This window comes from Pantoea sp. FN0305, assembly GCF_050113845.1.
Classification (GTDB): Bacteria; Pseudomonadota; Gammaproteobacteria; order Enterobacterales; family Enterobacteriaceae; genus Mixta; species Mixta alhagi.
The window spans coordinates 57,672-113,236 of the sequence record NZ_JBNJSN010000009.1; the positions used below are offsets into that span (position 1 = coordinate 57,672).

Below are 55,565 nucleotides of genomic sequence, written 5' to 3' on the forward strand. Positions count from 1 at the left end.
TACGGGCAAAAGTGCAAGCTGACTATTTAGTGATTTTCTTCTGGCATCGCGGCGATGATTTCATATAACTCTTCATCACTTTGCGCAGCTCGCAGACGACGGCAAACGGTTTTGTCAGCCAGTCGCTTTGCTACCAGCGAAAGGGTATGTAGATGTGTTTTACATTGATCCGCCGGCACCAGCAAGGCAAAGAGCAAATCCACCGGCTGGTTATCAATGGCATCAAAAGCGATAGGCTGATCGAGGCGGATAAAAACGCCGACCGCGCGTAGCGTATCCTCCTCCAGCTTGCCGTGTGGGATCGCAATACCGTTCCCGATACCGGTACTGCCCATGCGTTCGCGCGTCAGAATAGCTTCAAAAACCGTCTGATGAGGCAGGTTAAGCTGTTTGGCAGCCAGTTCACTGATGATTTCCAGTGCCCGCTTTTTGCTCTGGCAATGCACGCCGCTGCGGGTACAGTCAAGGCTAAGTACAGAGCTGAGTTCCAGTGAGAGTTCGTTGTTCATCATAGTTTCACTTGCGTGTTCACATTTACTGGCACATCACGCTACTTTACGCGTCTTGCGACGAGAACAGCAGCAAAAACTTCGCCAGCCGGCGTGAATGGAAAAACGGGGCGAAAAAGCTCGCCCCCGGTCTGTGCATGTTACCGTATCCGGCAACCTGACGGCCTGTTTTTCCTTAAGCCGCGTGGTGATTAGTGTTGTTTTAACTTATCTTTATGTTTGGTTAGCTGGCGCGCCAGCTTATCGATTAAACCATCGATCGCCGCATACATATCACTGGCTTCAGACGTTGCGTGCAGTTCGCCGCCGCTGACGTGCAGCGTCGCTTCCGCTATCTGCTGCACTCTTTCTACCTTTAGCACAATATGAACCTGGGTTATCCGGTCAGAATATTGTGCCAGTTTGGCAAATTTGGTGTTCACAAACTCACGTAAAGCGGTCGTGATTTCAACGTGTTGCCCGGTAATATTGAGTTGCATAGCGTCTTCCTTCTCAGTGATGATCAAACCAATTGCTTACGCTGGTTTGATGGCGGGATGGATAAAGACTCGCGATACTTCGCGACGGTACGGCGCGCCACCATAATGCCTTGCTCAGACAACAGGGTAGTGAGCTTGCTGTCGCTCAGCGGTTTGGCGGGATTTTCCGCCGAGATTAGCTTTTTCACCAGCGCGCGAATGGCGGTTGATGAGGCTTCGCCCCCGCCTTCGGTATTAACATGGCTGGAGAAAAAGTATTTCAGTTCAAAAATGCCGCGTGGGCTGTGCAGATATTTTTGGGTGGTAACGCGGGAAATGGTCGATTCATGCATATCAACGGCCTGGGCGATATCCGCCAGCACCATTGGACGCATAAACTCTTCACCCTGCTCAAAAAAAGCCTGCTGTTGTTCCACAATGCAACGCGTGACTTTGAGCAGCGTATCATTGCGGCTTTCCAGGCTTTTAATCAGCCATTTCGCATCCTGTAGGTTGGTGCGAATAAACTGGCTATCGCTGTCGCTACGCGCCGAATTGCCCAGCGCGGCGTATTGCTGGTTGATCTGCAGGCGCGGCACGCTGTCGCTGTTTAACTCAACCGTCCAGCGATTGCCTGTTTTACGCACCAGCACATCAGGGATGACATATTCCGGTTCACGGGTGTTAACTGACTGGCCTGGTCGTGGATCCAGTGACTGAATCAGCGCCAGCGCCGTTTTCAGCACATCCTCTTTCAGACGGGTCACGCGCATCAGGCTGCGGAAATCATGGTTGGCCAGCAGATCGAGGTATTGATCCACAATCAGCTGCGCTTCGGCCAGAAAGGGCGTATCGCGCGCAAACTGCGAAAGCTGTACCAGCAGACAGTCACGCAGGTTACGTGCGCCTACTCCAACCGGATCGAAACGCTGGACTCGCTTCAGAACCGCTTCGACCTCATCCAGCGCTACATCCTCGTCGCCAAGGCTGTCGCGGATATCATCCAGCGTAACGGTAAGGTAGCCGGTATCGTCAATGGCATCGACGATCGAGGTGGCAATCGCGCGGTCGGTATCGCTAAACGGCGTTAGCTCTACCTGCCACATCAGGTAATCCTGCAAGGTTTGGGTGGTTTCGCCCTGATAAACCGGTAGTTCATCATCGCGATAGTCATTGCCGGTGCCTGAGGGCGTACCGGCCGTATAGATCTCATCCCAGGTGGCATCAAGCGGCAACTCTTCCGGCATATCCTTTTGCTCAAGCGCCTCACGCGTATCAAGCGCTTCGCTTTCAGCATATTCGAGAGAATCTACTTCCTCATGGATATCGGTCTGCTCAAGCAACGGATTACTCTCCAACGCCAGCTGTATCTCCTGTTGAAGTTCCAGCGTAGAAAGCTGCAGCAAACGGATTGCCTGCTGTAGCTGCGGAGTCATCGCAAGCTGTTGACTGAGTCTGAGTTGCAAACCTTGCTTCATATTCAGAATAAAGATTCCTGATAAAACACCGTCATAACTGACACCATATCAGAGTCTGAACTCTTCACCCAAATAGACACGTTTTACTTGCTCATCGGCCAGGATCGCTTCGGGCGTTCCGTGCGCGATTAAATGGCCCTGGCTAACGATATAAGCGCGTTCGCAGACGGCCAGCGTTTCACGGACGTTGTGGTCGGTGATCAGGACGCCAAGCCCGCTGTCGCGCAGATGCTCGATGATTTTTTTAATATCGATCACGGAAATGGGATCGACGCCGGCAAAAGGCTCATCCAGTAGAATAAATTTGGGATTTGCCGCCAGCGCTCGGGCAATTTCAACACGACGGCGTTCGCCGCCTGACAGCGCCTGGCCGAGGCTATCGCGCAGATGCGCAATATGGAACTCTTCCATCAGCTCTTTGGCGCGATCTTCACGCTGCTCGGTGGTGAGATCTTCCCGTATCTGCAGCACCGCCATCAGGTTGTCATAAACGCTCAGACGACGAAAAATAGAGGCTTCCTGCGGCAGATAGCCAATCCCGCGTCGGGCGCGAGCGTGCAGCGGCAGAATGCTGATATCTTCATCATCAATAACGATGCGGCCCGCATCACGCGGCACAATACCAACGACCATATAAAACGTTGTGGTTTTGCCGGCCCCGTTTGGACCGAGCAGGCCAACGATCTCGCCTGATTTAACCTGCAGGCTGACATCTTCCACCACGCGGCGGCCTTTATAGGCTTTTGCCAGATTTTCAGCGATTAGTGTTGCCATAGGGATCAGCGGCTCTTCTGTTGGCTAGTGGATGAGGAGGCGGGTTTATCCTGCAACTGCGAAGGAACCAGTACCGTGGTGACGCGTTTGTTATCGCCTTCACTCCAGGCCTGCATCTTCTGCTCTTTAACCAGATAGGTAATGCGATCGCCTTTCACGTTGCTGTCCAGCTGCTCAATATAAGCATTGCCGGTAAGCTCAACGAAATCCTTCGCCAGCTCATAGCGCATCTTCGCCGCATGGCCTTTTACCGGCTTGCCATCGTCCTGCAGCTGATAAAAAGTGGCCGGGTTGCCATAGGCGTCGACCACGGTTTTTTTGCTGTCGCCGCCGGGACGCGTAACCACCACTTTATCTGCGGTAATTTTTATCGAACCCTGAGTAACGATAACGTTGCCGGTAAAGGTCGCGACATTGCCCTGCATGTCCAGCGCCTGATTGGCCGAATTGATGTTAACCGGCTTTTCAGAGTCGCCGGTTAAGGCAAAAGCCGGAACGCTGGCGGCCAGCAGAGTACTGATAAGCAGTAGTTTAAGGCTGTTGTTGTGCATTGATTTCATAATTTGTTTTGACCTTTTCAATCAGCTCGGCCGTTTTCGTCCGTAAATTACCGCGCATCTTCATACCAGTGGAATTAAAGCTGCGGCCATAAAGAGTGACCTGATCATCAGACATCACATCCTGCGTAACCAGATTCACCTGCGCATTATCGGTTTTGATGCGCTCAATCTGGGCATCTTTAGCCAGGCTATTGACCTCAACGTGACCGTAAAGATAAAGCATGCGATCTTTCGTCAGTTTGGCTTTGTCGGCCCGTACTGACCAGGCAGGGATCTTGTTTTCGTCATAAGTGGTCATCAGCGGCCTGTCAAACCAGCTGATCTCATCAGCGGAAAAGTAGGTCACCTTATCCGACACCAGCTTGTAGCTCAGGCTGCCGGTTGGGTTATATACCACGGTACTGGAATTCGCGCTGGTATAGGTCGGTTCCCGATCGTTTGTTTCCACCTGACCCTGTTCATCTTCGTTACCGGCAAGATTCCAGCCGATCAAGATAATAGCAATCAACGCCAACAAGAGCGTTATCCAACGCCTGGTTTTACTCATACCGATTGCCCTTTGGCATCATCAAACTTATCCTGGGCGATCAAAATCAGATCGCAAACTTCGCGTACCGCGCCGCGCCCACCGGCAATACGGGTCACATAGTTGGCGCGCCCCAGCAGCAGCGGGTGAGCATCAGCTACGGCGATGCTTAAACCCACTTTGGCCATCACCGGCCAGTCAATCAAATCGTCGCCGACGTAGGCGACTTGATTGGGGGCTAACGACAGTTTATCCAGAAGTTCCCTGAAGGCCAAAAGCTTATCAGACTGCCCCTGGTAAAGATGTGTAATGCCCAGCGTCTGGCAACGATCTTCCAGCAGTTTGGCCCGTCGGCCGGTGATAATCGCCACCTCGATATCGGAAGTCAGCAGGCAGCGAATGCCATAACCATCACGAACGTTAAACGCTTTTAGCTCTTCGCCGCTATTGCCCATATAAATCAGGCCATCGGACATTACGCCGTCAACATCGCAGATCAACAGGCGAATCTCGCTGGCGCGTTGTATGACGTCCTGGCTTACCTCGCCGTAGCAGGTTTCCACGACGTTTTTTTCTTGCGTCATTCTGGTTTCCATCCGGTTTATACTACGCCTGCGCGCAGCATGTCATGCATATGAACAATACCAATAAGCTGGTCGCCGTCGGCAACCATGACGGCAGTGATATGCTTACTTTGCATCAGGTTCAGAGCGTCAACCGCTAACATATTGGGACGTACGCGAATGCCGCCCGGCGTCATTACGCTGGCGATAGACGCATTTTGAAAATCGATGCCCATATCAAAAACGCGGCGTAAATCACCGTCGGTGAAAATGCCCTGAATCTGCATTAAATCGTCTACGATTGCCGTCATACCCAGGTTTTTGCGTGTAATTTCCAGCAGCGCATCGCGTAGCGAGGCTTCGCGGGTAACGTGGGGAATTTCATCGCCGGTGTGCATAATATCACTGACGCGCAGCAACAGTTTGCGGCCCAGCGCGCCGCCAGGGTGAGAAAGAGCGAAGTCCTGGGCGGTAAAGCCGCGCGCCTTTAGCAGGGCAACCGCCAGCGCATCGCCCATCACCAGCGTCGCCGTAGTGCTGGAGGTCGGTGCCAGGCCCAACGGACACGCTTCGTGCGGCACTTTAACACACAGATGAAGATCTGCGGCACGCGCCATGCTGCTTTCCGGGCGGCTGGTGATGCAAATTAGCGGCACTTTAAGCCGTTTTAACACCGGGATCAGCGCCTGGATTTCGTTTGATTCGCCGGAATTGGAAATGGCGATCACGATGTCGCTGCTGGTGACCATCCCTAAATCGCCATGGCTGGCTTCGGCGGGATGCACGAAAAAGGCGGGTGTACCGGTACTGGCGAAGGTGGCTGCCATTTTTTTGCCAATATGCCCCGATTTACCCATCCCCATTACCACGACTTTTCCCTGGCAATAGAACATCATTTCGCAGGCGCGGGTAAAATCATCGTTGATGTATTGATCGAGCTGTTCCAGCCCCTGGCGTTCAATATCAAGTACTTCTTTACCGGCCTGTTGGAAATCGAATCCCGGCTCGGGCATGATGTGCGTCATTGATGTTCAGTCCTTTATCCGTTGAGACTAAATGGCTGCAGGTAAAGTACGGTTACCCAGGCTATAAAACCGGCCAGTAAAATCGCCCCGGCGCGACGACCAATACGACGGCTGCGCTGTAGGCAAATAAGCATAAACAGGGCGCTGACGCCGAGCATAACCCAGTAATCGCGTTCAAAGGCGGCGCTGTCAAACTCTCCGGGCTGAAGCAGAGCCGGAAGTCCAAGTACAATAGCCAGATTATAAATGTTGGAGCCGATAAGGTTGCCAATGGCTATGTCATCTTCTCCTTTTAATGCGCCTGCGATCACGGTCGCCAGCTCCGGCAGGCTGGTCCCGACGGAGATAATTGTTAGCCCAATCACCAGCTCGCTTACGCCGAAGTAGTCTGCAATCACCGTTGCGTTATCGATTACCATGCGGGTCGACATTGGTAGAATAATCAGCGCAACCGCCAGCCACAGGAAGGCGACCGTGTTGCCTGAATCGTCACGCGGCAGTTCAGCCAGCTGTTCCCGCGTTAACGTATCGCTATTATCCCGTTCGGCCTGGCGGGCGATACGAATAATAAACAGCAGATAGAGCAGGGCAAAGGCGATCAGTGCGACGCCATCAACGCGACTCAACTGGTAGTCACACAGGATGATGCCGCTCAACAAGGTTACCAGCAGCATTAACGGCAGTTCACGCCGTACCAGGTTCGAATGGACCGTAAGGGGATGCAGTAGCGCCGCGCCGCCAAGAATCAGCAAGATATTGGTAATATTGGAACCCATTGCAGTGCCGACGGCCATATCCATCTGCCCATGCGTGGCGGCAGTAAAGGAGACGATCAATTCAGGCAGCGAGGTGCCGATGCCCACAATGGTCATACCGATAATCAGTGGAGGAATGCCCAGCGAACGACAGAGAATGGCGGCACTAAACACTAAACGATCGGCTCCATAGACCAGTAAAACTAAACCGATAACTAACAGTGCAGCGGCTAAAAGCATGAAAAATCCTTGGATCGGTTATACTCGTCGGTTTGCCAGACTCGTCATTTTGCAGGCGATATAAAGAATGGCGATGATTTTGACCGTCTGCGAGCAAAAAGTAAAACGTATGCCGGTTTTCGCTACGAAGAAGCATCCGATTTCTGTAAAACTCGCGGCAATGGTTACTTAGATGCGATTAACATAAATCTTTTGAATCGCCTAAAATGGATAACAGAGGTATCAATGCACCAGCCATCCACGAATCTGGTCGAAGTCCACGGCGTTAGCTTTACCCGTGGTAATCGCACCATTTTCGACAATATCTCGTTAACGGTGCCAAAAGGGAAAGTCACCGCCATCATGGGGCCTTCCGGTATCGGTAAAACGACCCTGCTGCGTCTTATTGGCGGCCAACTGCAGCCAGATGCCGGTGATATCTGGTTCGATGGCGAAAATATTCCTCAACTGTCGCGCTCGCGTCTGTATGAGACACGCAAGCGTATGAGCATGCTGTTTCAGTCCGGAGCGCTGTTTACCGATCTTAATGTTTACGAGAATGTCGCCTGGCCGTTACGGGAGCATACACGCTTGCCCGCGCCGCTGCTGCACAGCACCGTGATGATGAAGCTGGAAGCGGTCGGTCTGCGCGGAGCGGCGAAATTAATGCCCTCAGAGCTTTCGGGCGGGATGGCGCGCCGCGCCGCGCTGGCGCGTGCGATTGCGCTGGAACCGGATCTGATCATGTTCGACGAGCCTTTTGTTGGTCAGGATCCTATTACCATGGGCGTACTGGTTAAGCTGATTGATGAGCTGAATCATTCGCTGGGCATGACCTGTATCGTCGTTTCACATGATGTGCCTGAGGTCTTGAGCATCGCCGATTACGCCTATATTGTGGCAGGGCAAAAAATCATTGCTCAGGGAACAACGCAGGCGCTTCAGGACAATCCTGACGCACGTGTACGCCAGTTCATCGATGGGATTGCTGATGGGCCGGTGCCTTTCCGTTATCCGGCTGGCGACTATTTTGCCGATCTTACCGGTTCAGGGAGTCAATAAACTGATGTTTTTAAATGCGCTGGCGCTACTGGGTCGCCAGGGGATCCAAACCTGTGCTTCGTTTGGCCGTGCCGGTCTGATGCTGTTTCATGCGCTGGCCGGTAAACCGCAGTTTCGCAAACACACCCCGCTGCTGATCAAACAGTTATATAGCGTAGGCGTGATGTCCTTGCTGATCATTTTGGTTTCTGGCCTGTTTATCGGCATGGTGCTGGGGCTGCAGGGGTTTTTGGTGCTAACGACCTATGGCGCTGAAACCAGCCTTGGCATGCTGGTGTCATTATCGCTGCTGCGCGAGCTGGGGCCGGTGGTTACGGCGTTGCTGTTTGCCGGACGCGCCGGTTCGGCGTTAACGGCGGAAATTGGCCTGATGAAAGCGACGGAGCAGCTTTCCAGCATGGAAATGATGGCGGTAGATCCGCTGCGTCGGGTAATCTCACCGCGCTTCTGGGCGGGTTTTATCAGTATGCCGCTATTAACGCTGATTTTTACCGCCGTGGGCATTTGGGGCGGGGCGTTGGTAGGCGTCAGCTGGAAAGGTATCGACCCTGGATTCTTCTGGTCGGCGATGCAGAACGCGGTAGATTTCCGCACCGATATTATTAACTGCCTGATTAAAAGCGCGGTGTTTGCCATTACGGTAACCTGGATTGCGTTATTTAACGGCTACGATGCGATTCCGACCTCTGAAGGGATCAGCCGGGCCACCACGCGTACGGTAGTACATTCCTCACTGGCGGTACTGGGGTTAGATTTTGTGCTGACGGCACTGATGTTTGGGAACTAGGACTATGCAAACAAAAAAAAGTGAAATTGGAGTAGGGGCGTTCATGCTGCTGGCGCTTATCGCCATCCTGTTTCTCTGTCTGCGCGTTGCAGATGTGAAATCGCTGGGCACCGAGCCTACATGGAGGCTCTACGCGACTTTTGACAATATCGGCGGGTTGAAGGTTAGCTCTCCGGTTAAAATTGGCGGCGTGGTGATTGGTCGCGTTACGGATATTACCCTGGATGAGAAATCTCTGTCGCCACGCGTAACCATGGACATTGAAGACAGATATAACCATCTTCCCGATACCAGTTCACTGGCGATTCGTACTCAGGGGCTGCTGGGCGAACAGTATCTGGCGTTAAATGTTGGTTTTGACGATCCTGACATGGGCACGGCTATTCTGAAGGATGGCGATACGCTCCAGGATACGAAATCGGCGCTGGTGCTGGAAGATCTGATTGGTCAGTTTTTGTATAAGAGCGGCGATGGTAATCAAAGCCCTGCGCAGGAACCAAACGCGCCTGCAGCACCGACTTCTGCTAACCCGGAACAACCTTAAGAGGCTACACGTATGTTTAAACGTTTACTGATGGTCGCTATGCTGGTTATCGCGCCGCTGGCGGCAAACGCGGCAGATCAAACCAATCCTTATAAGCTGATGAATGAGGCAGCGGCGAAGACATTCACCCGCCTGAAAAACGAGCAACCGAAAATCAAGCAGGATCCCAATTATCTGCGCGAGATTGTTCGTCAGGAACTGCTGCCTTATGTACAAATTAAATACGCTGGCGCGCTGGTTCTGGGCCGCTACTACCGTGAAGCGACGCCGGCGCAGCGCGAAACCTATTTCAACGCGTTTGGCGATTATCTTGCGCAGGCTTATGGCCAGGCGCTGGCGCTTTATCATGGACAAACGTATCAAATCGCGCCGGAGCAGCCGCTGGGCAACGCGAATATCATTGCCATCCGCGTCAGCATTATCGATCCCAACGGACGGCCCCCGGTTCGCCTTGATTTTCAGTGGCGTAAGAACAGCCGTACCGGCGAATGGCAGGCCTATGACATGATCGCCGAAGGGATCAGTATGATCACCACCAAACAAAATGAGTGGAGCGATATTCTGCGTACCAAAGGCATCGACGGCCTGACGCAGCAGCTGAAAAACTATGCGGCGCAGCCTATTACTCTGGATCAGAAAAATAATGGCTGATCTTCTGAGCTGGCAGGTTGAGGCAAAAACGCTTTACCTTCGCGGGGAGCTTGACCGGGAAACACTGCTCGGCCTGTGGCAGCAGCGCGAAACCGCAATGCAAAAAATTGAGGTTATCGATGTTTCCGGGCTGCAGCGCGTAGACTCGGCCGGTCTGGCGTTACTGGTGCATCTGCGTCAGATAGCGCAACAGCAGGGTGCCAGCCCCGTTTTCAGCGGTATCACGGATAAATTACACTCCCTGATCATGCTGTACAATTTACAGCAGATTATTGTTTCTGCTGAAAATTGCGCCTAATCGCGCTGGATTTTTGTATAAGCCCCTGCACAGTCAGGGGCTTTTTGTTTGTTTAAGATAAATGCGCTTTCAACTAATATGACAGCCTGTTTATCATCAACCGAATGTAAAAAAATCATGGAAAATAGTGAAATTCAGACAGTACTAATGAACGCACTGCCGTTAAAAGAAGTACATGTCAGCGGTGACGGCAGTCATTTTCAGGTTATCGCCGTTGGCGAATTGTTCGCTGAGCTGAGCCGCGTGAAAAAACAGCAGGCGGTCTATGCACCGCTGATGGAATATATCGCTGATAACCGTATTCATGCGGTATCCATCAAAACCTACACCCCTGAAGAGTGGGAACGGGATCGTAAGCTAAACGGTTTTTAAGCTGTTGAGGCGGCTTATGGTCCGCGACTCGATGGCCTTTTAAGTTCTGATAACAGAGAGCAGTTGCAATGGATAAATTTCGTGTACAGGGTCCGACCCGGCTAAGCGGTGAAGTCACCATCTCCGGCGCCAAAAATGCCGCCCTGCCGATCCTGTTCGCCGCTCTGCTGGCTGAAGAGCCGGTGGAGATTCAGAATGTCCCGAAACTAAAGGACATTGATACCACCATGAAGCTGCTCAGCCAGCTGGGTGTAAAAGCGGAGCGCAATGGATCCGTGCATCTTGATGCCAGTAAAGTAGATATTTACTGCGCTCCTTATGAGCTGGTGAAAACCATGCGCGCCTCGATTTGGGCGCTGGGACCGCTGGTAGCGCGTTTTGGCCAGGGGCAGGTCTCTTTACCCGGCGGCTGCGCCATCGGCGCGCGACCGGTTGATTTGCATATTACCGGGCTGGAGCAACTGGGCGCGGAAATCAAGCTGGAAGAGGGCTATGTTAAAGCCTCGGTCAATGGGCGTTTGAAGGGCGCGCACATTGTAATGGATAAAGTTAGCGTTGGCGCGACGGTAACCATTATGTCTGCAGCGACCCTGGCGACCGGCACGACCATCATTGAAAACGCCGCGCGTGAACCGGAAATCGTGGATACCGCGAACTTCCTGAATACTCTGGGCGCAAAAATCAGCGGTGCAGGCGGCGATCGTATTACGATTGAGGGCGTTGAGCGCCTGGGCGGCGGCGTTTACCGCGTGTTGCCTGACCGTATTGAAACGGGAACTTTTCTGGTTGCCGCAGCGATCTCTGGCGGCAAGGTTGTGTGTCATAAAACGCAGCCTGATACGCTGGATGCGGTACTGGCGAAGCTGCGTGAAGCCGGTGCGGAAATCGAAACGGGTGAAGACTGGATCAGCCTTGATATGCACGGTAAACGTCCGAAAGCCGTTAACGTGCGTACCGCACCGCACCCGGGTTTTCCTACCGATATGCAGGCGCAGTTTACCTTGCTAAACCTGGTTGCAGAAGGAACCGGCGTCATTACCGAAACCATTTTCGAAAACCGGTTTATGCATATTCCTGAGCTGATTCGTATGGGCGCGCATGCAGAGATCGAAAGCAATACGGCGATTTGCTACGGCGTAGAGAAGCTGTCTGGTGCGCAGGTGATGGCGACGGATTTACGCGCTTCCGCCAGCCTGGTACTGGCCGGCTGTATTGCTGAAGGAACCACAGTGGTCGATCGTATTTATCATATCGATCGTGGCTATGAGCATATCGAAGATAAGCTGATCGCCATGGGCGCGAAAATCGAACGGGTTAAAGGCGAATAGATCTCGCTGCTGTAGCGCGTTCTGAAGACGTTTTTGTTAAAAACAGCGCCCGATTTCGGGGGCTGTTTTTTTTTACTTAAGCGGGGTCAGGAGCGGGAACGAATCAGCTTCTTACGATCAATCAGCTTCCTGGTTATGGGATCGTAGTAGCGGCTGGGCCAAATTTCCGCAGGATGAACTGCGAGCGCCTCGGCAATTAACCATTCCCCTTTCGGCCATGGACGATTGAGCGCATTAGCCAGCGTTGATGAACTCAGGCCAGCCTGGCGCGATACGGCGGCAAGAGAGGTTCCCTTTTTATGCAGGGCGGCAATGATATCCGCCGTATGCCAGTCTTGCTTTGTTTTATTCACATTACCCATAGCGCACGTCTCCCTATGCTGATTTTTCTTGATGAGAATTACTGGAGTTTTTAAGAAACTTTAAATTAAAAGAGTTAGGGGAAAGAGTATGTTGCTGTTTGCATTTCAAGCTCCATCTTGCCAGAAGGTGGTTTTTTATAGCAAACAGAATCCATTTATTTCCAGTAAATTCCAAATGAAGCGAAAGAAATGTGTTTCTCTTCGCAAAAGCGTGATGGGTGTTTGCAAACGGAAGGAAAAAATAAAGAGCGGGGGAGCGTTAAATAGCGCCCCCGTAACGCATCAGGAGTCGCGCTGTACTGCCATATGAGCCAGCGCTTCCAGCGCACTGCGCCAGGGAGATTCTGGCAACACCTGCAGAGCAGCGATAGCCTTATCCGCTTCCTGTTCGGCACGGTTGCGCGTCCACTCAAGAGAACCGCATTGACGCATCGCCTCCAGTACCGGATCCAGCAAATGGCGACCATTACCCTGTTCAATGGCTTCACGTATCATGGCGGTCTGCTGGGCATTGCCATGGCGCATGGCATGCAGCAACGGTAGGGTAGGTTTACCTTCGCTGAGATCGTCACCAACGTTTTTCCCCAGCGTTTGTCCATCGGCGCTGTAATCAAGCAGATCGTCAATCAGCTGAAAAGCGGTGCCGAGATAGCGACCATAATCCTGTAAACCCTGCTCCTGAGTTTCAGTAGCGCCCGCCAGAATCCCGGAAGATTGCGCCGCCGCTTCGAACAGACGCGCCGTTTTGCTGTAAATCACCCGCATATAGCTCTCTTCAGTGATATCAGGATCGTTACAGTTCATTAGCTGCAGCACTTCGCCTTCGGCGATAACGTTTACCGCTTCTGACATCAACGCCAGAATACGCAGTGAACCAAGGCTGGTCATCATTTGAAAGGCGCGGGTGTAAATAAAATCGCCTACCAGCACGCTGGCTGCGTTGCCAAAGGCCGCGTTGGCCGTAGCTTTTCCGCGCCGCATATCAGATTCATCCACCACATCGTCATGCAACAGCGTCGCGGTATGAATAAATTCAATCAGCGCGGCAATAGTCACGTGCTGCTTACCTTCATAGCCGAGCGCGCGCGCCGCAAGAATGGCAATCATAGGACGAATACGCTTTCCGCCGCCGCTGATAATGTAGTAACCCAACTGATTGATGAGCGAAACATCTGAATTCAGCTGTGAGAGGATGGTCTCGTTGACGGCCGCCATATCTGGGGCGGTTAATTCATTAATTTGTTCTAAATTCATCAGTCTGTTCAGCTATTGCTCTGTTCAGCGCCATGTTAAGCGACTTTGCCCATGTCTGTGCCATGTAATGTATTACAGATTGTACTTGAAAAACGAGGCTCTTGAATCCTGAGTATGGCGCTGCGTTTTTTTTCTGCAATCCTTTGCTATGTCCTCTTGTCAACGCAGGGATTTTTGCGTAGAATTCGCGCCCTATTGTGAATATTTATCGCGCCGCCTGACAATTGAAGAAGGTAAGCGCAGAAGCGGAGTTTTATATGTACGCGGTTTTCCAAAGTGGTGGTAAACAACACCGAGTAAGCGAAGGTCAAACCGTTCGCCTGGAAAAGCTGGACATCGCAACCGGCGAAACTATTGAGTTCGATCAGGTTCTGATGATTGCAAATGGTGACGACGTTACAATCGGCGCACCGCTGGTTTCAGGTGGCGTGATCAAAGCAGAAGTTGTTGCTCATGGTCGTGGCGAGAAAATTAAGATCGTTAAGTTTCGTCGTCGTAAACACCATCGTAAGCAGCAGGGCCATCGTCAGTGGTTCACTGATGTGAAAATCACTGGCATCAGCGCCTGAGAGGAGATCTGACAAATGGCACACAAAAAGGCTGGCGGCTCAACACGTAACGGTCGCGACTCAAATGCACAGCGCCTGGGCGTAAAACGTTTCGGCGGTGAATCTGTACTGGCTGGCAACATCATCGTTCGTCAGCGTGGCACCAAGTTCCACGCAGGTACCAACGTTGGTCTTGGCCGTGACCACACTCTGTTTGCTACTGCAAACGGTAAAGTGAAATTCGAAGTTAAAGGCCCGAACAACCGTAAATACGTCAGCATCGTTGCTGAGTAAGGTTGTCGTGCTGCAGGCGGGTTAATCTGCCTGCCAGAGAATGAAAGCCCCGCAGAATATTGCGGGGCTTTTTACATTTTGAGCTTGCCTGATTTGCTGTACAATTTACGTACAGTCTTTCCGCAACGGGTCATCGCTTATGGCCTCGGCGGAATTAAAGCCGCACCGGTTTATCCGGTCGCCAGGTGAATGATTTACGGAGAAGGTAAATGAAGTTTGTTGATGAAGCGACGATTCTGGTCGTTGCAGGTGATGGCGGTAATGGTTGCGTTAGCTTCCGCCGCGAAAAATATATTCCGAAAGGCGGCCCGGACGGCGGCGACGGCGGTGACGGCGGCGATGTCTATCTGCTGGCCGATGAAAACCTTAACACGCTGATCGATTATCGCTTTGAAAAATCTTTCCGCGCCGAGCGTGGACAGAACGGGCAGAGCCGCGACTGTACCGGCAAGCGTGGTAAAGATATCGTGATTAAAGTGCCGGTCGGCACGCGCGTTATCGATCAGGGTACCGGTGAAACGCTGGGCGACCTGACGCGCCATGAGCAAAAGCTGATGGTAGCAAAAGGCGGCTGGCACGGTCTGGGCAACACGCGCTTTAAATCCTCCGTTAACCGTACCCCGCGTCAGAAAACCATGGGTACGCCGGGTGAGAAGCGCGACCTGCAGCTGGAGCTGATGCTGCTGGCCGATGTTGGCATGCTGGGTCTGCCGAACGCCGGTAAATCAACCTTTATCCGCGCGGTGTCTGCCGCCAAGCCAAAAGTGGCTGATTATCCTTTTACCACGCTGGTGCCGAGCCTTGGTGTGGTGCGTATGGATAATGAAAAAAGCTTTGTGGTCGCCGATATTCCGGGCCTGATTGAAGGCGCAGCGGATGGCGCGGGACTGGGCATTCGCTTCCTGAAGCATCTGGAACGCTGCCGTGTTCTGCTGCACCTGATCGATCTGGCGCCAATTGATGAATCCGATCCGGTAGAAAATGCGCGTATCATCCTCGGCGAGCTGAAGAAATACAGTGAAAAACTGTATGACAAGCCGCGCTGGCTGGTCTTCAACAAAGTGGATCTGCTGAGTAAAGAAGAAGCGGAAACGCGTGCGAAGGCCATTGTGGAAGCGCTTGGCTGGGATGAGAAATATTACCTTATCTCTGCCGCCAGTCAGACCGGCGTGAATGCGCTGTGCTGGGATGTGATGTCCTTCCTGATCGCCAATCCCAAAGAGGCGGAACAGGAAGAGAAGAAACCTGAGAAAGCTGAATTCATGTGGGACGATTACCACCGTGAAGCGCTGGAACAGGCAGAAGAAGAAGTAGATGAAGATTGGGATGATGACTGGGACGAAGATGACGACGAAGGTGTCGAAATCATCTATCAGCATTAATCATGCCTGATAACTGCAGCCCGGCTTATCGCCGGGCTTTTTTTGCTGTTTTTATTGCTGCGGGCTCTATGCCTGACGTAGAGAGCATACTGATAAACCCTGCTGTCGTGCAGGGAGTGTGCAAATGATTGAAGGACGTTACCAGTTTGGCGCGCCCGGTATTAGCCTGAGCACTGGCTTGTGCTGGTTTGTCCGCTGCCCTGGTTCAGGATAGCCGGCAACCAGCATTGTGCTTCCAGTCCGGAGCGGTTCTGACGATTGCTTAACTGCATCTTTCCGCCGTGGAGCTGTAAAATTCGCAACACAATATTTAAACCCAGCCCGCTGCCGCCGTAACGCCGATCGCGTCGATGAAACGCCTGAGTAAGTTCTCCCGCGCTCTTTTCATCAATACCGGGACCTTCATCACGAATTGTCAACAGGCTGCCATTATCTTGCGCCTGTAGCTGCAGCGTAATGGGTGAGTGCTCCGGGCTATAGCGGAAAGCGTTTTCCAGTAAGTTACGCACCATCAGGCGCAATAAAACTGCATCACCCTGCACTTTCATATCCTGTTGCGTCCACTCCAGCGTCTGCTGTCGCTGATGCAGTAATTCGCTCATTTCAGCCTGCAAGGGAAGAAAAATATCCCGCTGCCAGCTCAGCGTTTGATAATGGCCGCTGGCCAGCGCTTGTCCGGCACGTGAAAGCATTAACAGCTGCTCGATGACATGCATCAACTGATCGATACGCGCGACCAGCATGGGCGCCTGCTTGATCTCCTGCTGCGCCATCAGCTCAAGGTGCAGGCGTATCCCTGCCAGCGGCGTGCGTAACTCATGGGCCGCGTCTGCTGTAAATAACCTTTCTTGCTGAAGCGTTTGATTAAGGCGGGCAAGCAGCTGATTCATTGCTCCGGTTACCGCCACGATTTCTTCCATCTCCGAATAGACAGGCAACGGCGAGAGATTATCGGCGGAGCGTTCAGCCAAACTGTTTTGTAAGGCCTCAAGTGGACGAATAACCCAGCTGATCGCCCAGAAAGAGAGAGTTAGCGTAAAGCCGACCATGACTAACGACGGAAGCAGGAGAGAGGCTATCGCTTCACGGATCTCGTTTTCAACATGCTGATTACGTAATTTCGCCGTCAGCGTTTCGTTTACCAGAAAACCGATCTGTTCACGGCTTTCATGCCATAACCAAATGGCGCTCATTAGCTGACAAGTCAGCAAAATAAGCGCCAGCATAATTAACAAACGCCGACGCATACTGTTCATTGACGCTCTTCCAGCCGGTAACCCACGCCGCGTACCGTTTTGATACGATCTTTACCCAACTTGCGGCGCAGATTATAGATATGAACTTCCAGCGCATTCGAGCTGTTATCGTCCTGCCAGCTGTAGATATCCTGCTGTAATGTCTCGCGATGCACGGTTTGACCAATTCGCATCAGCAGCCTGCAAAGCAGAGCGAACTCTTTAGGCGTAACCTCTATTGGCTGATTATTCACCGAGACCTGCAAAGAGGAGAGGTTAAGCGCCAGATCTCCATGCTGGATATGATTGTCACTGTGGCCCTGGTAACGTCTGATGAGCGCCCGTACGCGCGCTTTTAATTCAGCCAGCGCAAAAGGCTTAATCAGATAGTCGTCAGCGCCAGCGTCCAGTCCGTCAACCCGATCCTCCAGCGCATCGCGGGCTGTGAGAATCAATACCGGCAGGTCGATATTTTTTCGACGCCAGCGGCGCAGCAAATCGGTTCCATCCGCATCCGGCAGGCCAAGATCCAGTACGACTAAACTATACTCCCCACTGTGCAGCAGGGCATCCGCCTGAGCCGCTTTATCCGCGCAATCCACGGCATAACCCTCGCTACTTAGCGCGAGGGCGATGCCTTCCTGCAATAGCACATCATCTTCCACAATGAGAATTTTCATGCGGCTCAGTTATTCTGATAGATGTCTTTGTATAGCCGGCTTTCAAAGCGCACTAGCGGCACGCGGCGGATGCGTTTGTCCTCTGGCGGTACGGCATACCCGGACAGGAACTGCACAAATGCCACGCGTTGACCGCTGGCGGTGGTAATAAAGCCGGCCAGGTTATAAACCCCTGACAACGAACCGGTTTTAGCGGAAACTTTGCCATCCACGCCGGCTTCATGCAGACCGCCGCGATAGCGCAACGTGCCATCGTAGCCCGCCAGCGGCAGCATAGAGATAAAGTTCAGTTGCTGATCGTTTTGCGCAATATATTGCAGCACCTGCATCATGGTTGCCGGAGAGATCAGATCGTGACGCGATAGTCCGGATCCATCGACCAGGATACTGTTGCCAAGATCGATATTCGCCTTCTGGCGCAGAACACGGCGCACCGCATCTGAACCGGCACGCCAGGTGCCAGGAACGTTAAAATAGTGACGCCCGATGGTGCGGAAAACCGTATCGGCGATCATATTGTCCGATTTTTTCAGCATCACTTTCAGCAAATCACGCAGCGGCGCGGACTGTGTCTCCGCCAGGAGGGTGCCTGGCTCGGTGACGCGCGTTTGGCGCACCAGATGTCCGGTGTAATCAATACCGGCGTCCTGCAGCATCGCTTTTAAAATGGCTCCGGACCAGGCGGCACCATCCTGAATAGCAAAGGCCAGCGGCAAAGGTTCGCTGCGCTGCGTCATACAGCCGGTGAGTGTAAAGCGATTCAGCTCACCCGGTACGACATCCAGTTCGCAGTAAGGCGCATCGGGCGACCCTTTCGCTAAGGTACGTACCTGGCTGAACATGGTAACCGGATAATAAGACGCTACGCGAATAAAGGCGTTATCGTCGGGACGGTCGGCGCTATACAAGGACACGGAAAAACAGTTTTTATCCACGATAGCAGCGGCAGGCGGCGCGCTAAAGCACTGAGTATTATCGTTCCATGGCCAGCCTGGCGCTTTATCGTGACTGGCGAAGACCGAGGTGTCGATCACCAGATTGCCCTGAATATGGGTAATACCCTGTTTGGTCAGGGCGGTAACCATATTACGTAAATCCTGACGCGAAAGCGTGGGATCGCCGCCAAAGCGGGCAATCAGATCGCCCTGCAGGGTGCCATTATCCACTTTGCCCTGAGTTTCCAGCGTGGTGCGAAAGCGGAAGTCTGGACCCAACTCCAGCAGCGCTGCGAGCGCCGTCACTACTTTCATGGTGCTGGCTGGCAAAGCCATTTGTTTACTGTGATAATCGACCAGCGGCGTTGATGAACCCACTTTTTGTGCCATCAGCGCCAGGTTTGCGCCATCCGGTAAATATTGTGTGTATTCTTCCACGGGTGCTGCCTGAGCTTGCAGCATAAACGCACAGGTTAGTCCGGTAACAAGTCGTGAAAATCGCATAATCTCGCGGTAACTGACGGGTGAAGCCGTCATACTACGGTGCATCGTAGTAGAAAGTAAACGATGACCCATAGGGAACTCTGGGTTAAAATACGTATCAAAATGCAAACCTGAATCCTGACCTGGAGCCTGCTCCGGGTCAGGTTTCTTTTGTTTGCGAATCAGCCGGTAGCGTTGCACAACGCGTCAGGCCGACGACCCAATGGTCAGGACGACAACAAGCAAACAGGACCGATGACGAGGTATTAAAATGAATCAGATTCCGATGACGTTAAGGGGCGCGGAGAAGCTGCGTGAAGAACTCGAAGAGCTGAAGACCGTCAGACGCCCCCGTATTATTGCCTCAATTGCGGAAGCGCGTGAGCATGGCGATCTGAAAGAGAATGCCGAGTATCATGCCGCGCGTGAAGAACAAGGCTTTTGTGAAGGGCGTATTCAGGAGATCGAAGCCAAGCTGTCGAATGCGCAGGTGATCGATGTCACTAAAATCGCTAACAATGGCCGGGTGATTTTTGGCGCGACGGTAACCGTGCTGAATATCGATACTGATGAAGAGTCAACCTATCGTATCGTTGGTGATGATGAGGCGGACTTTAAGCAGAACCTGATTTCCGTAAACTCGCCGATGGCGCGCGGGTTGATTGGTAAAGAAGTGGATGATGTAGTGGTGATTAAAACGCCCGGCGGCGACGTCGAGTATGAAATTCTGAAAGTAGAATATCTTTAATCGCTCTGACGCATCACATAATTGTAAAGAAAGGAAAAAGGCCGCGTTGCGGCCTTTTATCCTGAGCAGGAGCATGGCAACTTCTTCCGGCTGACTACAATCGTTATATTTCAGGTTGCATGTGCATTGGCTTTCCTTGCTCACTTACTCAGTAAGCTTCCAGGATTTGCTGCGTTGCTGCTTTCACGCAACCCGAATTATTTAGCGTATAATCAGCTTGCCCGGTTAGCGCGGCAGGGAGATTTTGCGTTCTTCTGACGGACGGTACAGCACCAGCGTCTTGCCGATAACCTGCACGTTACAGGCCCCCGTTTCACGAACAATGGCTTCTACCATCAGGTTTTTCGTTTCCCGATCTTCGGTAGCGATCTTCACCTTAATCAGTTCGTGATGCGCAAGCGCCTGTTCGATTTCGGCCAGCACGCCTTCGGTCAGGCCATGGTTACCCAGCATAACAACGGGTTTCAGCGGATGGGCCAGACCTTTCAGGTGCTGTTTTTGTTTGGTACTCAGATTCATCGTATATTTTTACTTACATTGGGATTGAAAACGGTACATTCTACCGCCATCTCTGGTATATCACCAAACAGGACATCACTATGTTTGGTTATTTATCGCTACGATGAAGAATAGTTGGAAAAAGTATGACAGGTAAAAAGCGTTCAGCCAGTTCCAGCCGCTGGCTTCAGGAACACTTTAGCGATAAATATGTGCAACAGGCACAGAAAAAGGGGTTGCGTTCGCGCGCCTGGTTTAAACTTGATGAAATACAGCAGGGCGATAAGCTGTTTAAGCCCGGGATGACCGTGGTCGATCTTGGTGCAGCGCCTGGCGGTTGGTCTCAATACGTTGCGACCCAGATTGGCTCAAAGGGACGTATTATCGCTTGTGATCTTTTACCGATGGATCCTATCGTTGGTGTCGATTTCCTTCAGGGCGATTTTCGTGAAGAATCCGTAGTGAAAGCACTATTGGAACGCGTCGGCGAAGAGAAAGTCCAGGTTGTCATGTCCGATATGGCGCCCAATATGAGCGGCACTCCAGCCGTTGATATTCCCCGGTCGATGTATTTAGTGGAGCTGGCACTGGAAATGTGTCGCGATGTACTGGCACCTGGTGGCAGTTTTGTAGTGAAAGTATTTCAGGGAGATGGCTTCGATGAATACCTGCGGGAAATTCGCTCCCTGTTTACGAAAGTGAAAATTCGTAAGCCGGACGCTTCGCGTTCACGTTCACGCGAAGTGTACATTGTAGCGACAGGGCGCAAACTATAGCCAAAATAACTGGAGCCGTGGCAAGGCGTGCATGTCCCGATGAGCTTACGCAGTAAGTGATTTGGGTTAGTGAGCGCAGTCAACACCGCAGCGATTCCAAGTATGGTGGATATATAGTACCCTACGCTGTCTGTTAACACAGTTGTAATAAGAGGTTAATCCCTTGAGTGACATGGCGAAAAACCTGATTCTCTGGTTGGTCATCGCAGTTGTGCTGATGTCTGTTTTCCAGAGCTTTGGGCCCAGCGAGTCGAATGGCCGTAGGGTTGATTATTCAACCTTCCTGTCGGAAGTGAACCAGGATCAGGTCCGCGAGGCACGTATTAACGGGCGTGAAATCAACGTTACCAAAAAAGACAGTAATCGATATACGACCTACATTCCCGTCAACGATCCCAAGTTACTCGATAACCTGTTGACTAAAAATGTAAAAGTTGTCGGTGAACCACCGGAAGAGCCAAGCCTGCTGGCTTCCATCTTCATCTCCTGGTTCCCGATGCTGCTGCTGATTGGTGTCTGGATCTTCTTTATGCGCCAGATGCAGGGCGGGGGTGGCAAAGGCGCGATGTCCTTTGGTAAAAGCAAAGCCCGCATGCTGACGGAAGATCAGATCAAAACCACTTTTGCTGACGTTGCAGGCTGCGATGAAGCAAAAGAAGAAGTGGGCGAGCTGGTAGAATACCTGCGCGAACCCAGCCGCTTCCAGAAACTGGGCGGTAAAATTCCGAAAGGCGTACTGATGGTAGGCCCGCCGGGTACCGGTAAAACGCTGCTGGCGAAAGCGATCGCCGGTGAAGCTAAAGTGCCGTTCTTCACTATCTCAGGTTCTGACTTCGTAGAGATGTTTGTGGGTGTGGGTGCTTCTCGTGTGCGCGATATGTTTGAGCAGGCGAAAAAAGCAGCACCGTGCATCATCTTTATCGATGAGATCGATGCGGTAGGTCGTCAGCGTGGCGCTGGCTTAGGCGGTGGTCACGATGAACGTGAGCAGACGCTGAACCAGATGCTGGTAGAAATGGATGGCTTCGAAGGCAATGAAGGCATCATTGTTATTGCCGCAACCAACCGTCCTGATGTACTGGACCCGGCACTGCTGCGTCCGGGCCGCTTCGACCGTCAGGTTGTTGTTGGTCTGCCAGACGTGCGTGGTCGTGAGCAAATTCTGAAAGTACATATGCGTCGCGTGCCGCTGGCAACCGATATTGATGCCGCGATTATTGCGCGTGGTACGCCTGGCTTCTCCGGTGCCGATCTGGCTAACCTGGTGAATGAGGCCGCTCTGTTTGCCGCTCGTGGTAACAAGCGCGTTGTATCGATGGTGGAGTTCGAAAAAGCGAAAGACAAAATTATGATGGGTGCGGAACGTCGCTCCATGGTAATGACGGAAGCGCAAAAAGAGTCTACCGCCTACCACGAAGCGGGCCATGCCATTATTGGTCGTCTGGTGCCGGAACACGATCCGGTGCACAAGGTGACGATTATTCCGCGTGGACGTGCGCTTGGGGTAACTTTCTTCCTGCCGGAAGGCGATGCGATTAGCGCCAGCCGTCAGAAACTAGAAAGCCAGATTTCAACCCTGTACGGCGGCCGCCTGGCTGAAGAGATCATCTACGGTCCAGAACATGTTTCTACCGGTGCGTCTAACGACATCAAAGTCGCGACAAACCTGGCGCGTAACATGGTGACGCAGTGGGGCTTCTCGGAAAAACTGGGGCCGTTGCTGTATGCGGAAGAAGAGGGCGAGGTTTTCCTTGGTCGCTCAGTGGCTAAAGCGAAACATATGTCTGATGAAACGGCGCGTTTGATCGATCAGGAAGTGAAACTGCTGATTGATAATAACTACGAACGTGCACGTCGCATCCTCAACGAGAACATGGATATCCTGCACTCAATGAAAGATGCGCTGATGAAATATGAAACCATCGATGCGCCGCAAATCGACGATTTGATGGCTCGCCGTGAAGTGCGTCCGCCAGCGGGTTGGGAAGATGCAACTTCCAACTCTAACCATTCGGACAATGACGGTTCGCCAAAAGCGCCGCGTCCGGTTGATGAGCCGCGCACGCCGAACCCAGGTAACACCATGTCTGAGCAGTTTAATAAATAAACGCCCTCAGGCGATAAAAACCCCGGCTGGTCCGGGGTTTTTTGCATCTATCACATGACCAAATATCTTAAGGAGAAAAAGATGAAGTTGTACGCAAGGGATTCCCTACTGGATCTGTCTCATCCCCATGTTATGGGCATTCTTAACGTGACTCCTGATTCTTTCTCTGATGGCGGTCAGCATCATTCACTGGTGGCGGCGCTAACGCATGCCAATGAGATGGTGAACGCAGGCGCGACCATTATTGATGTCGGCGGTGAGTCAACCCGCCCTGGGGCGGATGCGGTAACCACGGAAGAGGAGCTGGAGCGCGTTATTCCGGTGGTCGAGGCGATTGCGCAACGGTTTGAAGTATGGATTTCCGTTGATACCTCAAAGCCTGAAGTTATTCGTGAATCAGCGCGAGTGGGCGCTCACATTATAAATGATGTCCGCTCGTTACGGCTGCCTGGTGCGCTTGAGGCTGCGGCAGAGACCGGCTTACCGGTGTGTCTGATGCATATGCAGGGAGAGCCCGACACCATGCAGGCCGCGCCGCACTACACAAACCTGCTGCAAGAAGTGAACGACTTTTTTGTTGATCATATTGCCCGCTGTGAAGCCGTAGGTATCAAAAAATCGCAGTTGCTACTCGACCCGGGCTTCGGATTCGGTAAGAATCTCAGCCACAATTATCAGCTTCTGGCGCATCTGGCCGATTTCCATGATTTTGGCCTGCCGCTACTGGTGGGAATGTCGCGTAAATCGATGATAGGGCAACTGCTAAACGTAGGGCCTTCTCAGCGTTTAACCGGTAGCCTGGCTTGTGCGGTGATTGCTGCGATGCAGGGTGCGCAGATTATACGCGCGCACGATGTTAAAGAGACCGTAGAAGCAATGCGCGTCGTTGAAGCGACACGTTCAGCGAAGGAATAATAACGCTATGAGTAATCGTAAGTATTTTGGCACCGACGGCATTCGCGGAAAAGTAGGCGAAATGCCTATTACGCCTGATTTTGTGCTTAAGCTGGGCTGGGCTGCAGGAAAGGTGCTGGCGCGTCACGGCTCGAAAAAAATCATTATTGGTAAAGATACGCGTATCTCCGGCTATATGCTGGAGTCGGCGCTGGAGGCAGGTCTGGCCGCTGCCGGCCTGTCTGCTGCGTTCACCGGCCCGATGCCAACACCCGCTATTGCTTATTTAACCCGAACGTTTCGTGCTGAGGCAGGGATCGTAATTTCCGCCTCGCATAATCCGTTTGAGGATAACGGCATCAAGTTCTTCTCTTCTGAAGGCACAAAACTGCCGGACGAAGTTGAGGAAGCGATCGAACAGGAAATGGAAAAGCCGTTAACCTGCGTGGAGTCTGCGTTGCTGGGGCGCGCCAGCCGTATTGTCGATGCCGCTGGCCGTTATATTGAGTTTTGCAAAGGCACGTTCCCCAGCGAATTGAATCTGAACGGCTTAAAAATAGTGGTCGATTGCGCGAATGGCGCCACTTATCACATCGCGCCTAACGTATTGCGTGAACTGGGCGCAACGGTAATCTCGCTTGGCGTACAGCCTGACGGCATGAACATCAACAAAGAGTGCGGCGCGACCGACGTGCGTGCATTGCAGCAGCGCGTTCTTGAATCCAAAGCGGATGTTGGGCTGGCTTTTGACGGCGACGGCGATCGCGTCATGATGGTTGATCATCTGGGCAACAAGGTTGATGGCGATCAGATCCTCTACATCATTGCGCGTGAAGGCCTGCGTCAGGGGCAGCTGCGCGGTGGCGTAGTGGGTACGCTGATGAGTAATATGGGACTTGAACTGGCGTTGAAGCAGCTGGGTATTCCATTCGCGCGCGCCAAAGTCGGCGACCGCTACGTGCTGGAAAAACTACAGGAAAAAGGCTGGCGTCTGGGCGCAGAAAATTCCGGGCATGTCATTCTGCTGGACAAAACCACCACCGGCGACGGCATCGTTGCAGGTTTGCAAGTGCTTACCGCTATGGCGCGTAATCACATGACGTTACACGATCTGTGCAGCGGGATGAAGCTGCTGCCGCAGATCCTGGTCAACGTGCGCTTTAGCGGCACCACAGACCCGCTGGAGAGCGCTGAAGTTAAAGCGGTTACGGCTGAAGTCGAAAAAACGTTAGCGGGGCGTGGACGCGTTCTGCTGCGTAAATCGGGCACTGAGCCGTTAATCCGCGTGATGGTTGAAGGCGAAGATGAGGCGCAGGTTACCGCGCTGGCACATCGTATCGCCGATGCGGTGAAAGCGGCCTGATAGGGCAGTTGCAAACGCACACGCTGTTTTAACGTCCGCTATCGATAATAGGTTCCCTGGCTGACCACCTTTTGTCTGCCAGGGGACCGGTGGTTTCGACGTAAAAAACAGCATGATGGCGCTTTTTTCTGCAATCAGCGTCGCAGGGAAAAATTGCGCTTGCAGATGTTTATGCCTTTGGTTAGTATTCACACCCGCTTCTGATGGGTAATAACAATTATCCCGTCAATTGGTTTGAAGCTTTTGATGTGCGGTGACCGCGCAAGGAAACAGGTTGATTATGTACGAAGCTCTGTTAGTCGTTTTTCTGTTAGTAGCAATTGGCCTTGTTGGTCTGATCATGCTGCAGCAGGGTAAAGGCGCTGATATGGGAGCCTCCTTTGGTGCAGGCGCTTCCGGCACGCTATTTGGTTCTTCCGGTTCTGGTAACTTCATGACCCGTATGACCGCAGTGTTGGCGACCCTGTTCTTCGTTATCAGCCTGATTCTGGGTAACCTGAACAGCAATAAAACTTCCAAAGGAAGCGAGTGGGAAAACCTGACTCAGCCGGCACAGTCGCAGACTGCACCAGCTAAACCGGCAGCGCCGGGCAGCGATATCCCGCAATAAGTATCAAGCTTTCGACGCGGCTCAGGATAAGGTCGCAGTCTTAAAGTGCCGAGGTGGTGGAATTGGTAGACACGCTACCTTGAGGTGGTAGTGCCCGATTGGGCTTACGGGTTCAAGTCCCGTCCTCGGTACCAAATCTCAGTTTTACTTGCATTTTGTGCATGTTCGGCGTAATATTCGCCACGTTTTCGGACGCGGGGTGGAGCAGCCTGGTAGCTCGTCGGGCTCATAACCCGAAGGTCGTCGGTTCAAATCCGGCCCCCGCAACCACTTTCCCTTAGAGTTATTTTTCAAATATACTGTATGTATCTCCGGACGCATCCGCAGCCAATTTTGAAAAAAATTCTTTGGATGGTGTGCCGAGCCGCAGATGCGGCATACAGGGTCCAGTCGCATTAAGCCCCGATTTTTCGGGGTTTTTTGTTATCAGGAATCGCAATACTGGGCTATATGCCCTTTTTTTATGTCTTGGGGGTGGGCTTGTCCACATTAGAGCAGAAATTAACAGAGATGATTTCAGCACCGGTAGAAGCGCTTGGCTACGAACTGGTCGGTATCGAGTTCATTCGTGGTCGCACTTCAACGTTGCGCATCTATATTGATAGTGAAGATGGCATCAATGTTGATGATTGTGCTGATGTCAGCCACCAGGTAAGCGCAGTCATGGATGTGGAAGATCCCATCACCGTGCCTTACAACCTTGAAGTTTCCTCGCCGGGTCTTGAGCGCCCACTATTTACTGCTGAACACTATGCACGATTCACAGGTGAGGAAGTCAGCCTGGTGCTGCGTATGGCCGTCCAGAACCGCCGCAAATGGCAGGGCATCATTAAAGCTGTCGAAGGTGAAATGATTACGGTGACCGTCGAGGGTAAAGATGAAGTGTTCGCGCTGAGCAATATTCAGAAAGCGAACCTGGTCCCCCACTTTTAAAAGTCCGGATTGAGGCTAACCAGGATGAATAAAGAGATCTTAGCTGTTGTAGAAGCCGTTTCTAACGAAAAAGCCCTGCCGCGAGAGAAAATCTTCGAGGCGCTGGAGAGCGCACTGGCCACTGCAACCAAGAAAAAATATGAGCAGGAGATCGATGTTCGCGTTAGCATCGATCGTAAAAGCGGCGATTTCGATACTTTCCGCCGCTGGCAGGCCGTTGAAGAAGTGACGCAGCCGACGCGTGAAATCACGCTGGAAGCCGCTCGTTACGAAGATGAAACCATCAATCTGGGCGATTTTGTCGAAGATCAGATTGAGTCAGTAAAATTTGACCGCATCACGACGCAGACGGCCAAGCAGGTTATCGTACAGAAAGTCCGTGAAGCAGAGCGCGCGATGGTGGTTGATCAGTTCCGCGAGCAGGAAGGCGAAATCATCACTGGTGTGGTGAAAAAAGTTAACCGCGATAATATTACGCTGGATTTGGGTAACAATGCTGAAGCCGTTATCCTGCGTGAAGATATGCTGCCGCGTGAAAACTTCCGCCCTGGCGATCGTCTGCGTGGCGTGCTTTATGCGGTGCGTCCGGAAGCGCGTGGCGCTCAGCTGTTTGTCAGCCGTTCCAAACCTGAGATGCTGATCGAGCTGTTCCGTATCGAAGTGCCGGAAATCGGCGAAGAAGTGATTGAAATTAAAGCGGCGGCACGCGATCCTGGTTCTCGCGCTAAAATTGCGGTGAAAACCAATGATAAGCGTATCGACCCCGTTGGTGCCTGCGTAGGCATGCGCGGCGCGCGCGTTCAGGCGGTATCCAGCGAGCTGGGCGGCGAGCGTATTGATATCGTGCTGTGGGATGATAATCCGGCGCAGTTCGTGATTAATGCGATGGCGCCTGCCGACGTCGCTTCAATCGTGGTTGATGAAGATAATCACACCATGGATATCGCTGTAGAAGCTGGAAATCTGGCTCAGGCGATTGGCCGTAACGGCCAAAACGTACGTTTAGCTTCGCAACTGAGCGGTTGGGTGCTGAACGTAATGACTGTCGACGATCTGCAGGCGAAGCATCAGGCAGAAGCGCATGCTGCTATTGGTGTCTTTACTAAACACCTGGATGTCGACGAAGAGTTCGCGACCGTGCTGGTCGAGGAAGGTTTCTCCTCTCTGGAAGAGTTGGCCTATGTGCCGATGCATGAGCTGCTGGAAATCGACGGCCTGGATGAAGCGACTGTAGAAGCACTACGCGAACGTGCGAAAAATGCGTTAACGACCCTGGCGCTGGAAAAGGCGGAGAGCCTTGGCAACGGCGTACCTGCTGACGATCTGCTAAACCTTGAAGGTATGGAGCGTGATCTGGCCAATAAGCTGGCGGCAAGAGGTGTTTGCACGCTGGAAGATCTGGCTGAGCAGGGTGTTGACGATCTGACAGATATTGAAGGCCTGGATGATGAGAAGGCCGGCGCTCTGATTATGGCGGCGCGTAATATCTGCTGGTTCGGCGATGACGCGTAATAACAGGAAGGAACAGCATGACAGATGTAACCGTAAAATCGCTGGCCGCAGAGATACAGACCTCGGTAGAACGCCTGGTACAGCAGTTTGCTGATGCAGGGATCCGTAAGTCTGAAAATGACTCTGTAACCCAGCAAGAAAAAGAAACCTTACTGACGCACCTGAACCGCGATAATGGCAGCCCGTCAGGTAAGTTAACGCTGCAGCGTAAAACGCGTAGCACCTTGAATATTCCTGGCACCGGGGGTAAAAGTAAGTCGGTGCAAATCGAAGTCCGCAAAAAGCGCACCTATGTAAAAGAGAATGCTGAGGCTGAAAAAGCTAAGGCTGAAGCAGAAGCGCAGGCGCAGCGTGAAGCGGAAGAACAGGCTCGTCGTGAGGCGGAAGAAAAAGCCACGCGCGAAGCAGCGGAAAAAGCGAAGCGTGAAGCCGAAGAGCAAGCCAAACGCGAAGCCGCGGAAAAGGCTAAGCGCGAAGCAGCGGAAAGTGAGAAAGTGACGAACCAACAAACCGACGAAATGACCCGGGCCGGACAGTCTGATAAAGCCCGCCGCGAAGCAGAAGCCGCAGAGCTGAAGCGTAAAGTGGAAGAAGAAGCCCGCCGTAAGCTGGAAGAAGATGCGCGCCGTGTAGCAGAAGAAGCGCGCAAACTGGCCGAGCAGAAAGCAGGCGATTGGGAAGTAAAACCAACCGAGAGCGATGACGCTGACTATCACGTTACCACTTCTCAACATGCCCGCCAGGCTGAAGACGAAAACGACCGCGAAGTTGAAGGTGGTCGTAGCCGTACTCGCACCACCGCTAAAGCGCCGCGCCCGCGTAAGGGCAACAAACATGCAGAAGCTAAAACCGATCGTGAAGAAGCCCGTGCGGCTATTCGTGGCGGTAAAGGCGGCAAGCATCGTAAAGGCAGTGCGCTGCAGCAGGGCTTTAACCGACCGGCGCAGGCTGTTAACCGTGACGTAATCATCGGTGAAACCATCACCGTTGCGGAACTGGCTAACAAAATGGCGGTTAAAGGCTCTCAGGTCATCAAAGCGATGATGAAGATGGGCGCGATGGCTACCATCAACCAGGTTATCGATCAGGAAACTGCCCAGCTGGTCGCGGAAGAGATGGGACACAAAGTGATCCTGCGCCGCGAGAACGAGCTGGAAGAAGCGGTAATGAGCGATCGTGATACCGGTGCTGCTGCTGAATCCCGTGCGCCAGTGGTCACTATCATGGGTCACGTTGACCACGGTAAAACCTCTCTGCTGGATTACATCCGCTCCACCAAAATCGCCTCTGGCGAAGCGGGCGGCATTACCCAGCACATCGGTGCTTACCATGTTGAAACCGACAACGGCATGATCACCTTCCTTGACACCCCGGGTCACGCCGCGTTTACCGCAATGCGTGCTCGTGGTGCGCAGGCAACGGATATCGTGGTGCTGGTTGTTGCTGCCGACGATGGCGTAATGCCTCAGACCATTGAAGCCGTTCAGCATGCGAAAGCCGCTGGCGTGCCGGTTGTTGTTGCTGTTAACAAGATTGATAAGCCTGACGCCGATCCGGATCGTGTGAAAAACGAACTGACTCAGTACGGTATCATTCCGGAAGAGTGGGGCGGTGAGAACATGTTCGTTAACGTTTCTGCGAAAGCAGGTACCGGCGTTGACGATCTGCTGAACGCTATTCTGCTGCAGTCTGAAGTACTTGAGCTGAACGCAGTACGTGCCGGTATGGCCAGCGGCGTCGTGATCGAATCCTTCCTGGATAAAGGTCGTGGCCCGGTTGCTACCGTTCTGGTACGTGAAGGTACGCTGCGTAAAGGCGATATCGTACTGTGCGGTTTTGAATATGGCCGTGTACGTGCAATGCGCGACGAAATGGGCCATGAAGTGACCGAAGCAGGTCCTTCCATTCCGGTAGAGATTCTCGGCCTGTCTGGCGTTCCTGCGGCCGGTGATGAAGCGACCGTGGTTCGTGACGAGAAAAAAGCGCGTGAAGTTGCGCTGTATCGTCAGGGCAAATTCCGCGAAGTTAAACTGGCACGTCAGCAGAAATCTAAGCTGGAAAACATGTTTGCCAACATGACCGAAGGCGACGTTTCCGAGCTGAACATCGTATTGAAAGCCGACGTACAGGGCTCTGTCGAAGCCATTTCCGACTCCCTGCTGAAACTTTCTACTGATGAAGTGAAAGTGAAGATCGTGGGTTCAGGCGTGGGCGGTATCACCGAAACCGACGCAACGCTGGCCGCGGCATCCAACGCTATCATCCTGGGCTTCAACGTCCGTGCCGACGCCTCAGCGCGCCGTGTTATCGAAGCGGAAAGCCTGGATCTGCGCTACTACTCGGTCATCTATAATTTGATCGATGAAGTGAAAGCAGCGATGAGCGGTATGCTGGCACCGGAATACAAACAGCAGATCATCGGTCTGGCCGAAGTGCGTGACGTGTTCAAATCACCGAAATTCGGCGCGATTGCTGGTTGTATGGTTACCGAAGGCGTGGTTAAACGTCATAACCCAATCCGTGTACTGCGTGACAACGTGGTTATCTATGAAGGCGAGCTGGAATCTCTGCGTCGCTTTAAAGATGACGTTAACGAAGTGCGTAACGGCATGGAGTGTGGTATCGGCGTTAAGAACTACAACGACGTTCGCACCGGCGACATGATCGAAGTCTTCGAAGTGATCGAAATCCAGCGTACCATCGAATAACGATCGCATCGCAAGTGGCATTTGGGAAGCCCTGCGCTTCCCCGGACTGAGCCCCGCCATTTCATGGTCGGGGCTCAGCCATTATCAGGAGAAATAATTATGGCGAAAGAATTTGGTCGCCCACAGCGTGTCGCACAGGAACTGCAAAAAGAGATCGCCATGATCATCCAGCGTGAGATCAAAGATCCGCGCGTGGGCATGATGGTGACCGTTTCAGGCGTAGAGGTTTCGCGCGATTTGGCCTATGCCAAAGTGTTTGTTACTTTTTTGAATGATGATAATGCTGACGCCATCAAGGGCGGCATCAAAGCGCTGCAGGATGCGTCTGGCTACATCCGTTCTCTGCTCGGCAAAGCGATGCGTCTGCGTATCGTGCCTGAGCTCACTTTCTTTTACGATAATTCGTTGGTGGAAGGGATGCGTATGTCTAACCTGGTCACTAACGTAGTGAAAAAAGATGCTCAGCGCCGGGGCCCGGCGGAAGAAGACGACAAGGAGGAGTAATGAGTCGTCCTCGTCGTCGTGGCCGCGATATTCATGGCGTGTTGCTGCTCGATAAGCCTCAGGGGCTCTCCTCGAACGATGCTCTGCAAAAAGTGAAGCGTATTTTCCGGGCGAATAAAGCGGGTCACACCGGCGCGCTGGATCCTTTGGCAACCGGCATGCTGCCGATCTGCCTGGGTGAAGCAACCAAGTTCTCGCAATATTTACTGGATGCGGATAAACGTTATCGGGTAATTGCGCGTCTGGGGCAGCGTACCGATACGTCAGATGCCGATGGGCAGATCATCAGCGAACGCGCTGTTTCCTTCAGCCAGGCGCAGCTTGATGAAGCGTTGGAAAGTTTCCGTGGCGAGACGCAGCAGGTGCCTTCTATGTACTCTGCCCTGAAATATCAGGGGCGTCCTCTGTACGAATATGCGCGTCAGGGGCTGGAAGTGCCGCGTGAAGCTCGCGCCATTACGGTTCATGAACTGCAGTTTATTCGCTGGCAGGACAATGAGCTGGAGCTGGAAATTCACTGCTCTAAAGGCACCTACATCCGCACTATCATTGATGATTTGGGTGAGAAGCTGGGCTGCGGCGCGCATGTGATTATGCTGCGTCGTCTGCAGGTGGCCCGCTATCCCATTGAGAAAATGATTACGCTTGAGCAACTGTATGCCTTACAGGGCGAGCCGGGAGACTTAAGCGAAAAGGCGCAGACGCAGCTGGATGCGTTGTTGATGCCTATGGATAGCCCGGCCTCCGATTATCCGGAAGTTAATCTGAGTGAAATTGCTGCTGGTTATTTTAAGCAGGGGCAACCGGTGCAGGCGTCAGGCGCGCCGCATAGCGGACTGGTGCGGGTTACTGAAGGGGATGTGCGTAAGTTTATCGGGATGGCGGAAATCGCTGACGATGGACGCGTAGCGCCGCGCCGTTTGGTTGTAGAATATTCTGCCTGAGCTATTTGCACTCATCTCAGCCTGAGAGTAGAATAATGCGGCTTTACATGGGGTCGCTGAATTAGAGATTGGCACCCTGACATTTATCATTTAACCGGAGTTCATTATGTCTCTAAGTACCGAAGCTAAAGCAGAGATCGTTGCTAAATACGGTCGTGGCACTAACGACAGCGGCTCAACCGAAGTTCAGGTTGCACTGCTGACTGCTCAGATCAATCACCTGCAAGGCCACTTTGCTGAGCACAAGAAAGATCACCACAGCCGTCGCGGTCTGCTGCGCATGGTTTCTCAGCGTCGTAAGCTGCTGGATTACCTGAAGCGTAAAGATGTTGCTCGCTACACCAGCCTGATCGAAAGCCTGGGCCTGCGTCGCTAAGTCTTAACATGCTGTTTTATGGCGAATACGCTATCAGAACGGTATGGTGCAAGTTTCGAAAGAAAAGGGGCCTCCGGGCCCCTTTTTTCAAGCAATCCGCAGCAATCCATAGCAATCTATTGTATTGTTGCAGTATGTGATCTTTATTTGCAGAGGTTCGCGCGGCTAATGAGAGACTTTATGCCCGACAGGTATAAGGATTGTCATTAGTCGCGAGGATGCAATAAAGGTTTAAAACCCACAGCAGGCAAGCTTTATGTGCCTGCTTTGACGTAAAGGAAGTCATTTTGCTAAATCCGATTATTCGTAAATTCCAGTATGGTCAGCATACCGTGACGCTTGAGACCGGTATGATGGCTCGCCAGGCCACTGCTGCCGTTATGGTCAGCATGGATGATACCGCTGTATTTGTTACCGTTGTTGGTCAGAAAAAGGCGAAAGCCGGTCAGGATTTCTTTCCGCTGACCGTAAACTATCAGGAGCGTACTTACGCTGCCGGTCGTATCCCGGGAAGTTTCTTCCGCCGTGAAGGCCGTCCAAGCGAAGGCGAAACCCTGATTGCGCGTCTGATTGACCGCCCGGTTCGTCCGCTGTTCCCGGAAGGCTTCGTTAACGAAGTTCAGGTTATCGCCACTGTGGTATCAGTAAACCCGCAGGTTAACCCTGATATCGTGGCAATGATTGGTGCTTCTGCCGCGCTGAGCCTGTCTGGTATGCCGTTCAACGGCCCGATTGGCGCCGCTCGCGTAGGCTATATCAACGATCAGTACGTGCTGAACCCAACTTCCGATGAGATTAAACAGTCTCGTCTGGATCTGGTGGTTGCAGGTACGCAGGGCGCAGTGCTGATGGTGGAGTCCGAAGCGGATATCCTGACTGAAGAGCAGATGCTGGGCGCGGTTGTTTTCGGCCATGAGCAACAGCAGGTCGTTATTGAAAACATCAACGCGCTGGTTGCTGAAGCAGGCAAACCGCGTTGGGACTGGCAGCCTGAAGCTGTTAACCAGGCGCTGAACGCACGTATCGCGGCTCTGGCCGAATCCCGTCTTAGCGATGCTTACCGTATCACTGAAAAGCAGGAGCGCTATGCGCAGGTTGATCTGATCAAATCAGAAACCATCGCAGCGTTGCTGGCAGAAGATGAGACGCTGGATGATGGCGAGATCAGCGACATTCTGCACAACATCGAGAAAAACGTGGTGCGTAGCCGTGTTCTGAACGGCGAGCCGCGTATCGATGGCCGTGAAAAAGATATGATTCGTGGTCTGGACGTTCGTACCGGCGTGCTGCCGCGTACTCACGGTTCCGCCCTGTTTACCCGTGGCGAAACGCAGGCGCTGGTTGCCGCAACGCTGGGTACCGCACGTGATGCTCAGAGCCTCGATGAGCTGATGGGCGAGCGTACCGATAACTTCCTGTTCCACTACAACTTCCCTCCGTACTCCGTAGGCGAGACCGGAATGGTAGGTTCACCGAAGCGTCGTGAAATCGGCCATGGCCGTCTGGCTAAACGCGGTGTACTGGCAGTCATGCCGAAACTGGATGAATTCCCGTATACCGTGCGCGTGGTATCTGAAATCACCGAATCTAACGGTTCTTCTTCTATGGCTTCCGTCTGTGGCGCATCTCTGGCGCTGATGGATGCTGGCGTGCCGATCAAAGCGGCCGTAGCCGGTATCGCGATGGGCCTGGTAAAAGAAGGCGACCGTTATGTGGTTCTGTCCGATATCCTGGGCGATGAAGATCACCTTGGCGATATGGACTTTAAAGTAGCCGGTAGCCGTGAAGGTATCACCGCGCTGCAGATGGATATCAAAATTGAAGGCATTACCCGCGAAATCATGCAGGCTGCGCTGAATCAGGCCAAAGGTGCGCGTCTGCACATCCTGGGCGTGATGGAGCAGGCTATCAGCACGCCGCGTGGTGATATCTCTGAGTTTGCACCGCGTATCCATACCATCAAGATCAATCCGGACAAAATCAAGGATGTGATCGGTAAAGGCGGTTCTGTCATCCGTGCTCTGACTGAAGAGACCGGCACCACTATCGAAATCGAAGATGACGGTACGGTGAAAATCGCTGCGACCGACGGTGACAAAGCGCAGCATGCTATCCGTCGTATCGAAGAGATCACGGCAGAGATCGAAGTGGGCCGCATCTACAACGGTAAAGTCACACGTATCGTTGACTTCGGTGCCTTCGTTGCAATTGGCGGCGGTAAAGAAGGTCTGGTTCATATTTCTCAAATCGCCGACAAGCGCGTTGAGAAAGTAACCGACTACCTGCAGATGGGCCAGGAAGTACCGGTTAAGGTACTGGAAGTGGACCGTCAGGGCCGTGTCCGTCTGAGCATTAAAGAAGCCTCAGAACAGCAGCCGCAGGCAGAAACTGCAGCCGTTAACCCTGAAGCAGAGTAAAAGCGCGTTCGACATTGAGCTCTCCCCCCGGTGGGGAGAGCTGTTTCGTTGCGAGGGCGGGAATCCTTGTGCATGGCAGGCGGATGACAGGACGTGCATCCCAATGTTGGTATTCGGGAGTGGGAAATGAAGCCTTTTTTGCGCTGGTGTTTCGTTGCGACAGCTATCACGCTGGCAGGATGCAGCAACTCAAATTGGCGTAAGAGCGATGTGCTGGCGGTTCCGCTACAGCCAACTCTGCAACAGGAAGTCATCCTGGCGCGCATGGAACAAATTCTTGCCAGTCGGGCACTGACCGATGATGAGCGTGCACAGCTATTATATGAGCGCGGAGTGTTGTATGATAGCTTAGGTCTGAGGGCATTAGCGCGGAACGATTTTTCGCAAGCGCTGTCTATAAGACCAGATATGCCTGAAGTATTTAATTATTTAGGTATATACTTAACGCAGGCGGGCAACTTTGATGCCGCCTATGAAGCGTTTGATTCTGTACTTGAGCTTGATCCAACTTACAATTATGCGCATTTAAACCGTGGTATCGCCCTCTATTACGGCGGACGATACAAGTTAGCGCAAGATGATCTGCTGGCGTTTTATCAAGACGATCCTAACGATCCTTTCCGCAGCCTGTGGCTTTATCTCGATGAACAAGAGATAGATGCCGATAAGGCGAAAGTGGCGCTGAAACAGCGTTACGACAGGGCGGACCGCGATCAATGGGGATGGAATATTGTCGAGTTCTACCTTGGCGACATCAGTGAAAAAACGCTGATAGAACGTCTCAAGGCGGACGCACCGGATAACACCTCGCTCGCTGAACATCTCAGTGAAACCAACTTCTATTTAGGTAAGTACTACCTAAGTCTGGGGGAGAAGGACAGCGCGGAAGCGTTGTTCAAACTGGCGGTTGCTAACAACGTACATAACTTTGTTGAGCACCGATACGCATTGTTGGAACTGGCGCTGTTAGGCCAGACACAAGACGATTTAACAGAATCTGACCAGCAATAGCTGACGAACACCTGAGTCCATTTTTGTAAAAAATGTCATCACCTTCCGGGGTGACGGCTTTTTTGTTCGTCAAAACATCTAATTTGAGCCGGTTCACATTTTTCAATGAAAATGATTGCATATTTTCAGGATGAGTTATGTAGACTGGCCGCCGTAATCTAAGAGGCACTTGTACTACATGACTGATATCCAAACCACTTTTTCCGATCTGGGTCTTAACGAATTCATCCTTAAAGCACTGAATGACCTGGGCTATGAAAAGCCTTCACCCATTCAGGCCGCCTGTATCCCACATCTGCTGGAAGGCCGCGATGTACTGGGTATGGCACAAACCGGTAGCGGTAAAACTGCAGCGTTCTCCTTACCGCTGCTGCATAACCTCGACCCTGAACTGAAAGCACCGCAGATTCTGGTGCTGGCGCCGACGCGTGAGCTGGCGGTGCAGGTTGCAGAAGCGTGCAACGAATTTTCTAAACATATGCATGGCGTTAACGTACTGGCTCTGTACGGTGGTCAACGTTATGACGTGCAGCTGCGTGCGCTGCGCCAGGGTCCGCAGATCGTCGTGGGTACGCCGGGTCGTCTGCTGGATCACCTGAAACGCGGTACGCTGGATCTGTCTAATCTGCGTGGCCTGGTGCTGGACGAAGCAGATGAAATGCTGCGCATGGGCTTTATCGAAGACGTAGAAACCATCATGGCGCAGATTCCGGAAGGTCATCAGACCGCACTGTTCTCTGCCACCATGCCGGAAGCGATTCGCCGTATTACGCGTCGCTTTATGAAGGATCCGCAGGAAGTGCGTATCCAGAGCAGCGTTACCACGCGTCCTGACATCAGCCAGAGCTACTGGACTGTTTGGGGTCGTAAGACCGATGCGCTGGTTCGCTTCCTGGAAGCTGAAGATTTTGATGCGGCGATTATTTTCGTACGTACTAAAAACGCCACGCTGGAAGTTGCTGAAGCGCTGGAGCGTAGCGGCTACAGCAGCGCTGCGTTAAACGGCGATATGAATCAGGCACTGCGTGAGCAGACGCTGGAACGTCTGAAAGATGGTCGTCTGGACATCCTGATCGCCACTGACGTAGCGGCGCGTGGTCTTGACGTTGAGCGTATCAGCCTGGTAGTAAACTATGACATCCCTATGGATTCAGAGTCTTACGTTCACCGTATCGGCCGTACCGGTCGTGCTGGCCGTGCTGGCCGTGCGCTGCTGTTCGTAGAAAACCGTGAACGTCGCCTGCTGCGCAACATCGAGCGCACCATGAAGCTGACGATCCCGGAAGTTGAACTGCCGAACGGAGAGCTGCTGAGCGCGCGTCGTCTGGAAAAATTCGCCGCGAAAGTACAGCAGCAGCTGGAAAGTAGCGATCTGGACCAGTACCGTGCCCTGCTGAGCAAGCTGTCGCCGGAAAACGATCTGGAAATGGAAACGCTGGCTGCCGCGCTATTGAAAATGGCACAGGGCGAACGTCCGCTGATTGTGGCGCCGGAAGCTCCGCGTCCGCAGCGCCGTGAATTCCGTGAGCGTGATGAGCGTCGTAGCCCGCGTGAAGCACGCGAAGGTCGTGACAGCCGTGACAGCCGTGAAGGCGGCGATCGTCCGCGTCGCGAGCGTCGTGACGTTGGCGATATGGAACTGTATCGTATCGAAGTGGGCCGTGATGATGGCGTCGAAGTGCGTCATATCGTTGGTGCTATCGCTAACGAAGGCGACATCAGCAGCCGTTACATTGGTAACATCAAGCTGTTTGCTTCTCACTCCACTATCGAGCTGCCGAAAGGCATGCCGGGTGAAATCCTGCAGCACTTTACCCGCACGCGTATTCTGAATAAACCGATGAATATGCAGCTGATGGGTGATGCGCAGCCGCGTGAGCGTTCTGAACGTGGCGGTGAGCGCGGCGGTGAGCGTCGTCCTGGCGGTCGTGGCGGCTTCGGCGGTGCTGGTCGTGAAGGCGGCGCTGGTCGTGAAGGCGGTCGTCGTTTCGGCGAGCGTCGTGAAGGTGCCGGCGCGCGCAGTAGCGGTAACCGTGACGGTGCCAGCCGTGGACCGCGTCGTGAAGACAGCACCGGTACAGGCGCAGTACGCCGTCGCGATTACTAATCGCTAAGCGTGAAATAAAAAACCAGCCGAAAGGCTGGTTTTTTTATGCCTGTTATTCAGGGATGATTACAGGGAGCGGGCAGCCTGCATTGCCAGTTCAAACGAGCGCAGACGGGCCTGACTATCGAAAATTTGGCCGTTAACCATAATTTCATCCGCCTGAGTTTCACGGATCAATGCCGCCAGTCCATGCTGTACCTTCGTAAGATCACCGACCACTGACATACTCAACGCCTGCTGAACACCATACTGCTCCGAGGGCGTCCAGAGATGATCCATATTCTCTACCGGCGGCGGTAGCGGGCCCGGTTGACCCCGGCGCAGATTGATAAACTGCTGCTGCATAGAGGTAAACAGGAAGCGGGCTTCCCGCTCGCTATCAGCTGCGACAATATTGATACAGACGATGGCGTAAGGCTTATCCAGACGCGCAGAGGGCTGGAAGTTCTCACGATACATATGCAACGCCTGGAAAAGCAGGTCGGGCGCAAAATGGGAAGCAAAAGCAAACGGCAGTCCCAGTTTCGCCGCCAGCTGCGCGCTGTACAGGCTGGAACCCAACAACCAGACCGGTATGTTCAAACCCAGCCCTGGCACTGGCTGCACCGGCGGCTGCGCCTCTTTCTCTGCATCAAACCAGGCAATCAGCGTTTCCACATCTTCCGGAAAGCTATCAACCATATTGGGGCTTTGATGACGGCGTAACGCCATCATAGTGCGCTGATCAGAGCCCGGAGCGCGGCCCAGACCAAGATCGATACGGCCTGGATAAAGCGATTCCAGCGTGCCGAACTGTTCAGCAATCACCAGCGGCGCATGGTTAGGCAACATAATACCGCCTGAGCCGAGACGCAGCGTTTTGGTATTTGCCGCCAGATAACCGATCAGCACGGATGTAGCCGCGCTGGCAATGCCGGTCATATTGTGATGTTCCGCCAGCCAGTAGCGATGGAAGCCTAATTCTTCTGCCTGCTGTGCCAGCGCCAGCGAGGCGTGGAAAGCATCACGCGGCGAGGCGCCTTGCGGGATCGGCGCCAAATCGAGTACTGACAGAGGAACACTTTTTTTCTCAGACATATCTGCTCACTTTGTTGGCTACAGGCCGAAAGCGTCAGCCTTGTAAAAAATCATGCATACACTTTACCGTATTGCACTTTTAGCAGAGTAGCCAGAATATGCCCTGAGAGCAAAGCGGCGGCGGGCAGAACGTTAAAACAGAGGGCGCAACGTCAGATCGCTGCGCCACTTTTTATGATTGCAGCGCCATTCCTGCCAGCTTGCGCCAGTAGCCGTTGCAGTCATTGCGTTGCGCCATCATTAATGGGGCTGCGCCTTCTTCATTGGCACGGAAGCGATCGATAAGCGCCAGCGTCTGTTTATCTTCTGGCGACAGACGAACCACATCTACCAGGCCATGCATGCTGGTCAGATCGTTACCGAGGTTATAACAGTAGCCGCTCATGGTCTGGATACCGTTCAGCACAAAAACCTGCTGATCCTCCTGCGAGAGCACGCGACGCCCCTGCGGATAGTTAATACAGCAGGTTTCGCATTCATCTTTGGGCTTATCCTCTGACCGGGCGGTAAAGCAGCGAGCCGACAACGCCAGCGGCAGATGACCATAAGCCAGCACTTCAGTCTCGAACTTGCCGTGAATGCCTAAATCGTCGCACTGCTGTTGAATAGTGAGCAGCCAGTCGCGCGACAGCTCAACCGGCATACACCATCGCGTCATGCCAAGTCGCAGCAGCATGCGCAGCGTAACGGCGTTATAACAGTTGAGCGCATGGCCGACCACAAAGGGAAGCTTCTGCTCGGCCGCCATATTCACGGTGCCCAGATCGTTGGCTTCAATCAGGAACTCGCCGTTATCAACGTAGCGTTTGATCTCCTGTAATTCCGACGCAGACTGTACCAGCGCCAGCGTACTGAACACGACCTGTTTGCCGCTTTGCGCCAGAAAACGGGCGAACTCCATCCATTGATTAAAGCGGGTAGCGCGGCGTTTGCTGCATACCGACTCTCCTAAATAGATAATATCCGCGCTGCTTTGCGCTGCGGCCTGATAAAAATCGGCCAGCGTATCGGTTGGCCAGTACCACAGTACCGGCCCTAAAGAGTATTTCATGCTGTTTCCTTATTGCCATTTGCGGTGGTAAGCGCCCAGCGTGGTCTGCGTACCCTCAGCCAGCGCGCCTAATTCCGTCATCCAGTTTTCCTGAACGGCAAAAATGCCTGGCTCTGCTTTACAGCGGTCAATAGCCTGGCGCCAGATCCGGGCAACCTGGGCGACATAGGCCGGGCTGCGCTGGCGGCCTTCGATTTTTACCGAAGCGATATTGGCGGCTAACAGATCGGGCAATAGCTCAAGGGTGTTCAGGCTGGTCGGTTCTTCTAGAACATGATAGCGCTCTCCATCGACCTGATAGCGCCCTTTGCATAAGGTGGGATAGCCCGCATTTTCATGGGCCTCATAACGATCAATCAGCACCTCATTCAGACGCGACTCCAGTCCGGCGGGCGTTTGCTGCCAGCGTACAAAGCGGGCGGGTGAACAGGCGCCGACGGTATTAGGCGATTCGCCGGTCATCCATGAAGAGAGATAGCAGCGTCCTTCCGCCATAATGCACAGGCTGCCGAAAGCGAACACTTCCAGCGGAACCGGCGTATTACGCGCCAGCTGGCGCACCTGGTGTATAGAGAGCACACGTGGCAAAACCACACGCGCGACATCGAAATGTTGATGGTAGAAGCGTATCGCTTCCAGGTTAGTGGCTGATGCCTGCACCGAGACATGCCGCTCAACATGCGGATAGCGGTTAGCGGCATATTCAAGCATCGCCAGGTCGGCGATAATCAACGCGTCAGCGCCATTATCCACGGCCATATCGATCGCATTCTCCCAGCGTTTATACCCTGCCGGCTGGGCAAAAGTATTGATGGCGACATGCAGCTTGCGCCGATGCTGATGTACCACGCGCGCCGCTTCTTTCAGACGTTTATCGGTAAAGTTCAAACCGGCAAAGTGACGCGCATTAGTGTCATCTTTCAGTCCGATGTAAACTGCATCTGCTCCGTTCTCGATCGCTGCCTTCAGCGCGGGCAAGTTTCCCGCCGGGCAAAGGAGTTCCATGAGATATCCTGTAGGCAATGAATATTTGCGCCGAGTGTAGACAAGCTCAGCGCGAGAAATTTTGATTTAAGGCAGCGAATGGCGTATTGATCGGATTAGTGTTGCTGAATTGTTCATCTGGCAGCGAGATTTATTGATCCAGCCAGCCCGGGAAAAGTGGTGCTGTGGCAAAATAACACTTATTTATTTAAAGGAGTAAAGACTGTGTTAAATATGCTTCGCGCTCAGTGTGTTAATCATGGACCGCGTCTGCTGCGTCTGCCGGTGCAGTTCACGCCGTTTACCCTGAAAAAACGCCTGCTACAGCAGCTGCTGAATATGCAATTTAGCCATGCGCTGGAGGAAGGTGAGTTAGACTTTCTGGAAGGGCGTTGGCTGGGTATTGATATTCATGATATCGCGCTGCGCTGGGCCGTTACGCTGCAGGACGGCCGGTTACAGATCAGCAACCGTGATGAAGCAGATGTCTGGTTCCGCGGCAGCGCTAACGATCTGCTGCTGATCGCTGCACGGAAAGTCGATCCGGATACGCTTTTCTTCCAGCGTCGGCTGGTGATCGAAGGCGACACCGAGCTGGGGCTGGAGGTCAAAAATCTGATGGATGCCATCGAACTGGAAAATATGCCAGCGCCGCTGCGCATTGGATTAATGCAGCTGGCTGACTTTGTCGAGGCCGGCCTGAACGAGGACGCGAAATCTCCAGGAGATCGCGCAGGTGTTTCATGTTAATTCGTACAGAAATAGGGGTGGATGCGGCCGGTATCGATAGCCTGCTGCGCCGCTGCTTTCCCACCGGTGCCGAGGCAGATCTGGTGCAACGGCTGCGGGAAGATGGCCAGCTTACGCTGGGCGTGGTCGCCACTGACGAAGAGGGACAGGTTCTTGGCTATGCCGCTTTCAGTCCGGTAACCCTGCAGGACGAAGATCGCAATTGGGTGGGACTGGCTCCGTTGGCGGTAGATGAGCGCGTGCGCCGCCAGGGCATAGGTAAACAGCTGCTTTTTGAAGGGCTGGATACGCTAAATGAGTTTGGTTATGCGGCGGTTGTGGTGCTGGGCGATCCCGCCTGGTTTGGTCGTTATGGCTTTGAGCCGGCCGCACGCCATCAGCTCCATTGCCCCTGGCCGGGCACCGAAGCTGCTTTTCAGGTCTACAAGCTGGCGGATGATGCCTTTGTGGATGCGAGCGGCGAGGTGGCTTATTCCACGCATTTTAACCTGAACGATCGCTAAGCCAGCGCGCCAGCGAAATCGGCTGGTTGGCCACCAGCCTGAGTTTTTCCTGCCGTGACAGCTGTTTAACTTGATACTCCAGACGGGAGGCCATGGCGCGATCGCCCGCTTCACAGGTAAGCAGCAGTTCCAGCGGGCCTTTGCCACGCAAGGCTTTAGCGCCGGTGCCCTTCAGGTGCTGTTGAAAGCGACGCGGTACATTATTGCTGATGCCGGTATAAAGCGAACCGGCAGCGGTACGCACAATATAAAGTTGCCAGGGCGCGGGGGCGATTTCACTCATCTTGTTAACCTCCATTGCAGGTATGGCATTGTAACGGCAATGGTTCCTGTTGGTCATGGATAGCCGCTTTTTTTATCACTGGAGCAAGCGTGTCTGACGTTAGCACGATAATTCGCTATTTAAAAAAGCAGCATGTGCTGTCTGTTTGCTGTGGTAATAATGAAACAGTTTGGTGTGCCAACTGTTTTTACGTGTTTGATGAAACCGGTATGGCGTTCTGGATAATGACGGAAGCCGAAACGCGCCACGGCGCTTTAATGATGCAGCAGCCACAGGTAGCGGGCACGGTAAGCGGGCAGACGAAAACGGTGATGTTGATTAAGGGCATCCAGTTTCTTGGCACGGCGCATTTACTGCAGGGTGAACAGGAGCAGCGGGCGCGCGCCGCTTACTGCCAACGTTTTCCTGTAGCGCGCACGGTTTCAGCGCCGCTGTGGGAGATCCGGCTCGACGAGATCAAAATGACCGACAACACATTAGGTTTTGGTAAAAAGAATCACTGGCTGCGTAATACAGAAGAAAGCCGGTAACAGCAGAAAATAGGGTGTATTCCGATGCGCCGCTTCCAGGTGCAGGGTACAAGCTGTGCGACAGGCTGCCGCACAGCAGAGAAAGAGTCTTAAAGGTTGTTGAGAATACGTAGCGATTCCTGGTTAAAGGCAGGCAAATCTTCTGGCGTACGGCTGGTTACCAGCTTGTCGTTATCGACAACCACCTCTTTATCGTAGAAGTCTGCGCCGGCATTTTTCAGATCGATGGCGATGGCCTTCACGCAGGTCATTTTACGACCACGCACGCCGTTGGCGCTGATTAACAGCTGCGGACCGTGGCAGATCGCAAAGATCGGTTTCCCACTGGCGACAAATTCTTTAGTAAAGTTAACGAAGCGGTCATCGCCACGCAGGGCATCTGGCGAATGTCCTCCTGGCAGCAACAGCGCATCAAATTCTGCCGGGCTAACATGATCAATATCTTTATCTATTTTTACCTGTGCCTTTCCCTGCTTACCCGTTACCGTTTTACCGGCTTCCATTTCGATGGTCACAACTTCATGGCCCGCTTTGGTATAGGCTTCTGCAGGGGAGGTAAATTCAGAGTCTTCAAATTCATCGGTTATCAACACCGCTATTTTCTTGCTCATCTTTATCCTCCTGTTTATGTGGTGCTACCGGTTAAGTCTGGTTGAGTATGCTGAAAAATCAAATCATCAACCGCGCTTTCTCTGCTAACCTCATTGATAACAGCCAGTTAAATGCCATGCGGAGCCTACAGGCCGCCTGTCGGGAGAGACGATGAGTCGAGTACTATTAACCGGAGCCAGCGGCCTGGTGGGAAGTCACCTGCTGCGGTTGTTGATTGCCGAGCCGCGCGTCAGCGAAATTATTGCGCCCACGCGACGCGCGCTTCCGCCAATGAATAAAGTGATCAATCCGGTGGAAGCGGATCTGACCGATGTGCTGCGCCCTTTGCAGCAGCCGATTGATATTGTCTTTTGCTGCCTGGGTACCACGCGTAAGCAGGCGGGCAGCAAGGCTGCCTTTATCCATGTTGATTATACGCTGGTGGTGGACAGTGCGATTGCTGGCCAGCGCCTTGGGGCCAAACATATGCTGGCGGTAAGCGCGCATGGAGCCAGCGTCAATTCACCTTTTTTCTATCATCGGGTCAAAGGGGAGATGGAGCGGGCGTTGCAACAGCAGGGCTGGCCGCGCCTGACGCTTATTCGCCCCTCTCTGCTGCTGGGCGATCGGCAGCAACCGCGGCCGGGCGAAGCGTTTTTTGCGCCGTTGTTTAAGCTATTGCCTGGTAACTGGCGGGCGGTGACGGCTAAAGATGTTGCCGGGGCGATGATGCGCGAAGCCTTTTCGCCTGGCCACAATAACGTCACCATTATTGAATCTGCTGCCATTACCCGCCCCAGATAAAGCGTGAACGTCAGCCTGCAAGCCATGGCCTGGGACAGCAGGGCGATGCTCAGCGCAGGTAATGAATAACCTGGTTACTGCTCCCACGCCAGACCAGCGCAGGATCTTTTAACTCCCGGATAAATTTGCCGTCTACCAGCACATCCAGTTCAGCCACGACCTTTCTCTGGGCTTCGCTAAGCTCTGCCAGCGTGTAGCCGGTCCATAGCCAGATATCCTTGCCGGGACAAGCGCGCCGTACGCGGCGCACCAGTCGCAGCACATCGGGCACGTTGGCTGGATGCAGCGGATCGCCGCCGGAAAGCGATAATCCCTGACGTGGAATACGGCGATCGTTCAGATCGCCTATCAGCTTTTCTTCCATATCGATGGTAAAGGGCACGCCGGAGTTAAGCCGCCAGGTGCGCTGGTTATAGCAGCCGGGACAGGCATGCTCACAGCCGGCAACAAATAGCGTACAGCGGGTGCCCGGTCCGTTTACCACATCAATGGGATAGTACTGGTGGATATTCACAGATGTTTTACCCGCCGTTTTACCTCTTCCTGTTTACCGGCGTTAAACGGACGGGCGTCCGGGCTGCCCAGATAACCGCATACGCGACGCGTAACGGAGACTCTGGCCGGATCGTGATTGCCGCAGGACGGGCAGGTGAACCCTTTGCTGGTACAGTCAAACTCACCGGTAAAGCCGCACTCGTAACATTCGTCAATGGGCGTATTGGTGCCGTAATAAGGAACCTGGTTATAGCTGTAGTCCCAGACATCTTCCAGCGCTTTCAGGTTGTGCTGCAGATTGGGATACTCGCCATAACAGATAAAGCCGCCGTTAGCGATTGTCGGGTAAACGGCTTCGAAGTCGAGCTTGTCGTACGGGTTAACTTTTTTCTCTACGTCCAGATGGAAACTGTTGGTGTAGTAGCCTTTATCGGTTACGCCTTTGACCTGGCCAAACTCGGCGGCATCCAGGCGGCAGAAGCGATCGCAGAGATTTTCGCTGGGCGTGCTGTAGAGGCTGAAACCGTAGCCGGTCTCCTCTTTCCAGGCATCGACCGCTTCGCGCAGACGCGTAACGATCGCCACCGCTTTGGCACGCAACGCTTCGCTGTCGTAGAGATGCGTCTCGCCGCCGCTTAGGGCGTTGATGGTCTCATGCAGGCCAATGTAACCCAGAGAAATGGATGCACGACCATTTTTAAAAATCTCCGCCACGTTATCGTCTGCGTTAAGCCGCACGCCGCAGGCACCTTCCATATAGAGAATGGGCGCCACGCGCGCTTTGGTCTGTTCCAGGCGGGCGATGCGCGTCATCAGCGCTTTCCTGGCAATGGCCAGACGTTCATCCAGCAGCTGCCAGAAACGCGCTTCGTCACCGCGCGCTTCCAGACCAATACGCGGCAGGTTAAGGCTGATTACGCCCAGGTTGTTGCGGCCATCATGAACCTGTTCACCGTTCTCTTCCCACACGCCGAGGAAACTGCGGCAGCCCATCGGGGTTTTAAACGAGCCGGTCACCTCCACGACGCGATCGTAATTAAGAATATCGGGATACATGCGTTTGCTGGCGCACTCCAGAGCCAGCTGTTTGATGTCATAATTGGCATCGCCCGGACGACGGTTAAGCCCCTCACGAATCGCAAACACCAGTTTAGGGAACACGGCGGTTTTGCGGTTTTTGCCAAGGCCGGCAATACGGTTGCGCAGAATAGACTGCTGGATCAGGCGCGCCGCCCAGCTGGTTCCCAGGCCAAAACCAAACGTGACAAACGGCGTCTGACCGTTGGCGGTGTGCAGCGTATTCACCTCATATTCCAGCGACTGGAAAGCGTCGTAACACTCTTTCTCGGTGCGTTCGCGGGCATAACGCTCGCTTTCAGCAATCTGCCATTCACGCGCCACCGCCAGATGTTTTTCATAGCTCACCTCCACAAAGGGGGCGAGGATCTCATCGATGCGGTTGATCGTGGTGCCGCCATAAATATGGCTGGCAACCTGCGCGATAATCTGTGCCGTTACCGCCGTTGCGGTAGCAATGGATTTGGGCGGTTCAATCTCGGCGTTGCCCATCTTGAAGCCGTTGGTCAGCATGCCTTTTAAATCGATCAGCATGCAGTTAAACATCGGAAAGAAAGGGGCATAGTCCAGATCGTGATAGTGGATTTCCCCACGCTGGTGGGCGCGTACCACATCGCGCGGCAGCATATGCTGCTGGGCATAATGTTTAGCAACAATACCTGCCAGCAGATCGCGCTGGGTTGGGATTACTTTGCTGTCTTTATTGGCGTTTTCATGCAGCAGGGCGGGGTCGCTTTGCTCCACCAGCCCGCGAATGGCTTTGCTTAGTTTACCGCGCTGCTCACGCGCTAAATCGCGATCGTGGCGGTACTCAATATACTGACGCGCCAGTTGCGGATAGCGGCCAGCCATCAGTAAGTCTTCTACGGCTTGCTGAATTTCATGAATATCGACGCGCTCACGGCTGCTGACCTGTTCACTGACCTGCTGGGCTACCGCTAAGCAATAGGCTTCATCTTCAATCTGAGCGGCCCGGGCTGCGGCGCGAATCGCCTCAGCTATGCGCTGCTGATCAAAGGCTACCTGACAGCCGTCTCGTTTTACTACCGTCGTTTTCACCAACGTTCTCCCGTGAAGTCATTACTATATGTGGGACTGGTGGTGAATAGTAAACGCTATATATGGGGTTTGCGCCTGATTTAAGCGCACTTTTCTTGACGCAGAACAAGGATCGCCAGAGGCGGTTGAAAAGTTAAACGGCGGCAAAAACAGAGCTTATAAGAGGGATTAAAACAGATGTCGCTGCGCGTTATTCACGCGCAGCGGTTTAACTCAATGATTTTTCTTCTGATACCACCAGACCGCTTCCCAGGGCCGCAGCATCATCTCGCCCGGCTCGTTTTTGGGATCCGGATAATTGCTCATCATCACTTCCCAACTGCTGCCAAACGACTCTTCCGGATGCCAGGTCTGCGCCTCACGACTGAAGTTCGCCATCACCACCAGCGTTTCACCTTCATACTGGCGCTGATAGCACCAGAGATAAGGGTGATTCGGCAGCAGGTCAAGATAGTCGCCCCAGGTCAGGATCAGATAACGCTTACGCAGCTGGATAAGCTGTTTATAAGCATAAAAAATCGAGTTCGGGTCAGCAACGGCCGCTTCGGCATTAACGGTTTCATAATTCGGGCTCATGCCGATCCACGGCGTGCCGGTCGTAAAGCCGGCATTCTGGCTGGCGTCCCACTGCATCGGCGTACGGCCATTATCGCGCGATTTACTGGCCAGTATCGCCAGCAGGTTTTCGCTGTCGCGACCCTGTGCACGTAGTTCTGCATACATGTTATGACTTTCAATATCGCGGTAGTCGATGATGCGGGTAAAGCCGGGGTTGGTCATGCCCAGCTCTTCGCCCTGGAAAATATAGGGCGTGCCCTGCATACCATGCAGCACCATCGCCAGCATCTTCGCCGACTGCACACGATATTCGCCATCATCGCCCCAGCGTGAGACCACGCGCGGCTGATCGTGGTTACACCAGAACAGGGCGTTCCAGGCGCGATTGTGCATACCCTGCTGCCAGTGGGTAAAGATTTTCTTTTGCGCCACCAGATCCAGCGGGGTCAGTGTCCATTTCTGGCCATTCCAGAAATCCACTTCGACATGGTCAAAGCTGAAGACCATCGACAGCTCTTCGCCCTCCAGCGAGCCATACTGCTGGCAGTGCTCCAGCGTTGCAGAGGACATCTCGCCCACCGTCACCAGCTCGCGTGGACGAAAAACGTCGCGGCTCATCTCACGCATATATTCGTGAATGCGCGGCCCGTCGGTATAAAGACGCAGACCATCGCCATCGGGATCGTCAGGGAAATCCTGATGCTTGGAGACCAGGTTAATGACATCGAGACGCAGCCCATCGATACCGCGATCGGCCCAGAAGTTCACAATCTGCTTGAGCTCGGCGCGCACATTGTCATTTTCCCAGTTCAGATCGGCCTGTTCAGGCGCCCACAGGTGCATATAGTACTGATTACTTTCCGGATGCCAGCGCCATGCGGAGCCGCCGAACTTTGACTTCCAGTTATTAGGCGGTTCGTTGGGCTTGCCATCCCGCCAGATATAGTAGTCGCGATAAGGGCTTTCCGGGTTCAGCGATTCATGAAACCAGTGGTGCTGTGTGGAAGAGTGGTTAAACACCATATCAAGGATAATACGCAGCCCGCGCTTATGCGCCTGCTCAACCAAATGGTCGAAATCGCTCATTGTGCCGTAAGCGGGATCGATGGCGGTGTAGTTCGCCACGTCATAGCCGTTATCAACCTGCGGTGAAATATAAAAAGGCGTCAGCCAGATTGCATCCACACCCAGCATTTTCAGGTAGTCCAGACGCTGAATCACACCGGCCAGGTCGCCTGTGCCACTACCGGTCGTATCCTGGAAGCTCTTGGGATAGATTTGATAAATGACGCCGTTCTGCCACCATGGTGGAGTTTTATTCATTGCTCAATCCTGATTGCTTATCGGGGCGAAAACCGCCGCCCGTTTTATCGAAAAGTCTACTTTTTCACACTCAGTAAGGTTAGCTACTCCTTACGATTACGACACGCCGGACGCTGAGGAATCCGCTGAAAAAGCGATTTTTACGCCCTCTCAGGAGTGGAAAAAGGCTGTTGCTTCATAATATAGCGCCGTCTCCGCGCCCTTTATGCAGCCTGGTAAAACTCTTTACAGGGATGTTGCAAAAATTTTCCGCCGCCGCTGATTTAACCCCGCAATAGCCAGGAAAAGCACCCTATGCGCGGCTGCATCTGTTCAATATAGAAAAGGCGTTTCGCTAAGTGAATAAAGTAGCTTAGCAGTACTGGCGCAGCGGCGCATACGCGCAAAAGGGAAAGGCCAGCGTCATCGGCATGCGCGGATGAGCAAATCAGGAAAAGCCTGCTTTACGCCAGTAAAAAAGACCTGTCGGGAAAGCATTATTAAAAAGCCGCGTGCAACTGACGCGGCCTTATCGTTATGTCGATTAGCGACGTACGGCAATCGCTTCGATTTCAATTTTTACATCTTTTGGCAAACGCGCCACCTCCACGCAGGAGCGAGCAGGGAAAGGTGCGCCGTGCTCGTTGAAAAAGGCTTCATAGGTGGCATTAACAGTGGCGAAGTCGTTAAGGTCTTTAACGAACACCGTGGTTTTCACAATGTCACTTACCTTCAGACCTGCGGCTTCCACAATGGCCTGCACATTTTCCAGTGACTGACGTGCCTGCGCAGCAACGCCATCAGCGACCTTGCCGGTTTTAGGATCGACCGGGATCTGACCGGAAGTTATGATCATACTCCCCAGATCGACGCCCTGAACATAGGGTCCGATAGCGGCAGGGGCATTTTCCGTGCTGATTTCGCGTGACATAAATTCTCCTGAGGTGTGGGATGCCAGGCGGACAGCCTGCCCGCCCTGTCGCTCTATTATAGGAAGATGGAAAGTGTTTACCAGTTCGCCAGCACCACCTGATGCGCAAATTCTTTTTCACAATATTTGCACTTCAGCTGAACGTTATCAGCGCGTTTTCTGACGGCAAAACTGGAGTAAACCGGCTCCGTGCGGCTGATGCAGTTGCCGTTCGGACAGGTCAGCACGCGCTCAATACGATCCGGCAGCACAGGAACGATCTTGGCGACCACTTCATAATCATCGATCCGGTTAACGGTAGCGTGCGGCGCATAGACTGCTAACTGATTGATCTGCTCGTCGGTGAGGAAAGTGTTTTCGATCTTGATTAAATCTTTACGGCCCAGCGCCCCGGAGGGCAGGTTAAGTCCGATGGTAATGCGCTGCTCGGTTTCCGTCAGGCGGAACAGCGTTAAAAGTTTAAAGCCCACCTGCGCCGGAATATGATCGATTACCGTGCCGCGTTTGATGGCTTCAACCTGCAATTTATCTTGCGTCATACTGTTTCCTCCTTACAGAACCGGATCGCTGTTAAGCACTAATGCCAGAAGCGCCTGACGCGCATAAATACCGTTGCCGGCCTGCTGGAAATACCAGGCGTAAGGCGTTTTATCCACGTCGGTGGCGATCTCATCAACGCGCGGCAGCGGATGCAGCACTTTCATATTGTCGCGAGCGCCCTGCAAATCGGCGGCGCGCAGAACAAACTGCGCCTTCACGTTGGCATATTCCGAGGGATCGAGACGCTCTTTCTGTACACGCGTCATATAAAGAATATCCACCTGCGGCACCACCTCTTCAATACTGGCGTGGCGGCTCCAGGCAATGCCTTTTTCATCCAGCATATCGGTAATATAAGCGGGCATCGCCAGCGCCTCAGGCGCGATAAAGAAGAAGCGGTTGCCGTCAAATTTGGCCAGCGCCTGCGTCAGGGAATGCACGGTGCGGCCATATTTCAGGTCGCCGACCATCGCCACATTCAGATTGCTCAGGCGGCTTTGCGTTTCCTGAATAGTAAAGAGATCGAGCAGCGTTTGAGTGGGATGCTGATTCGCGCCGTCGCCCGCGTTCAGGATCGGAATCGCGCCGGAAAACTCGGTGGCGAGACGGGCCGCACCTTCCTGCGGATGACGCATCACAATCGCATCGACATAGGTACTGATAACGGAAATGGTATCGGCCAGCGTTTCGCCCTTTTTGCCCAGCGAGGTATTGCTGCTGTCGGAAAACCCGACCACCGCCGCGCCCAGCCGCTGTATGGCCGTTTCAAAAGAGAGGCGAGTGCGCGTAGAGGCTTCAAAGAAACAGCTGGCAATCACTTTATGCTTCAGCAGCTCTGGCTGTGGCCGGGCCTTCAGGCTGGCCGCCGCATGCAGCACCAGCTCCAGCTCCTCGCGGCTGAGATCGTTAATCGAAATTATATGCTTGTGATACAGCGGATTCATGCGTCACTCTCCTTTAGGCGTGCCGGATTAAGGACGAAAAAAAAGCCCCTGCAATGAGGGGCTTTTTTACGATTGGTCGCTGACGGAAGGAAACAGGCGCGCCGCCTGCATTCAGGCGTGATTGAGCGATCGCTGTTTTATGGCTCAGTTGCATGCGTCCTCCCGACAAATTGTGGCGCATTATACGCATTCGGTTTGCAGCATCAAGTAAAAAACGCGCGCCGGGTAACCGTTTGCGTTATGCTAATTTACCCGGTTTCGCCAGCGTGGCGACCATCACCGCTTTAATGGTATGCAGCCGGTTTTCCGCCTGATCGAAAACGATGCTGTGCGCCGATTCAAATACCTCATTGGTGACTTCCATGCCGCCATGCAGATCGTATTGCTCGGCCATCTGTTTCCCCAGCGTGGTTTGGTCATCGTGCAGCGCGGGCAGGCAGTGAAGAAATTTCACCTTTTCATTACCGGTAAGCTGTAGCATCGCCATATTCACCTGATAATTACGCAGCAGGGCGATACGTTCCTGCCAGCGCTCTTTGGCTTCGCCCATTGAGACCCACACGTCGGTATAGATAAAGTCCGCCTGTTTGACCCCTTCAGCAATATCTTCCGTCAGGGTGATTTTTCCGCCGTTCAGCTTTGCCACCTCGCGGCATTCATTCACCAGATGCTCTTCCGGCCAACAGCTCTTCGGCGCTACCAGCCGCAGATCAATGCCCATCAGCGCTGCGGCTTCCATTAGGCTGTTGCCCATGTTATTGCGCGCATCGCCTGTATAGGTCAGCACCATTGCGCGTAATGATTTTTCCGGCAGGTGTTCCTGCATGGTTAACAGATCGGCCAGCAGCTGGGTAGGATGGAACTCATCGGTCAGGCCGTTCCACACCGGCACGCCAGCATATTCGGCTAAGGTCTCTACGATCTGCTGACCGTGACCACGATACTGAATGCCGTCATACATGCGGCCCAGCACGCGTGCGGTATCCTTAATCGATTCCTTGTGGCCGATTTGGCTGCCGCTGGGCGCCAGATAGGTAACGCGGGCACCCTGATCAAACGCGGCAACTTCGAAAGAGCATCGGGTACGGGTCGACTCTTTTTCGAAGATGAGCGCGATATTTTTGCCCTGCAGGTGCGGCACTTCCTCACCGTTTTTTTTCGCGATTTTTAATTCAGCAGCGAGGGCCAGCAGCGCATTAATTTCTGCTGGGGTAAAATCGAGCAGCCTGAGGAAATGGCGTTGATAAAACTGACTCATACAGCACTCCTTGTTCTTTTAAATTGAATTAAAATTCAATTTAACCGGATGAATATGCATTTTCAACCCTGAGCACAATAAACTTTTGCTTTTGTGTAGTGGCGCGGAGTGCAGTGTGGGAAAATAATCACATTGTCTGCCAAAACAGAGGAACCCATCATGGCATATGAAGAATTGCTGGAAGAGCAGCGCGAAGAGACGCGAGCGATTATCGAAGAGCTGCTGGAGGATGGCAGCGACCCCGATGCGCTTTACACCATTGAGCATCATCTTTCCTGCGACAGCTTCGAAGCGCTGGAAAAAGCAGCGGTAGACGCTTTCAAGCTGGGCTATGAAGTTACCGAGCCAGAAGAGCTGGAGCTGGAAGATGGTTCAACCGTTATGTGCGTTGATATCCTGAGCGAGCTGGCGCTTAAGCCTGAGCTGCTCGATGCGCAGGTTGAGCAACTGGTTAACCTGGCCGGCAAGCATAACGTTGATTATGACGGCTGGGGCACCTACTTCGAAGATCCGGATGCGGAAGATGAAGAAGAGGGTGATTACATTGACGAAGACGATGACGGTATCCGCCATTAATAGCCTGCCGCTTTAAATATTGATCCGGCGTGCCGTTAAGGCGCGCCTTTTAACCATAGCGATAGTATGAATTACGCCGATCTCCTTGCTCCCATTCACCAGTTTCTGCATTGCCGTACGCCGCAGGCGTGGATTGATGAAGCGCGCAAACCAGAAAACCTCCCCTTGCTGCTCACCGATCATATGGTTTGTGAACTGAAAGCGGCACAGACGGCCACCTGGTTGATTCGTAAATATGTTGCTGATAAGCCCAGCGGCGAGGCGATCCTTGCGTGGCTAAAGCCTTATGAAGCCTTTGTGCATCGCGAAGATCACGACAGCGGGTTTATTGAAGCGCATAAAAATTTGTCCAGGCGTATTATCACCCGTAACGATATCCCCTGGGGCGATGAGCTGCTGGATAAGATGATATTGCTGATTAAAGAAGAGCTGCACCATTTTTATCAGGTATGGGAAATCATGCAGGCACGCGGCATCGCTTATCAAAAGATCACTGCCAGCCGGTATGCCAAAGGCCTGCTGCGCGAAGTGATTACCCATGAACCGGAAACGCTGGTGGATAAGCTGATCTGCGGCGCTTATATTGAGGCACGCTCCTGCGAGCGGTTCGCCAGTCTGGCGCCCTGGCTGGACGAGGAACTGGCGAAATTTTACGTTTCACTGCTGCGTTCCGAGGCGCGTCATTATCAGGATTATCTGTCGCTGGCGGCACGTATCGCGCCTTTTGATATTGCCGGAAGGGTGCGTCAGATTGGCGAAGCCGAAGCGCGTCTGATTCAGGAACCGGATAACGAACTACGCTTTCACAGCGGCGTGCCGGCCTGGCGTATGATGTAGCTTGTGGTAGCTATTCGGCTCAGGAACAGCCATAAGCCATTGCGGCTGATTAACATCCATGCAGCCGCCCAAAAAACCGCCAGTACCAAAATGCCATTAATAGCAGGGCAAGCAGCGGCAAATAAAGCGCGCGCTGCTTTTTACGCAGGCTAAGCCAGAGTAATGGCGCGATAAGCAGAAGCGTTAACGGAGCGGTAAATGAACGGATATCGTCAACAACAAATGTTTTGTAAGCATCGCAAACCGTCTTGATTTCATCGCCATCGATATATTGCTCTTCTTTGAAATAAGAAAGATAAGCGATATTGAAAAAACAGAAGCTGCTATAAAACAACGTTAAGGCGAACACTTTCCAATTCATTTTTTTACTTCCAGTATTATTTCTAAGGTTTGCTTTTTTTCAAGAATTCTACGCCCATAAGAACTCCATGCGCGTGTGGCATGCCCTTTGGGTGCATGGATAGAATCAATGATATCTTGTTTGTCCCGGGATGTGCCCCGGTTATAACGTGAGCCAGCCAAAATTAATTGCTCATCATTTAGCGTTTCGGTATCAGCGTCTGGATAATCATATTTAATTAACTGTCGTAGATGTTGTGCAACTATACGTAAGTTAAACTCATTATTATACAAACATGTGGCTAGCTGAAACTGTTGAAGAGAACTAAGATTTTTAGGGTTTATGCCTAAGGTTTCCGCTACCGCCCTCAACTGAATTGCTACGGCACCAACTGAGACGGCGTTAGACCATTGATTATCTTTTTTAAGTAAAAATTCTAATAATTGCCTGAATTGTAATACACCATAGCCTTTTAATCTTTCTGG

The 55,565-nt window shown here is 53.0% G+C and carries 60 protein-coding genes and 2 tRNA genes (1 of these 62 only partly in view); 33 read left to right on the forward strand and 29 right to left on the reverse strand.

The genetic code is table 11. The features are described from left to right. Positions 1-26 precede the first annotated feature (26 nt). The 9 genes from ptsN to ACQE3Y_RS17220 all read right to left on the reverse strand — a co-directional run bounded on the left by ptsN (position 27) and on the right by ACQE3Y_RS17220 (position 6,888). Positions 27-509, reverse strand: coding sequence for a PTS IIA-like nitrogen regulatory protein PtsN (gene ptsN, locus ACQE3Y_RS17180; RefSeq protein ID WP_208615348.1), 483 nt, complete (start codon positions 507-509; stop codon positions 27-29). Between the two features lie 191 nt (positions 510-700). Continuing rightward, positions 701-988, reverse strand: a complete 288-nt coding sequence (gene hpf, locus ACQE3Y_RS17185) for a ribosome hibernation promoting factor (RefSeq protein ID WP_085068335.1) — start codon at positions 986-988, stop codon at positions 701-703. Positions 989-1,011: 23 nt separating this feature from the next. Then, positions 1,012-2,445, reverse strand: coding sequence for an RNA polymerase factor sigma-54 (rpoN, locus tag ACQE3Y_RS17190; protein WP_426974856.1), 1,434 nt, complete (start codon positions 2,443-2,445; stop codon positions 1,012-1,014). Between the two features lie 48 nt (positions 2,446-2,493). Then, the gene (gene lptB / locus ACQE3Y_RS17195; protein ID WP_085068332.1) at positions 2,494-3,219 is read right to left on the reverse strand and encodes an LPS export ABC transporter ATP-binding protein; all 726 of its coding nucleotides are present in this window, start codon (positions 3,217-3,219) and stop codon (positions 2,494-2,496) included. A 5-nt stretch (positions 3,220-3,224) separates the two neighbouring features. Further along, positions 3,225-3,770 (reverse strand): lipopolysaccharide ABC transporter substrate-binding protein LptA, encoded by a 546-nt coding sequence (lptA, locus tag ACQE3Y_RS17200; RefSeq protein ID WP_418304148.1) that lies wholly within the window; start codon positions 3,768-3,770, stop codon positions 3,225-3,227. Further along, positions 3,751-4,326 carry an LPS export ABC transporter periplasmic protein LptC gene (gene lptC / locus ACQE3Y_RS17205; protein ID WP_250651599.1) on the reverse strand — a complete coding sequence of 192 codons (576 nt, stop codon included), beginning with the start codon at positions 4,324-4,326 and terminating at the stop codon, positions 3,751-3,753. The genes lptA and lptC overlap by 20 nt, the downstream gene beginning before the upstream one ends. Continuing rightward, on the reverse strand, positions 4,323-4,889 hold the full coding sequence (gene kdsC / locus ACQE3Y_RS17210; RefSeq protein WP_085068325.1) for a 3-deoxy-manno-octulosonate-8-phosphatase KdsC: 567 nt from the start codon (positions 4,887-4,889) through the stop codon (positions 4,323-4,325). Before kdsC ends, lptC begins: the two co-directional genes overlap by 4 nt. Positions 4,890-4,906: 17 nt before the next feature. Continuing rightward, the gene (kdsD, locus tag ACQE3Y_RS17215; RefSeq protein ID WP_426974855.1) at positions 4,907-5,893 is read right to left on the reverse strand and encodes an arabinose-5-phosphate isomerase KdsD; all 987 of its coding nucleotides are present in this window, start codon (positions 5,891-5,893) and stop codon (positions 4,907-4,909) included. A gap of 14 nt (positions 5,894-5,907) precedes the next feature. Beyond that, positions 5,908-6,888, reverse strand: coding sequence for a calcium/sodium antiporter (locus ACQE3Y_RS17220; protein ID WP_426974854.1), 981 nt, complete (start codon positions 6,886-6,888; stop codon positions 5,908-5,910). 225 nt (positions 6,889-7,113) lie between these two features. Here ACQE3Y_RS17220 and mlaF point away from each other — a divergent pair, with 225 nt between their 5' ends. From mlaF to murA, 7 genes are all read left to right on the forward strand, one after another. Further along, entirely contained in the window at positions 7,114-7,929 is an 816-nt protein-coding gene (mlaF, locus tag ACQE3Y_RS17225) for a phospholipid ABC transporter ATP-binding protein MlaF (protein WP_085068317.1), read from the forward strand. A gap of 4 nt (positions 7,930-7,933) precedes the next feature. After that, complete coding sequence (gene mlaE / locus ACQE3Y_RS17230; protein WP_250651603.1) at positions 7,934-8,716, forward strand: lipid asymmetry maintenance ABC transporter permease subunit MlaE; 783 nt, start codon at positions 7,934-7,936, stop codon at positions 8,714-8,716. A gap of 4 nt (positions 8,717-8,720) precedes the next feature. Beyond that, positions 8,721-9,260: an outer membrane lipid asymmetry maintenance protein MlaD gene (gene mlaD / locus ACQE3Y_RS17235; RefSeq protein WP_426974853.1), complete on the forward strand. Its 540-nt coding sequence runs from the start codon at positions 8,721-8,723 to the stop codon at positions 9,258-9,260. Between the two features lie 12 nt (positions 9,261-9,272). Further along, entirely contained in the window at positions 9,273-9,911 is a 639-nt protein-coding gene (gene mlaC / locus ACQE3Y_RS17240; RefSeq protein WP_250651605.1) for a phospholipid-binding protein MlaC, read from the forward strand. Next, entirely contained in the window at positions 9,904-10,209 is a 306-nt protein-coding gene (gene mlaB / locus ACQE3Y_RS17245; protein WP_250651606.1) for a lipid asymmetry maintenance protein MlaB, read from the forward strand. Before mlaC ends, mlaB begins: the two co-directional genes overlap by 8 nt. Positions 10,210-10,326: 117 nt before the next feature. Beyond that, positions 10,327-10,581 carry a BolA family iron metabolism protein IbaG gene (gene ibaG / locus ACQE3Y_RS17250; RefSeq protein WP_085068306.1) on the forward strand — a complete coding sequence of 85 codons (255 nt, stop codon included), beginning with the start codon at positions 10,327-10,329 and terminating at the stop codon, positions 10,579-10,581. Between the two features lie 68 nt (positions 10,582-10,649). After that, the gene (gene murA, locus ACQE3Y_RS17255; protein ID WP_250651607.1) at positions 10,650-11,909 is read left to right on the forward strand and encodes a UDP-N-acetylglucosamine 1-carboxyvinyltransferase; all 1,260 of its coding nucleotides are present in this window, start codon (positions 10,650-10,652) and stop codon (positions 11,907-11,909) included. 86 nt (positions 11,910-11,995) lie between these two features. Here the strand turns inward: murA and ACQE3Y_RS17260 are convergent, their stop codons facing one another. Continuing rightward, on the reverse strand, positions 11,996-12,271 hold the full coding sequence (locus ACQE3Y_RS17260) for a helix-turn-helix domain-containing protein (protein WP_420851603.1): 276 nt from the start codon (positions 12,269-12,271) through the stop codon (positions 11,996-11,998). Positions 12,272-12,553: 282 nt separating this feature from the next. After that, entirely contained in the window at positions 12,554-13,525 is a 972-nt protein-coding gene (gene ispB, locus ACQE3Y_RS17265) for an octaprenyl diphosphate synthase (RefSeq protein ID WP_426982150.1), read from the reverse strand. 257 nt (positions 13,526-13,782) lie between these two features. On the opposite strand from ispB, the gene rplU reads away from it, so the two are divergent. The 3 genes from rplU (at position 13,783) to cgtA (ending at position 15,749) form a co-directional block, all read left to right on the forward strand. Beyond that, positions 13,783-14,094 (forward strand): 50S ribosomal protein L21, encoded by a 312-nt coding sequence (gene rplU / locus ACQE3Y_RS17270; protein WP_085068300.1) that lies wholly within the window; start codon positions 13,783-13,785, stop codon positions 14,092-14,094. Between the two features lie 15 nt (positions 14,095-14,109). Then, a complete protein-coding gene (gene rpmA, locus ACQE3Y_RS17275) occupies positions 14,110-14,367 on the forward strand; it encodes a 50S ribosomal protein L27 (protein WP_038628771.1) in 258 nt (85 codons plus the stop codon). Positions 14,368-14,576: 209 nt separating this feature from the next. Next, positions 14,577-15,749, forward strand: coding sequence for an Obg family GTPase CgtA (gene cgtA, locus ACQE3Y_RS17280; RefSeq protein ID WP_085068298.1), 1,173 nt, complete (start codon positions 14,577-14,579; stop codon positions 15,747-15,749). Between the two features lie 161 nt (positions 15,750-15,910). Here the strand turns inward: cgtA and pmrB are convergent, their stop codons facing one another. Genes pmrB through dacB form a run of 3 tightly spaced genes read right to left on the reverse strand, consistent with a single transcriptional unit; the run spans position 15,911 to position 19,103 of the window. Then, positions 15,911-17,005, reverse strand: coding sequence for a two-component system sensor histidine kinase PmrB (gene pmrB, locus ACQE3Y_RS17285; protein WP_426982151.1), 1,095 nt, complete (start codon positions 17,003-17,005; stop codon positions 15,911-15,913). After that, entirely contained in the window at positions 17,002-17,664 is a 663-nt protein-coding gene (gene pmrA / locus ACQE3Y_RS17290) for a two-component system response regulator PmrA (RefSeq protein ID WP_426982152.1), read from the reverse strand. The genes pmrB and pmrA overlap by 4 nt, the downstream gene beginning before the upstream one ends. A 5-nt stretch (positions 17,665-17,669) precedes the next feature. Continuing rightward, entirely contained in the window at positions 17,670-19,103 is a 1,434-nt protein-coding gene (gene dacB, locus ACQE3Y_RS17295; protein ID WP_426974885.1) for a serine-type D-Ala-D-Ala carboxypeptidase, read from the reverse strand. A 250-nt stretch (positions 19,104-19,353) separates the two neighbouring features. Here dacB and greA point away from each other — a divergent pair, with 250 nt between their 5' ends. After that, positions 19,354-19,830, forward strand: a complete 477-nt coding sequence (gene greA, locus ACQE3Y_RS17300) for a transcription elongation factor GreA (protein WP_085068294.1) — start codon at positions 19,354-19,356, stop codon at positions 19,828-19,830. A gap of 225 nt (positions 19,831-20,055) precedes the next feature. Here the strand turns inward: greA and yhbY are convergent, their stop codons facing one another. Next, positions 20,056-20,349 carry a ribosome assembly RNA-binding protein YhbY gene (gene yhbY / locus ACQE3Y_RS17305; protein ID WP_085068292.1) on the reverse strand — a complete coding sequence of 98 codons (294 nt, stop codon included), beginning with the start codon at positions 20,347-20,349 and terminating at the stop codon, positions 20,056-20,058. A 125-nt stretch (positions 20,350-20,474) separates the two neighbouring features. Between yhbY and rlmE the strand changes: the two genes are divergently transcribed. From rlmE to ACQE3Y_RS17385, 16 genes are all read left to right on the forward strand, one after another. Then, positions 20,475-21,104 carry a 23S rRNA (uridine(2552)-2'-O)-methyltransferase RlmE gene (gene rlmE / locus ACQE3Y_RS17310; protein WP_085068291.1) on the forward strand — a complete coding sequence of 210 codons (630 nt, stop codon included), beginning with the start codon at positions 20,475-20,477 and terminating at the stop codon, positions 21,102-21,104. Positions 21,105-21,276: 172 nt separating this feature from the next. Next, positions 21,277-23,211, forward strand: a complete 1,935-nt coding sequence (gene ftsH, locus ACQE3Y_RS17315; protein WP_250651612.1) for an ATP-dependent zinc metalloprotease FtsH — start codon at positions 21,277-21,279, stop codon at positions 23,209-23,211. A gap of 81 nt (positions 23,212-23,292) precedes the next feature. Then, positions 23,293-24,126 (forward strand): dihydropteroate synthase, encoded by an 834-nt coding sequence (folP, locus tag ACQE3Y_RS17320; RefSeq protein ID WP_426974848.1) that lies wholly within the window; start codon positions 23,293-23,295, stop codon positions 24,124-24,126. Positions 24,127-24,133: 7 nt separating this feature from the next. Then, complete coding sequence (gene glmM / locus ACQE3Y_RS17325; RefSeq protein ID WP_085068287.1) at positions 24,134-25,468, forward strand: phosphoglucosamine mutase; 1,335 nt, start codon at positions 24,134-24,136, stop codon at positions 25,466-25,468. A gap of 280 nt (positions 25,469-25,748) precedes the next feature. Beyond that, positions 25,749-26,078, forward strand: a complete 330-nt coding sequence (secG, locus tag ACQE3Y_RS17330; protein WP_085068285.1) for a preprotein translocase subunit SecG — start codon at positions 25,749-25,751, stop codon at positions 26,076-26,078. Between the two features lie 47 nt (positions 26,079-26,125). Then, positions 26,126-26,212, forward strand: a tRNA-Leu gene (locus ACQE3Y_RS17335). A 59-nt stretch (positions 26,213-26,271) separates the two neighbouring features. Next, a tRNA-Met gene (locus tag ACQE3Y_RS17340) sits at positions 26,272-26,348 on the forward strand. Positions 26,349-26,558: 210 nt separating this feature from the next. Beyond that, entirely contained in the window at positions 26,559-27,011 is a 453-nt protein-coding gene (gene rimP, locus ACQE3Y_RS17345) for a ribosome maturation factor RimP (RefSeq protein WP_157130228.1), read from the forward strand. A 24-nt stretch (positions 27,012-27,035) separates the two neighbouring features. Beyond that, positions 27,036-28,523 carry a transcription termination factor NusA gene (gene nusA, locus ACQE3Y_RS17350; protein ID WP_085068282.1) on the forward strand — a complete coding sequence of 496 codons (1,488 nt, stop codon included), beginning with the start codon at positions 27,036-27,038 and terminating at the stop codon, positions 28,521-28,523. A 17-nt stretch (positions 28,524-28,540) separates the two neighbouring features. After that, positions 28,541-31,231 carry a translation initiation factor IF-2 gene (gene infB, locus ACQE3Y_RS17355; protein ID WP_426982153.1) on the forward strand — a complete coding sequence of 897 codons (2,691 nt, stop codon included), beginning with the start codon at positions 28,541-28,543 and terminating at the stop codon, positions 31,229-31,231. A gap of 99 nt (positions 31,232-31,330) precedes the next feature. Then, positions 31,331-31,735 carry a 30S ribosome-binding factor RbfA gene (gene rbfA / locus ACQE3Y_RS17360; RefSeq protein ID WP_250651614.1) on the forward strand — a complete coding sequence of 135 codons (405 nt, stop codon included), beginning with the start codon at positions 31,331-31,333 and terminating at the stop codon, positions 31,733-31,735. Further along, complete coding sequence (gene truB / locus ACQE3Y_RS17365) at positions 31,735-32,679, forward strand: tRNA pseudouridine(55) synthase TruB (protein ID WP_426982154.1); 945 nt, start codon at positions 31,735-31,737, stop codon at positions 32,677-32,679. Before rbfA ends, truB begins: the two co-directional genes overlap by 1 nt. 106 nt (positions 32,680-32,785) lie before the next feature. After that, positions 32,786-33,055 (forward strand): 30S ribosomal protein S15, encoded by a 270-nt coding sequence (rpsO, locus tag ACQE3Y_RS17370; protein ID WP_275555870.1) that lies wholly within the window; start codon positions 32,786-32,788, stop codon positions 33,053-33,055. Positions 33,056-33,342: 287 nt separating this feature from the next. After that, on the forward strand, positions 33,343-35,472 hold the full coding sequence (pnp, locus tag ACQE3Y_RS17375; protein WP_085068274.1) for a polyribonucleotide nucleotidyltransferase: 2,130 nt from the start codon (positions 33,343-33,345) through the stop codon (positions 35,470-35,472). Positions 35,473-35,598: 126 nt separating this feature from the next. Further along, positions 35,599-36,483, forward strand: a complete 885-nt coding sequence (nlpI, locus tag ACQE3Y_RS17380; RefSeq protein ID WP_426974846.1) for a lipoprotein NlpI — start codon at positions 35,599-35,601, stop codon at positions 36,481-36,483. A 178-nt stretch (positions 36,484-36,661) separates the two neighbouring features. After that, positions 36,662-38,590, forward strand: a complete 1,929-nt coding sequence (locus ACQE3Y_RS17385; protein ID WP_250651616.1) for a DEAD/DEAH family ATP-dependent RNA helicase — start codon at positions 36,662-36,664, stop codon at positions 38,588-38,590. A gap of 66 nt (positions 38,591-38,656) precedes the next feature. Here the strand turns inward: ACQE3Y_RS17385 and ACQE3Y_RS17390 are convergent, their stop codons facing one another. From ACQE3Y_RS17390 to ubiU, 3 genes are all read right to left on the reverse strand, one after another. Then, entirely contained in the window at positions 38,657-39,667 is a 1,011-nt protein-coding gene (locus ACQE3Y_RS17390; protein ID WP_426974844.1) for a luciferase-like monooxygenase, read from the reverse strand. A gap of 172 nt (positions 39,668-39,839) precedes the next feature. Beyond that, complete coding sequence (locus ACQE3Y_RS17395) at positions 39,840-40,718, reverse strand: U32 family peptidase (RefSeq protein ID WP_426982155.1); 879 nt, start codon at positions 40,716-40,718, stop codon at positions 39,840-39,842. 9 nt (positions 40,719-40,727) lie between these two features. Beyond that, positions 40,728-41,723, reverse strand: a complete 996-nt coding sequence (gene ubiU / locus ACQE3Y_RS17400; RefSeq protein ID WP_426974842.1) for a ubiquinone anaerobic biosynthesis protein UbiU — start codon at positions 41,721-41,723, stop codon at positions 40,728-40,730. Positions 41,724-41,927: 204 nt separating this feature from the next. Here ubiU and ubiT point away from each other — a divergent pair, with 204 nt between their 5' ends. Together ubiT and ACQE3Y_RS17410 are read left to right on the forward strand one after the other, a co-directional pair. Further along, a complete protein-coding gene (gene ubiT, locus ACQE3Y_RS17405; protein ID WP_420851604.1) occupies positions 41,928-42,452 on the forward strand; it encodes a ubiquinone anaerobic biosynthesis accessory factor UbiT in 525 nt (174 codons plus the stop codon). After that, positions 42,446-42,955 carry a GNAT family N-acetyltransferase gene (locus ACQE3Y_RS17410; protein ID WP_250651620.1) on the forward strand — a complete coding sequence of 170 codons (510 nt, stop codon included), beginning with the start codon at positions 42,446-42,448 and terminating at the stop codon, positions 42,953-42,955. The genes ubiT and ACQE3Y_RS17410 overlap by 7 nt, the downstream gene beginning before the upstream one ends. On the opposite strand, the gene ACQE3Y_RS17415 is transcribed toward ACQE3Y_RS17410, so the two are convergent. After that, on the reverse strand, positions 42,936-43,238 hold the full coding sequence (locus ACQE3Y_RS17415; protein WP_085072233.1) for a GIY-YIG nuclease family protein: 303 nt from the start codon (positions 43,236-43,238) through the stop codon (positions 42,936-42,938). The two genes, ACQE3Y_RS17410 and ACQE3Y_RS17415, sit on opposite strands and share 20 nt — an antisense overlap. 89 nt (positions 43,239-43,327) lie before the next feature. Between ACQE3Y_RS17415 and ACQE3Y_RS17420 the strand changes: the two genes are divergently transcribed. After that, positions 43,328-43,768: a YhbP family protein gene (locus ACQE3Y_RS17420; protein ID WP_426982156.1), complete on the forward strand. Its 441-nt coding sequence runs from the start codon at positions 43,328-43,330 to the stop codon at positions 43,766-43,768. Between the two features lie 89 nt (positions 43,769-43,857). Here the strand turns inward: ACQE3Y_RS17420 and ACQE3Y_RS17425 are convergent, their stop codons facing one another. Continuing rightward, positions 43,858-44,379, reverse strand: a complete 522-nt coding sequence (locus ACQE3Y_RS17425) for a type 1 glutamine amidotransferase domain-containing protein (protein ID WP_085068262.1) — start codon at positions 44,377-44,379, stop codon at positions 43,858-43,860. A 151-nt stretch (positions 44,380-44,530) separates the two neighbouring features. Between ACQE3Y_RS17425 and ACQE3Y_RS17430 the strand changes: the two genes are divergently transcribed. Next, entirely contained in the window at positions 44,531-45,163 is a 633-nt protein-coding gene (locus ACQE3Y_RS17430) for an NAD-dependent epimerase/dehydratase family protein (RefSeq protein WP_426982157.1), read from the forward strand. 49 nt (positions 45,164-45,212) lie between these two features. Here ACQE3Y_RS17430 and nrdG read toward each other — a convergent pair whose 3' ends face one another. The 7 genes from nrdG to argF form a co-directional block, all read right to left on the reverse strand. Then, positions 45,213-45,677, reverse strand: a complete 465-nt coding sequence (nrdG, locus tag ACQE3Y_RS17435) for an anaerobic ribonucleoside-triphosphate reductase-activating protein (RefSeq protein WP_250651623.1) — start codon at positions 45,675-45,677, stop codon at positions 45,213-45,215. Then, positions 45,674-47,794 carry an anaerobic ribonucleoside-triphosphate reductase gene (nrdD, locus tag ACQE3Y_RS17440; RefSeq protein ID WP_426982158.1) on the reverse strand — a complete coding sequence of 707 codons (2,121 nt, stop codon included), beginning with the start codon at positions 47,792-47,794 and terminating at the stop codon, positions 45,674-45,676. The genes nrdG and nrdD overlap by 4 nt, the downstream gene beginning before the upstream one ends. 213 nt (positions 47,795-48,007) lie before the next feature. Continuing rightward, positions 48,008-49,675, reverse strand: a complete 1,668-nt coding sequence (gene treC / locus ACQE3Y_RS17445) for an alpha,alpha-phosphotrehalase (RefSeq protein WP_426982159.1) — start codon at positions 49,673-49,675, stop codon at positions 48,008-48,010. Positions 49,676-50,198: 523 nt separating this feature from the next. After that, positions 50,199-50,585, reverse strand: a complete 387-nt coding sequence (gene ridA, locus ACQE3Y_RS17450; RefSeq protein ID WP_426982160.1) for a 2-iminobutanoate/2-iminopropanoate deaminase — start codon at positions 50,583-50,585, stop codon at positions 50,199-50,201. A gap of 77 nt (positions 50,586-50,662) precedes the next feature. Then, positions 50,663-51,124 (reverse strand): aspartate carbamoyltransferase regulatory subunit, encoded by a 462-nt coding sequence (gene pyrI, locus ACQE3Y_RS17455; protein WP_085068253.1) that lies wholly within the window; start codon positions 51,122-51,124, stop codon positions 50,663-50,665. A 12-nt stretch (positions 51,125-51,136) separates the two neighbouring features. Next, entirely contained in the window at positions 51,137-52,069 is a 933-nt protein-coding gene (gene pyrB / locus ACQE3Y_RS17460; protein WP_426982161.1) for an aspartate carbamoyltransferase, read from the reverse strand. 238 nt (positions 52,070-52,307) lie between these two features. Then, positions 52,308-53,327 (reverse strand): ornithine carbamoyltransferase, encoded by a 1,020-nt coding sequence (gene argF, locus ACQE3Y_RS17465; RefSeq protein ID WP_426974834.1) that lies wholly within the window; start codon positions 53,325-53,327, stop codon positions 52,308-52,310. A 159-nt stretch (positions 53,328-53,486) separates the two neighbouring features. Between argF and rraB the strand changes: the two genes are divergently transcribed. Both rraB and miaE read left to right on the forward strand, forming a co-directional pair. Further along, positions 53,487-53,903 carry a ribonuclease E inhibitor RraB gene (gene rraB / locus ACQE3Y_RS17470; protein WP_085068248.1) on the forward strand — a complete coding sequence of 139 codons (417 nt, stop codon included), beginning with the start codon at positions 53,487-53,489 and terminating at the stop codon, positions 53,901-53,903. Positions 53,904-53,969: 66 nt separating this feature from the next. Further along, positions 53,970-54,740 carry a tRNA isopentenyl-2-thiomethyl-A-37 hydroxylase MiaE gene (miaE, locus tag ACQE3Y_RS17475; protein WP_426974833.1) on the forward strand — a complete coding sequence of 257 codons (771 nt, stop codon included), beginning with the start codon at positions 53,970-53,972 and terminating at the stop codon, positions 54,738-54,740. 49 nt (positions 54,741-54,789) lie between these two features. On the opposite strand, the gene ACQE3Y_RS17480 is transcribed toward miaE, so the two are convergent. Beyond that, positions 54,790-55,101, reverse strand: a complete 312-nt coding sequence (locus tag ACQE3Y_RS17480; RefSeq protein WP_426982162.1) for a DUF2645 family protein — start codon at positions 55,099-55,101, stop codon at positions 54,790-54,792. Further along, positions 55,098-55,565, reverse strand: the 3' portion of a protein-coding gene (locus ACQE3Y_RS17485; protein WP_426982163.1) for a hypothetical protein. 237 nt of this gene lie beyond the right edge of the window; the window shows 468 of its 705 coding nt (coding positions 238-705); the start codon falls outside the window, past its right edge; it ends in the stop codon at positions 55,098-55,100. Before ACQE3Y_RS17485 ends, ACQE3Y_RS17480 begins: the two co-directional genes overlap by 4 nt.

Bases quoted from the DNA above. Each gene is read 5' to 3' on its own strand.
- ptsN (WP_208615348.1), bottom strand. From the start codon at position 509: ATGAACAACGAACTCTCACTGGAACTCAGCTCTGTACTTAGCCTTGAC.
- hpf (WP_085068335.1), bottom strand. From the start codon at position 988: ATGCAACTCAATATTACCGGGCAACACGTTGAAATCACGACCGCTTTA.
- rpoN (WP_426974856.1), bottom strand. From the start codon at position 2,445: ATGAAGCAAGGTTTGCAACTCAGACTCAGTCAACAGCTTGCGATGACT.
- lptB (WP_085068332.1), bottom strand. From the start codon at position 3,219: ATGGCAACACTAATCGCTGAAAATCTGGCAAAAGCCTATAAAGGCCGC.
- lptA (WP_418304148.1), bottom strand. From the start codon at position 3,770: ATGCACAACAACAGCCTTAAACTACTGCTTATCAGTACTCTGCTGGCC.
- lptC (WP_250651599.1), bottom strand. From the start codon at position 4,326: ATGAGTAAAACCAGGCGTTGGATAACGCTCTTGTTGGCGTTGATTGCT.
- kdsC (WP_085068325.1), bottom strand. From the start codon at position 4,889: ATGACGCAAGAAAAAAACGTCGTGGAAACCTGCTACGGCGAGGTAAGC.
- kdsD (WP_426974855.1), bottom strand. From the start codon at position 5,893: ATGACGCACATCATGCCCGAGCCGGGATTCGATTTCCAACAGGCCGGT.
- ACQE3Y_RS17220 (WP_426974854.1), bottom strand. From the start codon at position 6,888: ATGCTTTTAGCCGCTGCACTGTTAGTTATCGGTTTAGTTTTACTGGTC.
- mlaF (WP_085068317.1), top strand. From the start codon at position 7,114: ATGCACCAGCCATCCACGAATCTGGTCGAAGTCCACGGCGTTAGCTTT.
- mlaE (WP_250651603.1), top strand. From the start codon at position 7,934: ATGTTTTTAAATGCGCTGGCGCTACTGGGTCGCCAGGGGATCCAAACC.
- mlaD (WP_426974853.1), top strand. From the start codon at position 8,721: ATGCAAACAAAAAAAAGTGAAATTGGAGTAGGGGCGTTCATGCTGCTG.
- mlaC (WP_250651605.1), top strand. From the start codon at position 9,273: ATGTTTAAACGTTTACTGATGGTCGCTATGCTGGTTATCGCGCCGCTG.
- mlaB (WP_250651606.1), top strand. From the start codon at position 9,904: ATGGCTGATCTTCTGAGCTGGCAGGTTGAGGCAAAAACGCTTTACCTT.
- ibaG (WP_085068306.1), top strand. From the start codon at position 10,327: ATGGAAAATAGTGAAATTCAGACAGTACTAATGAACGCACTGCCGTTA.
- murA (WP_250651607.1), top strand. From the start codon at position 10,650: ATGGATAAATTTCGTGTACAGGGTCCGACCCGGCTAAGCGGTGAAGTC.
- ACQE3Y_RS17260 (WP_420851603.1), bottom strand. From the start codon at position 12,271: ATGGGTAATGTGAATAAAACAAAGCAAGACTGGCATACGGCGGATATC.
- ispB (WP_426982150.1), bottom strand. From the start codon at position 13,525: ATGAATTTAGAACAAATTAATGAATTAACCGCCCCAGATATGGCGGCC.
- rplU (WP_085068300.1), top strand. From the start codon at position 13,783: ATGTACGCGGTTTTCCAAAGTGGTGGTAAACAACACCGAGTAAGCGAA.
- rpmA (WP_038628771.1), top strand. From the start codon at position 14,110: ATGGCACACAAAAAGGCTGGCGGCTCAACACGTAACGGTCGCGACTCA.
- cgtA (WP_085068298.1), top strand. From the start codon at position 14,577: ATGAAGTTTGTTGATGAAGCGACGATTCTGGTCGTTGCAGGTGATGGC.
- pmrB (WP_426982151.1), bottom strand. From the start codon at position 17,005: ATGAACAGTATGCGTCGGCGTTTGTTAATTATGCTGGCGCTTATTTTG.
- pmrA (WP_426982152.1), bottom strand. From the start codon at position 17,664: ATGAAAATTCTCATTGTGGAAGATGATGTGCTATTGCAGGAAGGCATC.
- dacB (WP_426974885.1), bottom strand. From the start codon at position 19,103: ATGCGATTTTCACGACTTGTTACCGGACTAACCTGTGCGTTTATGCTG.
- greA (WP_085068294.1), top strand. From the start codon at position 19,354: ATGAATCAGATTCCGATGACGTTAAGGGGCGCGGAGAAGCTGCGTGAA.
- yhbY (WP_085068292.1), bottom strand. From the start codon at position 20,349: ATGAATCTGAGTACCAAACAAAAACAGCACCTGAAAGGTCTGGCCCAT.
- rlmE (WP_085068291.1), top strand. From the start codon at position 20,475: ATGACAGGTAAAAAGCGTTCAGCCAGTTCCAGCCGCTGGCTTCAGGAA.
- ftsH (WP_250651612.1), top strand. From the start codon at position 21,277: ATGGCGAAAAACCTGATTCTCTGGTTGGTCATCGCAGTTGTGCTGATG.
- folP (WP_426974848.1), top strand. From the start codon at position 23,293: ATGAAGTTGTACGCAAGGGATTCCCTACTGGATCTGTCTCATCCCCAT.
- glmM (WP_085068287.1), top strand. From the start codon at position 24,134: ATGAGTAATCGTAAGTATTTTGGCACCGACGGCATTCGCGGAAAAGTA.
- secG (WP_085068285.1), top strand. From the start codon at position 25,749: ATGTACGAAGCTCTGTTAGTCGTTTTTCTGTTAGTAGCAATTGGCCTT.
- nusA (WP_085068282.1), top strand. From the start codon at position 27,036: ATGAATAAAGAGATCTTAGCTGTTGTAGAAGCCGTTTCTAACGAAAAA.
- infB (WP_426982153.1), top strand. From the start codon at position 28,541: ATGACAGATGTAACCGTAAAATCGCTGGCCGCAGAGATACAGACCTCG.
- rbfA (WP_250651614.1), top strand. From the start codon at position 31,331: ATGGCGAAAGAATTTGGTCGCCCACAGCGTGTCGCACAGGAACTGCAA.
- truB (WP_426982154.1), top strand. From the start codon at position 31,735: ATGAGTCGTCCTCGTCGTCGTGGCCGCGATATTCATGGCGTGTTGCTG.
- rpsO (WP_275555870.1), top strand. From the start codon at position 32,786: ATGTCTCTAAGTACCGAAGCTAAAGCAGAGATCGTTGCTAAATACGGT.
- nlpI (WP_426974846.1), top strand. From the start codon at position 35,599: ATGAAGCCTTTTTTGCGCTGGTGTTTCGTTGCGACAGCTATCACGCTG.
- ACQE3Y_RS17385 (WP_250651616.1), top strand. From the start codon at position 36,662: ATGACTGATATCCAAACCACTTTTTCCGATCTGGGTCTTAACGAATTC.
- ACQE3Y_RS17390 (WP_426974844.1), bottom strand. From the start codon at position 39,667: ATGTCTGAGAAAAAAAGTGTTCCTCTGTCAGTACTCGATTTGGCGCCG.
- ACQE3Y_RS17395 (WP_426982155.1), bottom strand. From the start codon at position 40,718: ATGAAATACTCTTTAGGGCCGGTACTGTGGTACTGGCCAACCGATACG.
- ubiU (WP_426974842.1), bottom strand. From the start codon at position 41,723: ATGGAACTCCTTTGCCCGGCGGGAAACTTGCCCGCGCTGAAGGCAGCG.
- ACQE3Y_RS17410 (WP_250651620.1), top strand. From the start codon at position 42,446: ATGTTAATTCGTACAGAAATAGGGGTGGATGCGGCCGGTATCGATAGC.
- ACQE3Y_RS17415 (WP_085072233.1), bottom strand. From the start codon at position 43,238: ATGAGTGAAATCGCCCCCGCGCCCTGGCAACTTTATATTGTGCGTACC.
- ACQE3Y_RS17425 (WP_085068262.1), bottom strand. From the start codon at position 44,379: ATGAGCAAGAAAATAGCGGTGTTGATAACCGATGAATTTGAAGACTCT.
- ACQE3Y_RS17430 (WP_426982157.1), top strand. From the start codon at position 44,531: ATGAGTCGAGTACTATTAACCGGAGCCAGCGGCCTGGTGGGAAGTCAC.
- treC (WP_426982159.1), bottom strand. From the start codon at position 49,675: ATGAATAAAACTCCACCATGGTGGCAGAACGGCGTCATTTATCAAATC.
- ridA (WP_426982160.1), bottom strand. From the start codon at position 50,585: ATGTCACGCGAAATCAGCACGGAAAATGCCCCTGCCGCTATCGGACCC.
- pyrI (WP_085068253.1), bottom strand. From the start codon at position 51,124: ATGACGCAAGATAAATTGCAGGTTGAAGCCATCAAACGCGGCACGGTA.
- pyrB (WP_426982161.1), bottom strand. From the start codon at position 52,069: ATGAATCCGCTGTATCACAAGCATATAATTTCGATTAACGATCTCAGC.
- argF (WP_426974834.1), bottom strand. From the start codon at position 53,327: ATGAGTCAGTTTTATCAACGCCATTTCCTCAGGCTGCTCGATTTTACC.
- rraB (WP_085068248.1), top strand. From the start codon at position 53,487: ATGGCATATGAAGAATTGCTGGAAGAGCAGCGCGAAGAGACGCGAGCG.
- miaE (WP_426974833.1), top strand. From the start codon at position 53,970: ATGAATTACGCCGATCTCCTTGCTCCCATTCACCAGTTTCTGCATTGC.
- ACQE3Y_RS17480 (WP_426982162.1), bottom strand. From the start codon at position 55,101: ATGAATTGGAAAGTGTTCGCCTTAACGTTGTTTTATAGCAGCTTCTGT.